General features: G+C 61.8%; 54 protein-coding genes and 3 pseudogenes. 31 read left to right on the top strand and 26 right to left on the bottom strand.

The window, feature by feature from the left end; genetic code table 11:
• The first annotated feature begins 103 nt into the window (after positions 1-103).
• Entirely contained in the window at positions 104-424 is a 321-nt protein-coding gene (locus GR198_RS33115; protein ID WP_029873335.1) for an antibiotic biosynthesis monooxygenase family protein, read from the top strand.
• Between the two features lie 17 nt (positions 425-441).
• On the opposite strand, the gene GR198_RS33110 is transcribed toward GR198_RS33115, so the two are convergent.
• Together GR198_RS33110 and GR198_RS33105 are read right to left on the bottom strand one after the other, a co-directional pair.
• A complete protein-coding gene (locus GR198_RS33110; protein ID WP_164070348.1) occupies positions 442-1845 on the bottom strand; it encodes an MATE family efflux transporter in 1404 nt (467 codons plus the stop codon).
• A gap of 142 nt (positions 1846-1987) precedes the next feature.
• On the bottom strand, positions 1988-3232 hold the full coding sequence (locus tag GR198_RS33105) for a TCR/Tet family MFS transporter (protein WP_164070347.1): 1245 nt from the start codon (positions 3230-3232) through the stop codon (positions 1988-1990).
• A gap of 373 nt (positions 3233-3605) precedes the next feature.
• Between GR198_RS33105 and GR198_RS33100 the strand changes: the two are divergent.
• Positions 3606-4600 (top strand): annotated as a pseudogene (locus GR198_RS33100) (aldo/keto reductase).
• Positions 4601-4656: 56 nt separating this feature from the next.
• Here GR198_RS33100 and ypfJ read toward each other — a convergent pair.
• The gene (gene ypfJ, locus GR198_RS33095) at positions 4657-5577 is read right to left on the bottom strand and encodes a KPN_02809 family neutral zinc metallopeptidase (RefSeq protein WP_029873331.1); all 921 of its coding nucleotides are present in this window, start codon (positions 5575-5577) and stop codon (positions 4657-4659) included.
• Positions 5578-5653: 76 nt separating this feature from the next.
• Positions 5654-6184 carry a DUF2306 domain-containing protein gene (locus tag GR198_RS33090; protein ID WP_029873330.1) on the bottom strand — a complete coding sequence of 177 codons (531 nt, stop codon included), beginning with the start codon at positions 6182-6184 and terminating at the stop codon, positions 5654-5656.
• Positions 6185-6231: 47 nt separating this feature from the next.
• Here GR198_RS33090 and GR198_RS33085 point away from each other — a divergent pair, with 47 nt between their 5' ends.
• Both GR198_RS33085 and carB read left to right on the top strand, forming a co-directional pair.
• Complete coding sequence (locus GR198_RS33085; RefSeq protein WP_164070346.1) at positions 6232-7008, top strand: LytTR family DNA-binding domain-containing protein; 777 nt, start codon at positions 6232-6234, stop codon at positions 7006-7008.
• Between the two features lie 269 nt (positions 7009-7277).
• Entirely contained in the window at positions 7278-10766 is a 3489-nt protein-coding gene (carB, locus tag GR198_RS33080) for a carbamoyl-phosphate synthase large subunit (protein ID WP_164070345.1), read from the top strand.
• A gap of 70 nt (positions 10767-10836) precedes the next feature.
• On the opposite strand, the gene GR198_RS33075 is transcribed toward carB, so the two are convergent.
• A complete protein-coding gene (locus GR198_RS33075; RefSeq protein WP_164070344.1) occupies positions 10837-12291 on the bottom strand; it encodes a UdgX family uracil-DNA binding protein in 1455 nt (484 codons plus the stop codon).
• Positions 12291-13523, bottom strand: a complete 1233-nt coding sequence (locus tag GR198_RS33070; RefSeq protein WP_164070356.1) for a putative DNA modification/repair radical SAM protein — start codon at positions 13521-13523, stop codon at positions 12291-12293. The genes GR198_RS33075 and GR198_RS33070 overlap by 1 nt, the downstream gene beginning before the upstream one ends.
• A gap of 253 nt (positions 13524-13776) precedes the next feature.
• On the opposite strand from GR198_RS33070, the gene greA reads away from it, so the two are divergent.
• Positions 13777-14253, top strand: a complete 477-nt coding sequence (gene greA, locus GR198_RS33065; protein ID WP_012758398.1) for a transcription elongation factor GreA — start codon at positions 13777-13779, stop codon at positions 14251-14253.
• 27 nt (positions 14254-14280) lie between these two features.
• Complete coding sequence (locus GR198_RS33060; protein ID WP_029873325.1) at positions 14281-15339, top strand: glycosyltransferase family 4 protein; 1059 nt, start codon at positions 14281-14283, stop codon at positions 15337-15339.
• 72 nt (positions 15340-15411) lie between these two features.
• Here GR198_RS33060 and GR198_RS33055 read toward each other — a convergent pair whose 3' ends face one another.
• The gene (locus tag GR198_RS33055; RefSeq protein WP_029873324.1) at positions 15412-16746 is read right to left on the bottom strand and encodes a dicarboxylate/amino acid:cation symporter; all 1335 of its coding nucleotides are present in this window, start codon (positions 16744-16746) and stop codon (positions 15412-15414) included.
• A gap of 225 nt (positions 16747-16971) precedes the next feature.
• Between GR198_RS33055 and GR198_RS33050 the strand changes: the two genes are divergently transcribed.
• On the top strand, positions 16972-18840 hold the full coding sequence (locus tag GR198_RS33050) for a sensor histidine kinase (protein ID WP_164070343.1): 1869 nt from the start codon (positions 16972-16974) through the stop codon (positions 18838-18840).
• Between the two features lie 4 nt (positions 18841-18844).
• Complete coding sequence (locus GR198_RS33045; RefSeq protein ID WP_164070342.1) at positions 18845-20191, top strand: sigma-54-dependent transcriptional regulator; 1347 nt, start codon at positions 18845-18847, stop codon at positions 20189-20191.
• A 30-nt stretch (positions 20192-20221) separates the two neighbouring features.
• Here GR198_RS33045 and GR198_RS33040 read toward each other — a convergent pair whose 3' ends face one another.
• Complete coding sequence (locus GR198_RS33040) at positions 20222-20689, bottom strand: Lrp/AsnC family transcriptional regulator (RefSeq protein ID WP_003541645.1); 468 nt, start codon at positions 20687-20689, stop codon at positions 20222-20224.
• Between the two features lie 230 nt (positions 20690-20919).
• Here GR198_RS33040 and trxB point away from each other — a divergent pair, with 230 nt between their 5' ends.
• The 6 genes from trxB (at position 20920) to GR198_RS33010 (ending at position 26857) form a co-directional block, all read left to right on the top strand.
• On the top strand, positions 20920-21894 hold the full coding sequence (gene trxB / locus GR198_RS33035) for a thioredoxin-disulfide reductase (RefSeq protein WP_164070341.1): 975 nt from the start codon (positions 20920-20922) through the stop codon (positions 21892-21894).
• Between the two features lie 22 nt (positions 21895-21916).
• Positions 21917-22813, top strand: a complete 897-nt coding sequence (locus GR198_RS33030; RefSeq protein WP_028740720.1) for a LysR family transcriptional regulator VtlR — start codon at positions 21917-21919, stop codon at positions 22811-22813.
• A 554-nt stretch (positions 22814-23367) separates the two neighbouring features.
• Positions 23368-23661: an ArsR/SmtB family transcription factor gene (locus tag GR198_RS33025; RefSeq protein ID WP_011652911.1), complete on the top strand. Its 294-nt coding sequence runs from the start codon at positions 23368-23370 to the stop codon at positions 23659-23661.
• A 1-nt stretch (position 23662) separates the two neighbouring features.
• Positions 23663-24829, top strand: a complete 1167-nt coding sequence (locus tag GR198_RS33020) for an MFS transporter (RefSeq protein WP_164070340.1) — start codon at positions 23663-23665, stop codon at positions 24827-24829.
• Between the two features lie 25 nt (positions 24830-24854).
• A complete protein-coding gene (locus GR198_RS33015) occupies positions 24855-25979 on the top strand; it encodes an alkene reductase (protein WP_164070339.1) in 1125 nt (374 codons plus the stop codon).
• A 77-nt stretch (positions 25980-26056) separates the two neighbouring features.
• A complete protein-coding gene (locus tag GR198_RS33010; protein WP_164070338.1) occupies positions 26057-26857 on the top strand; it encodes an aminoglycoside phosphotransferase family protein in 801 nt (266 codons plus the stop codon).
• On the opposite strand, the gene GR198_RS33005 is transcribed toward GR198_RS33010, so the two are convergent.
• Positions 26854-27876 carry an NAD-dependent epimerase/dehydratase family protein gene (locus GR198_RS33005; RefSeq protein ID WP_164070337.1) on the bottom strand — a complete coding sequence of 341 codons (1023 nt, stop codon included), beginning with the start codon at positions 27874-27876 and terminating at the stop codon, positions 26854-26856. The genes GR198_RS33010 and GR198_RS33005 overlap by 4 nt on opposite strands.
• Positions 27877-27971: 95 nt before the next feature.
• On the opposite strand from GR198_RS33005, the gene GR198_RS33000 reads away from it, so the two are divergent.
• Positions 27972-28871, top strand: coding sequence for a LysR family transcriptional regulator (locus GR198_RS33000; protein ID WP_164070336.1), 900 nt, complete (start codon positions 27972-27974; stop codon positions 28869-28871).
• 107 nt (positions 28872-28978) lie between these two features.
• Entirely contained in the window at positions 28979-29494 is a 516-nt protein-coding gene (locus GR198_RS32995) for a GrpB family protein (protein WP_164070335.1), read from the top strand.
• Here the strand turns inward: GR198_RS32995 and GR198_RS32990 are convergent.
• The gene (locus GR198_RS32990; protein ID WP_029873315.1) at positions 29491-29778 is read right to left on the bottom strand and encodes a DUF2188 domain-containing protein; all 288 of its coding nucleotides are present in this window, start codon (positions 29776-29778) and stop codon (positions 29491-29493) included. The two genes, GR198_RS32995 and GR198_RS32990, sit on opposite strands and share 4 nt — an antisense overlap.
• A 231-nt stretch (positions 29779-30009) precedes the next feature.
• On the opposite strand from GR198_RS32990, the gene GR198_RS32985 reads away from it, so the two are divergent.
• Positions 30010-31107 (top strand): calcium:proton antiporter, encoded by a 1098-nt coding sequence (locus GR198_RS32985; RefSeq protein ID WP_164070334.1) that lies wholly within the window; start codon positions 30010-30012, stop codon positions 31105-31107.
• A gap of 105 nt (positions 31108-31212) precedes the next feature.
• Here GR198_RS32985 and GR198_RS32980 read toward each other — a convergent pair whose 3' ends face one another.
• The 5 genes from GR198_RS32980 to GR198_RS32960 form a co-directional block, all read right to left on the bottom strand.
• Positions 31213-32082 (bottom strand): hypothetical protein, encoded by an 870-nt coding sequence (locus GR198_RS32980; RefSeq protein WP_029873313.1) that lies wholly within the window; start codon positions 32080-32082, stop codon positions 31213-31215.
• 46 nt (positions 32083-32128) lie between these two features.
• Positions 32129-33115 (bottom strand): glycosyltransferase family 8 protein, encoded by a 987-nt coding sequence (locus GR198_RS32975; protein WP_164070355.1) that lies wholly within the window; start codon positions 33113-33115, stop codon positions 32129-32131.
• Between the two features lie 100 nt (positions 33116-33215).
• Positions 33216-33602 carry a type II toxin-antitoxin system VapC family toxin gene (locus tag GR198_RS32970; RefSeq protein WP_164022773.1) on the bottom strand — a complete coding sequence of 129 codons (387 nt, stop codon included), beginning with the start codon at positions 33600-33602 and terminating at the stop codon, positions 33216-33218.
• A gap of 4 nt (positions 33603-33606) precedes the next feature.
• Positions 33607-33867: a type II toxin-antitoxin system Phd/YefM family antitoxin gene (locus tag GR198_RS32965; RefSeq protein ID WP_164022774.1), complete on the bottom strand. Its 261-nt coding sequence runs from the start codon at positions 33865-33867 to the stop codon at positions 33607-33609.
• Between the two features lie 101 nt (positions 33868-33968).
• On the bottom strand, positions 33969-35171 hold the full coding sequence (locus GR198_RS32960; protein WP_164022775.1) for a pyridoxal phosphate-dependent aminotransferase: 1203 nt from the start codon (positions 35169-35171) through the stop codon (positions 33969-33971).
• 384 nt (positions 35172-35555) lie between these two features.
• On the opposite strand from GR198_RS32960, the gene GR198_RS32955 reads away from it, so the two are divergent.
• From GR198_RS32955 to GR198_RS32945, 3 genes are read left to right on the top strand one after another with little or no spacing between them, the layout of a single operon-like run.
• Positions 35556-37943: a marine proteobacterial sortase target protein gene (locus GR198_RS32955; protein WP_164052796.1), complete on the top strand. Its 2388-nt coding sequence runs from the start codon at positions 35556-35558 to the stop codon at positions 37941-37943.
• Positions 37933-38706: a class GN sortase gene (locus GR198_RS32950; protein WP_164022777.1), complete on the top strand. Its 774-nt coding sequence runs from the start codon at positions 37933-37935 to the stop codon at positions 38704-38706. Before GR198_RS32955 ends, GR198_RS32950 begins: the two co-directional genes overlap by 11 nt.
• Before the next feature lie 58 nt (positions 38707-38764).
• Positions 38765-39907: a PQQ-dependent sugar dehydrogenase gene (locus tag GR198_RS32945; protein WP_164052794.1), complete on the top strand. Its 1143-nt coding sequence runs from the start codon at positions 38765-38767 to the stop codon at positions 39905-39907.
• 4 nt (positions 39908-39911) lie between these two features.
• Here GR198_RS32945 and GR198_RS32940 read toward each other — a convergent pair whose 3' ends face one another.
• Positions 39912-40382, bottom strand: a complete 471-nt coding sequence (locus GR198_RS32940) for a DUF3052 domain-containing protein (RefSeq protein WP_164022779.1) — start codon at positions 40380-40382, stop codon at positions 39912-39914.
• A 97-nt stretch (positions 40383-40479) separates the two neighbouring features.
• On the opposite strand from GR198_RS32940, the gene GR198_RS32935 reads away from it, so the two are divergent.
• From GR198_RS32935 to GR198_RS32925, 3 genes are all read left to right on the top strand, one after another.
• Complete coding sequence (locus GR198_RS32935; protein WP_163883107.1) at positions 40480-41370, top strand: DMT family transporter; 891 nt, start codon at positions 40480-40482, stop codon at positions 41368-41370.
• 487 nt (positions 41371-41857) lie between these two features.
• Entirely contained in the window at positions 41858-42073 is a 216-nt protein-coding gene (locus GR198_RS32930) for a cold-shock protein (RefSeq protein ID WP_003561293.1), read from the top strand.
• 147 nt (positions 42074-42220) lie between these two features.
• Positions 42221-42667 carry a BA14K family protein gene (locus GR198_RS32925; protein ID WP_029873305.1) on the top strand — a complete coding sequence of 149 codons (447 nt, stop codon included), beginning with the start codon at positions 42221-42223 and terminating at the stop codon, positions 42665-42667.
• 60 nt (positions 42668-42727) lie between these two features.
• Here GR198_RS32925 and GR198_RS32920 read toward each other — a convergent pair whose 3' ends face one another.
• Positions 42728-43594 carry an oxidoreductase gene (locus GR198_RS32920; protein WP_164022780.1) on the bottom strand — a complete coding sequence of 289 codons (867 nt, stop codon included), beginning with the start codon at positions 43592-43594 and terminating at the stop codon, positions 42728-42730.
• A 34-nt stretch (positions 43595-43628) separates the two neighbouring features.
• On the opposite strand from GR198_RS32920, the gene GR198_RS32915 reads away from it, so the two are divergent.
• The gene (locus GR198_RS32915; RefSeq protein ID WP_164070333.1) at positions 43629-44087 is read left to right on the top strand and encodes a winged helix-turn-helix transcriptional regulator; all 459 of its coding nucleotides are present in this window, start codon (positions 43629-43631) and stop codon (positions 44085-44087) included.
• Here the strand turns inward: GR198_RS32915 and GR198_RS32910 are convergent.
• From GR198_RS32910 to GR198_RS32900, 3 genes are read right to left on the bottom strand one after another with little or no spacing between them, the layout of a single operon-like run.
• Entirely contained in the window at positions 44084-45460 is a 1377-nt protein-coding gene (locus GR198_RS32910; RefSeq protein ID WP_011652932.1) for an ATP-binding protein, read from the bottom strand. The two genes, GR198_RS32915 and GR198_RS32910, sit on opposite strands and share 4 nt — an antisense overlap.
• A 24-nt stretch (positions 45461-45484) precedes the next feature.
• Positions 45485-46186, bottom strand: a complete 702-nt coding sequence (locus tag GR198_RS32905) for a response regulator (protein ID WP_011652933.1) — start codon at positions 46184-46186, stop codon at positions 45485-45487.
• Positions 46187-46678: a MarR family winged helix-turn-helix transcriptional regulator gene (locus GR198_RS32900; protein ID WP_017989072.1), complete on the bottom strand. Its 492-nt coding sequence runs from the start codon at positions 46676-46678 to the stop codon at positions 46187-46189. It lies immediately after the preceding gene.
• Positions 46679-46962: 284 nt separating this feature from the next.
• Between GR198_RS32900 and GR198_RS32895 the strand changes: the two are divergent.
• A pseudogene (locus GR198_RS32895) lies at positions 46963-47430 on the top strand (aminotransferase class IV); the annotation flags it as partial.
• Between the two features lie 141 nt (positions 47431-47571).
• Here the strand turns inward: GR198_RS32895 and GR198_RS32890 are convergent.
• Together GR198_RS32890 and GR198_RS32885 are read right to left on the bottom strand one after the other, a co-directional pair.
• The gene (locus tag GR198_RS32890) at positions 47572-47841 is read right to left on the bottom strand and encodes a hypothetical protein (RefSeq protein ID WP_029873301.1); all 270 of its coding nucleotides are present in this window, start codon (positions 47839-47841) and stop codon (positions 47572-47574) included.
• A 183-nt stretch (positions 47842-48024) separates the two neighbouring features.
• The gene (locus GR198_RS32885; RefSeq protein ID WP_029873300.1) at positions 48025-48642 is read right to left on the bottom strand and encodes a DUF1236 domain-containing protein; all 618 of its coding nucleotides are present in this window, start codon (positions 48640-48642) and stop codon (positions 48025-48027) included.
• 287 nt (positions 48643-48929) lie between these two features.
• On the opposite strand from GR198_RS32885, the gene GR198_RS32880 reads away from it, so the two are divergent.
• Positions 48930-49625: an MBL fold metallo-hydrolase gene (locus GR198_RS32880; protein WP_029873299.1), complete on the top strand. Its 696-nt coding sequence runs from the start codon at positions 48930-48932 to the stop codon at positions 49623-49625.
• 117 nt (positions 49626-49742) lie between these two features.
• On the opposite strand, the gene GR198_RS32875 is transcribed toward GR198_RS32880, so the two are convergent.
• The 4 genes from GR198_RS32875 to GR198_RS32860 all read right to left on the bottom strand — a co-directional run bounded on the left by GR198_RS32875 (position 49743) and on the right by GR198_RS32860 (position 52074).
• Positions 49743-50084: a tRNA-binding protein gene (locus GR198_RS32875; protein ID WP_029873298.1), complete on the bottom strand. Its 342-nt coding sequence runs from the start codon at positions 50082-50084 to the stop codon at positions 49743-49745.
• Positions 50085-50094: 10 nt separating this feature from the next.
• The gene (gene proC / locus GR198_RS32870) at positions 50095-50922 is read right to left on the bottom strand and encodes a pyrroline-5-carboxylate reductase (RefSeq protein ID WP_029873297.1); all 828 of its coding nucleotides are present in this window, start codon (positions 50920-50922) and stop codon (positions 50095-50097) included.
• A gap of 1 nt (position 50923) precedes the next feature.
• Complete coding sequence (locus tag GR198_RS32865) at positions 50924-51424, bottom strand: YbjN domain-containing protein (RefSeq protein WP_003541709.1); 501 nt, start codon at positions 51422-51424, stop codon at positions 50924-50926.
• 389 nt (positions 51425-51813) lie between these two features.
• Complete coding sequence (locus tag GR198_RS32860; protein WP_003541711.1) at positions 51814-52074, bottom strand: accessory factor UbiK family protein; 261 nt, start codon at positions 52072-52074, stop codon at positions 51814-51816.
• A gap of 190 nt (positions 52075-52264) precedes the next feature.
• Here GR198_RS32860 and lgt point away from each other — a divergent pair, with 190 nt between their 5' ends.
• From lgt to GR198_RS32835, 5 genes and pseudogenes are all read left to right on the top strand, one after another.
• A complete protein-coding gene (gene lgt / locus GR198_RS32855) occupies positions 52265-53113 on the top strand; it encodes a prolipoprotein diacylglyceryl transferase (RefSeq protein WP_029873296.1) in 849 nt (282 codons plus the stop codon).
• Positions 53114-53131: 18 nt separating this feature from the next.
• Positions 53132-54232, top strand: coding sequence for a class I SAM-dependent methyltransferase (locus GR198_RS32850; protein WP_029873295.1), 1101 nt, complete (start codon positions 53132-53134; stop codon positions 54230-54232).
• Between the two features lie 111 nt (positions 54233-54343).
• The gene (gene pgeF, locus GR198_RS32845) at positions 54344-55138 is read left to right on the top strand and encodes a peptidoglycan editing factor PgeF (protein WP_029873294.1); all 795 of its coding nucleotides are present in this window, start codon (positions 54344-54346) and stop codon (positions 55136-55138) included.
• A gap of 5 nt (positions 55139-55143) precedes the next feature.
• Positions 55144-56295: a M24 family metallopeptidase gene (locus GR198_RS32840; protein WP_011652944.1), complete on the top strand. Its 1152-nt coding sequence runs from the start codon at positions 55144-55146 to the stop codon at positions 56293-56295.
• Between the two features lie 91 nt (positions 56296-56386).
• A pseudogene (locus tag GR198_RS32835) lies at positions 56387-56835 on the top strand (hypothetical protein); the annotation flags it as partial.

Raw genomic sequence — 56835 nt, 5'->3', positions numbered from 1 at the left:
AGGTTCGCCCAGCCGGGCCTTTTTCTTTATCCGCCTATTGACCTCAGCTTAACTTGAGGAATTACAGATCTGCCTGCAGACATCTGATGCAGGAGAAAACTGGATGAGCGGAGCTTTCTTTCGAGTAGACAAGTTCATCGTGCCGGCGGTGGCACGCGAGGAATTTCTCGTCAAAGTGATGATGACCCACAAGGTGCTGGAAGCGCAGGACGGTTTCATCGATCACAGGGTGCTGGAGCAGGTCGCCGGTCCGGGCGAATTCAATTTCGTCACGATTGCCGAATGGGAAAATACCGAAGTCGTCGAGCGCGCGCGGGCAGCCGTTGCGGCCGCTCACAAGGCCGCGAATTTCGATCCGCAGGAAATGTTTTCGCGTCTCGGCATTCGCGCCGATATTGCCAGCTACAAGCCTGTCGCGGCTTGACAGCAGATGCGGCTGGCTCAGGCGTGGGCCAGTTCCGCCTCGCGGCGCAGGAGAAGGTAGAAGCGCGCACAGAGCATGACGGCGGCCGCCGCCAGTCCGACGAGGAAGCCGAACCAGATGCCGATGCCGCCGAAACCGAGCGGGAAGGCAAAGGCCCAGGCGAGGAAGAAGCCGATCGGCCAGTAGGCGATCAACGCCATGATCATCGGCACACGCGCGTCCTTGAGGCCACGCAGCAATCCATTGGCGATCACCTGCAGCCCGTCGACCAGCTGGAAAAGCCCGGCAACGACGATCAGCGGCCCGGCATAGGCAAGTACCTCGGGCGCCTCGGGCGAGTTGACGTCGAGAAACCAGCTACCGAGGAATTGCGGCATGGAGGCAAAGAGCACGCTGCCCACCGCCGAAATGGCGCAGGCGAGGACGAGCACGGTGATCGAAGCGCGCACCAGCCCCTGATAATCGCCCTGCCCGTGGGCGACACCGACGCGCACCGTTGCCGCCTGGCTGAGGCCGAGCGGAATCATGAAGGCGATCGAGGCCCATTGCAGGGCAATGCCATGAGCCGCAAGCTCGATGGTGCCGATATAGCCCATCAGCAGCGAAGCCACCGTGAACAGACTGACCTCGGCAAGGATGGTGACGCTGATCGGGAAACCGAGCCGGATGACCTCCAGCAGCGCGTGCCAGTCGGGTTTCCAGAACCGCACGAAGATCTCGTAGCGGCGCGTCTCTTCCCGCCGCTGCACGAAAGCCAGGATGAAGAGGAAGCCGGCCGTCTGCACGGCGACCGAAACGATCGCCGCGCCCTCGAGCCCCATCGCCGGAAAGCCGAAATGGCCGAGCACGAGGATATAGGCAAAGATCGCGTTCATCACCAGCGTGGCGATGGTGACGTTGAGGATGATGCCCGCCTTGCCGATGGCGCTGACGAGCGAGCGCATGACGTTGAAGAGCAGCGCCGGCAGCACGCCGAACTGACCGATCATGATGTAGCCGTGTGCGAGCTTGGCCACCTCGGGCTTCTGCTGTGCGAAGAGGAGGACCTGCTCCGAATTGAAGAAGGCCGGCTGCATGATGACCCAGTATGCGATCACCACCCACAGGCCCATGCGCAGCGACCGTCGCACCGAGACGAGGTCGCCGCGGCCATAGGCCTGCGCCACCATCGGAATGACGGCGATGGCAAAGCCCGAGCCGAAGATCAGGATCGTGAACAGGAACTGCGCCGCAAGCACCATTGCCGCCAGATGCTCGGCGCCGAGGCGGCCGACGATCATCACATCGGTGGTGTTGATGCCGAGCTGGGCAAGCTGCGCGCCGATCAGCGGAATGCCGAGCGCCAGCGTGGCACGGAAATGTGCGCCCCAACGATTATCGTTTGTCGGCGCAAGCCTGCGCGCGTCGATCGGCGTGTCCATGACACCAGTCCTGTGATAGAAATATGCGTCGCCGCAGCTTGCGGCGAAATATCATCCGGGCTTAGATCAAAGCCCTGCAAAGAACTACCCCAAATGAGGCAGATGATGAAAAATTCATCATCGCATCAGCGTTTCTGATCGATCAACCGGCCGCTTCCAGCGCCTCGGCCGGCTCACGGGCCCGGACCCGCAGCAGGAACACACCGGCGGCCACCAGGATGAACAGCGCGGCGGCAAGATAGGGTGCGCCGGCAAAAGTGAAAGGCGCCTCAGGCCGCGTGAAATAGGAAAACATCTGGGTGAAGATCAGCGGCCCGACAATGGTGGTGATGCTGCTGAGGCTGGTAAGCGCGCCCTGCAGCTCACCCTGCGCCGAAGGCGGCACCATGCCGGCGGCGATGCTGCGCAGCGGCGGGTCGGCGACGTTTTCGATGACGGTCGCAACGATGACGACATAGACGACCCAGCCTTCCCAGGCGAAGGCATAGCCGGTCAATCCTGCAGCTGAAAAGCAGAGGCCGAGAAGAGCGGTCTTCCATTCGCCGAGCACCGGCACGATCCGCGGCAGAACCAGCCCCATGACGATCACGGCGCCGATGCCGTAAATGCCGAGCGACAGGCCGATCTGCCCCTCGCTCCAGCCGTAGCGATAGGTCGAGACGAAGGACCAGACCGAGGGATAGACGGCATGCGCCAGGAAGAACAGGAACATGACAAGGCTGACCCAGCCGATGCCGGGATAATGGCGCATCTGGCGCAACGCACCGAGCGGATTGGCGCGTTTCCACTCGAATCGGCGGCGGTTCTTCGCCTCCAGCGTTTCCGGCAGCAGGAAGCAGGCGGCGATGAAATTGACAAGCGACAGCGCAGCCGCGCCGAGGAACGGCACACGCGGGCCGAATTCGCCGAGGACACCGCCGACGACGGGGCCGATGGTGAAGCCGACGCCGAAGGCGATGCCGATCAGCCCGAAATTTTTCGCCCGGTTCTCCTCCGTGCTGATATCGGCGATATAGGCCGAGCAGGTGGCGAAACTGCCGCCACTGATACCAGCAAGCACGCGGCCGACGAACAGCATCCAGAAGCTGGTGGCGATGCCGCAGATGAAATTATCGATCGCGAAGGTCAGCACCGAAAGCAAAAGGATCGGCCGGCGGCCGAAACGGTCGGACAGGTTTCCGAGCAGCGGCGCGAACAGGAATTGCATGCCGGCATAGACGAGCATCAGCCAGCCGCCGTCGATCGCCGCGTCGCTGACGCTGCCGCCGGTCAACTGCTCCAGATAGGCGGGCAGCACCGGCATGATGATGGCGATACCGATAATGTCGAGGAAGAGGATGATGAAGACCAGGAAAAGGCCGCGGCGAACGAATTTTGGGTCGAGCATGAGGCATCTCTACAGCGGTTGGTTCTGAAAAGACGATCTCGTCGCCGAGAAAGTGACATAGCTCAGAAAAGAAACCGAAACAATCCGTGAACATTTCAAAGTTTTTGATAATGTTCAACGGGAAAATTATGAGAAGCCTCAACCGGTGGGCGCGCGCTGTCGTTCCAGTTTCAGAAAATCGCCAGCCGCCCAGCGGATCGCCGGGCAATGCGTTCCCTTGCAATCGCCGCGACCGCATCCAGATCAGAAGACAAGACCGATCATTGTGCATTTCCCGCACAGCCTGTTCGATGTCGTCCGATTATCGCCCGAATGCGAAAGCGGTAAAACGGCGCCCGGCAGCGCCGCTTCGGCGCAGAAGAAGGAGAAGACAATGCAGACCTATCGTTTGGGAAAGACCGGACCTGATGTCTCGGCCATCGGCCTCGGCTGCATGGGCATGTCCGGCATGTACGGCCCCTCCGATCGCGCAGAAAGCATCGCGACGATCCATGCCGCGCTCGATGCCGGCATCAACCTGCTCGACACCGGCGATTTCTACGGCATGGGCCATAACGAAATGCTGATCGGCGAGGCATTGAAGGGCCGCAGACGCGAGGAAGCCGTCATCAGTGTCAAATTCGGCGGCCTGCGCGATCCCGTCGGCGGCTGGAACGGCATCGACGCCCGCCCGGTCGCGGTGAAGAACTTCCTCAGCTATACGCTGCAGCGCCTCGGCGTCGACTATATCGACATCTACCGTCCCGCCCGCCTCGATCCGAACGTACCGATCGAGGACACCGTCGGCGCCATCGCCGACATGGTCAAGGCAGGTTATGTCAGGCATATCGGCCTGTCGGAAGTTGGCGCCGACACGATCCGTCGCGCCGCCGCTGTCGCCCCGATCGTCGACCTGCAGATCGAATATTCGCTAATCTCGCGCGGCATCGAGGAGAAGATCCTGCCGACGACACGCGAACTCGGCATTTCGATCACCGCCTACGGCGTGCTCTCGCGCGGCCTGATCAGCGGCCACTGGCAGAAGGGCCAGGGCGGAACGGCCGGCGATTTCCGCGCCTACAGCCCGCGCTTCCAGGAAGGCAATATCGAGGAGAACCTCGCTCTGGTGGAGAAGCTGCGCGAGATCGCCCAGGCAAAGAGCGTCTCGGTCGCCCAGATCGCCATCGCCTGGGTCGCCGCCAAGGGCAAGGACATCGTCCCGATCATCGGCGCCCGCCGCCGCGACCGACTGACGGAAGCGCTGGGCTCACGCGCCTCGACCTGTCGGCAGAAGATTTCGCCACAATCGACCGCGCCGTGCCGAAGGATGCGGCCGCGGGTGGGCGTTATCCCGAGCATATGCTGCAGCATATGGACAGCGAGAAGTAGGCAGCGGATGAAAGGGGCTGCGATGTGCCTTGTGCCATGCGCCCCTTCCTCTCTCCTCAAACCGGTCCCGAGAACGTATCGCAAGCCGACAGCTGGCCGCTGTCGAAGCCGCGCTTGAACCATTTGACCCGCTGCTCCGAGGTACCGTGGTTGAAGCTTTCCGGGACGACGTAACCCTGTGACCGCTTCTGCAGCGAATCGTCGCCGATCTGCTGGGCGGCGTTCAGCGCTTCCTCCAGATCGCCTGACTCGAGCAGACCCTTCTGCTGGGTATATTTGCCCCAGATGCCCGCAAAGCAATCGGCCTGCAGCTCGACGCGCACCGACATCTTGTTGGCGTCGGCCTCGCTCATACGCTGGCGGGCCTGGTTGAACTTCGGCAGGATGCCGAGCAGGTTCTGCACGTGATGGCCGACCTCATGAGCAACGACATAGGCCTCGGCGAAATCACCCGACGCGCCGAAGCGGTCGGAAAGCTCCTGGAAGAATTCGGTATCGAGATAGACCTTGTGGTCACTCGGGCAGTAGAACGGGCCTGTTGCAGATGATGCGGAGCCGCAGGCCGATGCCGTCGAGCCCGAGAACAGCACGAGACGCGGCTCTTCGTAATTTTGGCCCTGCGCCTGGAAGATGCCCTTCCAGGTATCCTCGGTCTCGGCAAGGACGGTGCGCATGAATGCGGTCATCTCGTCGTTGGCGGGCGTGCGTGTTCCACCGGACTGGCTCTGCTCGTAGCCAGGACCGCTTGTCGTGCCGCCGGTATCGAGCATCTGCAGCAGATCGATGCCCATCATCTTGAAGATGAAATAGATGACGACGAGAAAGATGATCGTGCCGATGCTGAGGCCGCCGCCGGCGCGGCGAACGCCGCCGCCGGAAGGAAAGTTGAAGCCACCGCCGCGGCCGAAACCGCCGCCGGTCGGACCGCCACGGCGATCCTCAATATTGTCGGACTGACGCCGGCCTTTCCATTCCATCTTCGCTCTCCCCGGCAATGCCTGTGCTTGCGCTCAGGGAGTTATATATCCGTCGGCGGCCGGAATTCCAGCGACTTCATCGGGCAATCAGGCGCCCGCGTCGGCGACGCAGCACGATTGCGATCAGGATCGAGCCGATCACCGCCGCGGCAAGGACAACCGGCCATTCCGCGCCGGTGAAGGCGACCGCATGCATGATCCGGCCAGGCACGAAAGTGAACAGGCCGGCAAGGACGATGCCGCCGAAATAAAGGCCTGCGACGATGCGCTTGTGCAGACGGATATCACCGCGACGAGCCGCCGCGATCGCATTCCAGCTGCCGAACAATGTTGCAATCGACAGAAGATGGATCGGGCTGAACCCGTAGAAGAGATCAAGTTCATGAATGAAGAAGCTCGATACCGCCGTGACAACCATCAGCGCCATCCAGATCCTGCCGAGCAGCCGGTGCAGCGGCGTGCCCTTGGGGCGCAGCAGGATATAGGCGCCGAGAAGTGCCGCCGGCGTAACAGCAGTGACATGGATCTGAACGGCGAGCGGGGCGTCGAGGAGCGGTTCGAGGGTCATGAGCGGCATCCGGTTGAATTCGATCGCTCTTTCCGCCAAGACTTCATCTGCCTCAATCCAAACCGCGCGAACGGCAGGAAAACTTCGTGATTCACCTCTTCTTGCAATCCACGCTTCGCGAATTGCAGGTCTTTCTCCACTCCCGGCGCTTCTGGGGAACCTTTGCCGCGATCGTCCTGCTCTTTGCCGTCACCGGCCCCTACGGCACGATGGAAAGCATGGCCTTCGGCGAACGCCTCGCCTACTGGCTGACCCTGCATGCCGTTGCCTGGACGATCGCCATTCTCTGCGCAGTCACGGCCGAAAGACTGCTGCAGGGGGTGATCGTTTCGATGTTCGCCCGCATGATGGCGGGCTCGCTCATAGCCGCCCTGCCGATCGGTTTTGCCATCGGCCTCGTCGACTATGTCTTCACCGGCGAAGCGACTACGCTCGAAAGCGGCCTGCAGCGCGCGCTTTTTGCGGTGCCGCTCTGCGCCCTCTTCTGCCTTTTGACCTATATGGCGATGAGCCAGAAAATCGCCGAAGCCGCAGTTCCTCAGGAAACCAGCCCCGCAGCCTCGATCCTCGACCGGCTGAAACCTGAGAATCGTGGCTCGCTGCTGCGCCTTTCCGTCCAGGACCACTATACCGAGGTGGCGACCAGCCGCGGGCGCGAACTGGTGCTCTTGCGTTTCGCCGATGCGCTGAAGGAAACCGCCGCGACGCCGGGCCTTCGCGTCCATCGCTCGCACTGGGTGGCCGACGCCCATGTCGAAAGCCTGAAACGCGACAATGGCAGGCTGCTGATCCTCACTCGCGACGGAACGGCAATCCCGGTCAGCCGCAGCTATGCCGAGGAAGTGCGCCGCCGTTTCACGTAAAGAAGAGGCGCCAAGCGTTTGATGGGACTCCCGCTTTCGCTCTTCCGGAAGCAGGGCGGCGGCGAAATCCGGGTGGCGGTCGTGTCTGTTGGGAAATAGTCTTTCGCGCCGTGTTGGATTCCTGTCGATTCCGCGATTTATGGGGTTCCGTTTGCAAATACATTTGCCTATAAGCCGCTTCTAGCCTGAAAAGACCCAGCATGCGCGACCCGACCCGGTGATCTCCCACCCTGGCCGGCTTTCTGCGCAGCCAGAAAACGGAAGCACCCATGCCGAAGCGCCAAGATATCAAATCGATCCTCATCATCGGCGCGGGACCGATCGTTATCGGCCAGGCTTGCGAATTCGACTATTCCGGCACCCAGGCCTGCAAGGCGCTGAAGGAGGAAGGCTACCGCGTCATCCTCGTCAACTCCAACCCGGCGACGATCATGACCGATCCGGGCCTTGCCGACGCCACCTATGTCGAACCGATCACCCCCGAGGTCGTCGCCAAGATCATCGCCAAGGAGCGTCCGGATGCGCTGCTGCCGACCATGGGCGGCCAGACGGCGCTGAACACCGCGCTTTCGCTGAAGCGCATGGGAGTGCTCGACCGCTACAATGTCGAGATGATCGGCGCCAAGCCCGCCGCCATCGACATGGCCGAGGACCGCGCGCTGTTTCGCGAGGCGATGGCCCGTATTGGGCTGGAAACTCCGCGCTCGATGCTGGCGAACGCCACCGACATCAAGGACCTCGACCGCAAGACGCACGAGGCCGAGCGCGTCAAGCTGCGTGAAAGCCTCTCGGGATCCGACCTCGACAAGGCGCTGGACGAGCTGGAAAACCAGTGGAATCTCGGCGAGAGTGACCGCAAGCAGCGTTACATGAGCCATGCCATGGCAATTGCCGCCCAGGCGATCGATCATGTCGGCCTGCCCGCCATCATCCGTCCTTCCTTCACGCTCGGCGGCACCGGCGGCGGCATCGCCTACAACCGCTCGGAATTCTTCGAGATCGTCGGCGGTGGCCTCGATGCCTCGCCGACCACCGAAGTGCTGGTCGAGGAATCGGTGCTCGGCTGGAAGGAATATGAAATGGAGGTCGTCCGCGACAAGGCGGACAACTGCATCATCATCTGCTCGATAGAAAATATCGACCCGATGGGCGTCCATACCGGCGATTCGATCACCGTCGCCCCGGCGCTGACGCTGACCGACAAAGAATACCAGATCATGCGCAACGCCTCGATCGCGGTGCTGCGCGAGATCGGGGTCGAGACCGGCGGCTCGAACGTCCAGTTCGCCGTCAATCCGAAAGACGGCCGTCTCGTCGTCATCGAAATGAACCCGCGCGTCTCGCGCTCGTCGGCGCTTGCCTCCAAGGCCACCGGCTTCCCGATCGCCAAGATCGCCGCCAAGCTGGCGATCGGCTATACGCTCGACGAGCTGGATAACGACATCACCGGCGGCGCAACGCCTGCCTCCTTCGAACCGTCGATCGACTACGTCGTCACCAAGATCCCACGTTTCGCCTTCGAGAAATTCCCCGGCGCCTCGCCGGTGCTGACGACCGCGATGAAATCGGTCGGCGAAGTCATGGCGATCGGCCGCACCTTCGCCGAATCGCTGCAGAAGGCGCTGCGCGGCTTGGAAACCGGACTGACCGGCCTCGACGAAATCGAGATCCCCGGCTTTGAAGAGGGCGAATCCAGCCAGAACGCTATCCGCGCCGCAATCGGCACACCGACGCCCGATCGCCTGCGCATGGTCGCCCAGGCGCTGCGCCAGGGCATGAGCGAAGCCGAAGTCCACGAAGGCTGCAAGATCGATCCCTGGTTTATCGCCGAACTGAAGGCGATCGTCGAGATGGAAGCCCGGATCCGCGAGCACGGCCTGCCCCAGGATGCCACAAACCTGCGCATGCTGAAGGCCATGGGCTTCTCCGACGCGCGTCTGGCGACCCTGACCGGCAAGCGCCCCAAGGAAGTCGCCGAATTCCGCAACAGCCTAAATGTCCGCCCTGTCTTTAAGCGCATCGATACCTGTGCCGCCGAATTCGCCTCGCCGACCGCCTATATGTATTCGACCTATGAGACGCCTTTCGTCGGCGCCGCCCGCTCCGAGGCTGAAGTGTCCGACCGCAAGAAGGTGGTCATCCTCGGCGGCGGCCCGAACCGCATCGGCCAGGGCATCGAGTTCGACTATTGCTGCTGCCACGCCGCCTTCGCGCTGAAGGATGCGGGTTATGAAGCAATCATGATCAACTGCAACCCGGAAACCGTCTCGACCGACTACGATACCTCGGACCGCCTCTATTTCGAGCCGCTGACGGCCGAGGATGTGATCGAGATCCTGCGGGCAGAACAGGAAAAGGGCGAAGTCGTCGGCGTCATCGTCCAGTTCGGCGGTCAGACGCCGCTGAAGCTTGCCGAGGCTCTTGAAAAGAACGGCATCCCGATCCTCGGCACCGCGCCCGATATGATCGACCTTGCCGAGGACCGCGACCGCTTCCAGAAGCTCCTGATGAAGCTCGACCTCAACCAGCCGAACAACGGCATCGCCTATTCGGTCGAGCAGGCCCGCATGGTCGCCACCGAAATCGGCTTCCCGCTGGTCGTGCGTCCCTCTTACGTGCTCGGCGGCCGTGCCATGCAGATCCTGCATTCGGAAGGACAATTGCAGAGCTACCTGCTTGATACCGTGCCTGAACTGGTACCTGAGGATATCAAGCAGCGTTATCCCAACGACAAGACCGGCCAGATCAACACCCTGCTCGGCAAGAACCCGCTGCTCTTCGACAGCTACCTCAGCCACGCCATCGAAGTCGATGTCGACTGCCTCTCGGACGGCACCGACGTCTATGTCGCCGGCATCATGGAGCATATCGAGGAAGCCGGCATCCATTCCGGCGACAGCGCCTGCTCGCTGCCGCCGCGCACGCTCTCCAACGAGATGCTCGACGAGCTGGAGCGCCAGGCCAAGGCCATGGCCAAAGCCCTCAATGTCGGCGGCCTGATGAACGTCCAGTTCGCCATCAAGGACGATGTCGTCTACGTTCTCGAAGTCAATCCGCGCGCCTCGCGCACCGTGCCCTTCGTCGCCAAGACTATCGGCGCACCGATCGCCAAGATCGCCGCCCGCGTCATGGCCGGCGAGAAACTCGATGCCACCTTCGCCGCCTACGGCGAAAAGCCCGATCCGCGCAAGCTGAAGCACATCGCCGTCAAGGAAGCCGTCTTCCCCTTCGCCCGTTTCCCCGGCGTCGACACGCTGCTCGGCCCGGAAATGCGCTCGACCGGCGAGGTCATCGGCCTCGACACCGATTTCGCGCTGGCCTTCGCCAAGTCGCAGCTCGGCGCCGGCGTCGAGCTGCCGCGGGATGGGACGGTCTTCGTCTCCGTCCGCGACGCGGACAAGCCGCGCGTGCTGCCGGCGATCCGCATCCTCGTCGAGCAGGGCTTCAAAGTGCTGGCGACCGGCGGCACTGCCCGCTTCCTCGCCGAAAACGGAATCACTGCCACCAAGATCAACAAGGTGCTGGAAGGCCGTCCGCACATCGAGGACGCGATCCGCAATCGCCAGGTCCAGCTCGTTATCAACACAACCGATGGCAACAAGGCGATCTCGGACTCCAAGTCGCTGCGGCGTGCGACGCTGATGCAGAAGGTGCCCTACTACACGACGATGGCAGGGGCCGAGGCCGCCGCCCAGGCGATCAAGGCGCTGAAGGCCGGCAATCTGGAAGTACGGCCGCTGCAGAGCTACTTCGCCTGAAGTAATGCAACGTTACCGCTCGATGAGCGGTGACGCTGCCCGCTCGGTCATTCCTTAAATCGGAATCAATTTATCCAGCCACGGCCATAAGCCGCTGGATTTTCAGCATATCTTCGCGAAATCGCGCCAGTTCATCCACTTTCAGCCGCTCGTCGGGAATACGCAACAGATAGGACGGATGCACAGTCACGAAGAGCGTGCGCCTCTCGTCGATCGCGATCGCTTTCCCCCTGACATCCTGCAGCCGTTGTTTCGTATCGGTCAGCGCCGCGAGCGCCGTCGCCCCCATGGCAACGACCAGCTTCGGCTTGATCAGCGCCATCTCCAGATTGAGCCACCAGCGGCAATGCTTCACCTCGCCCACATTTGGCTTCTGATGGATGCGACGCTTGCCGCGCGGCTCATATTTGAAATGCTTGACGGCATTGGTGACGTAAAGCGTTGAGCGGTCGATGCCGGCTTCAGTGATCACCTGGTCTAGCAGCCTGCCGGCGGGACCGACGTAGGGGCGCCCTGATATATCCTCTTGGTCGCCCGGCTGCTCGCCGACGAACATCACCTCTGCATCGCGCGGCCCCTCCCCGAATACGGTTTGCGTCGCCTTCGCATGAAGCGGACAACGGGTGCAGCCGGCAGCTTCCGCGCGCAGTGCTTCCAGCGTGCCCGCCAGCGCTTCAGGCTCGGCGGGAATGCTGCGCGCGGCTTCCTGCAGGCGATCGTGAAAGGGCAACGACTGGGTCGCCTCCCTTGCAGCCATGGCCCTCACCTTGCTCTCCGCCGATGCGATCAGCCCAGGGATGAGATCGGATTCCGGCAGGTTCTTCCAGTATTTTTTCGGCATCTCCGCCTGCATCGCCTTCAGCTTCAACCGCGCCGGATTGAAAATGCTGGCATAGTAGGTGCGCCAGAGGTCATCGGTAGCATCGGTAAGATTGGGTTTTTCACACGGTTCGTCGCTCATCGTCAGCCGCTCGCCGTCCCAAGCGGCCGATCCCCTGGGTGAGGCGATCAACCAGTCCATGTCGGTGAAGCGCCGTTGGAAGAAAGGCGCTGTGCGCCTGACGATATGGTGATCCGGCTCGAACCAGGCGAGGAATTTTCGACGGTCCGCCGACACCGCACCAACCTCCTTGAAGCGGAGGAAGGCCGTCATCTTGTGCGCGTCGCGCCTAACGTTTTTCGCCATCAGCCTGGCACGGGCGACGTCCTCGTCGGAGGCCACTTCAAGCAGTTGCCGGTCCAGCTGCAGCCGCCAGAGCAGACGGTAAAGCAGGGAAAAGCGCGCCGGGTCGCAATGGCAGAGAACTGTCTCCGCCAGCTCGATGAAGGCGGGCGGCACCGTCATCGGCTTGCGTGCCATGATGGGCGCCGGCGGCATGGCGTCGCGTTGAAACGCAAGGTCCGCCTCCTCGCTTTTTTCGCGCCAATCGATCTCTTCCGGCAGGATGCCCGCGGCCGCGAAAGCGCGCGCGGCGTCGCGCCACTCGGCAAGCTCCCCGCGTCCTGAAAGCACCACCCGGCGCATCACAGCAACGACAATTGTTCAGGTTGCGGTTCGAACATGGCGCGAAGGTCGGGGCGCTCGATCAATCGGCGCGGCGACCAGCCTTCCGCCGAGATAAAGGACTGAACCTTCTTGATCGAAACGCCGAGCCGCTGGAGATCGTCGAGCCGCAACCGGCGAAAACGGCGGGCCGAAACAATCGCTTTGACTGTCTTGGTGCCGAGGCCGGGCACACGCAGCAACCGTTCACGCTCGGCCTTGTTGATATCGACGGGGAACTCGGCCCGGTTGGCGAGCGCCCAGGCAAGTTTGGGGTCGAGGGAGAGATCGAGCATGCCATCCGCCTGGTTCGCGGTGATCTCGTCGATGCCGAAACCGTAGAAACGATAGAGCCAGTCGGCCTGGTAGAGCCGGTGTTCCCGCATCAGCGGCGGCTTGATCAGCGGCAGGTTTTTCGACGAGTCCGGGATCGGGCTGAAGGCGGAATAATAGACGCGCTTCAGCCCGTAGCTGCTATAAAGCCGGCCGCTGGTCGCAAGGATCGTCGCATCGTTCGCGCCATCGGCGCCGACGATCATCTGCGTGCTCTGGCCGGCCGGCACGAAACGCTGACGCTTCTTCGTCCGCAGCGTCGGTTCGCCGGCGGCCTCGATCTTCAGCCTCAGATCCCCCATCGAACGCCGGATATTGGCAGGCTTCTTTTCCGGCGCGAAGCGGGTGATGCCGTTATCCGTCGGCAACTCGATATTGAGCGACAGCCTGTCGGCATGAAGCCCCGCCTCCTCGATCAGACGCGGCGACGCCTCAGGGATCGATTTCAGATGGATATAGCCGCGGAAATTATGCGTCACACGCAGTTCGCGGACGATGCGGACCATTTCTTCCATCGTATAATCGGACGAACGGATAATGCCGGAGGAAAGAAACAGGCCTTCGATATAGTTGCGGCGGTAAAATTCCAGCGTCAGCCAGATGACCTCCTCGGGTGTAAAGCGCGCCCGTTCGACATTACTCGACGAGCGATTGACGCAATAGGCGCAGTCGTAGATGCAGAAATTGGTCAGCAGTATTTTCAGTAGCGAAATGCACCGCCCATCCGGGGCATAGGCATGACAGATCCCGGATCCCTCGGTCGAACCGAGCCCGCCGCTTGCGCGGGAATCACGTTTCACCGTGCCGCTGGAAGCGCAGGAAGCGTCATATTTCGCGGCATCGGAAAGGATGGCCAAGCGTTCTGTTAGCGACTTCTTCATTAGTATGTTCACTATATGTTCCTGCATGTGAAGTCAATCAGGACGATGCGATTTCTGCCCATTTTCAAGCTGCATCACCGGATGTTGGAGCAGGCCGCGTTTCTTTCATGCGAATTTTCTGGAAATCGGCCTTGGCGATCTGCTATAAGCGTCCGACTAAGATTGTGGCACGGTTCCGAAGCTCCCCTTCGGGACCTGTTTTCTTTTGTGTTCGCCGCTGATTATGCGGATACAAGGATTGAAGGACAGAAAAATGGTTGAAAAGGTACCGATGACACCGGGCGGTTTCGTCAAGCTGCAGGAAGAACTGCGCTGGCGTCAGCAGGAAGAGCGTCCCCGAATTATCGAGGCGATCGCCGAAGCCCGTGCCCATGGCGACCTTTCCGAAAACGCCGAATACCACGCCGCCAAGGAAGCCCAGAGCCATAATGAAGGCCGCATCAGCGAGCTGGAAGACTTGACGGCGCGCGCCGAGGTCATCGACCTCACCAAGATGTCGGGCGACAAGATCAAGTTCGGCGCCAAGGTGAAGCTCATCGACGAGGACACCGACGAAGAAAAGACCTATCAGATCGTCGGCGACCAGGAAGCCGACGTCAAGGCCGGCCGCATCTCCATCTCCTCGCCGATCGCCCGTGCGCTGATCGGAAAGGAAGTCGGAGATTCCATCGAGGTCAATGCGCCGGGTGGCTCCAAGGCCTACGAAATCCTCCAGGTTTCCTGGGGCTGATCGCCCGCCAGCCGCGAGACCCCTCCCTTGCCTGATATCCGTGACGTCGAGATCATTGCGCCCAATTTCAAGCGCCGGCTCTCCGGCGTCACGTCAACTATAGTTCAGCTCATCCCATGCCAGATCCGGCTCGGTATCAAGATCGCGACACTCGGCCCCGGCCTGCCGGAGGACCTGCCGAAACTTAAGGGACGGCAGCTCCTCGGCCTCTGGCGCCCACCGGCGCGCCGGCGCCAGCGTGTCTGGCACGCTCGCCGCAACAACGAGATGGCTGTCGGCATCCTGCTGCGTCATCTGTTGCGCATGCCGCTGAAGCTTCTCTTCACCTCGGCCGCGCAACGCCGGCACACCGCCTATACGAAATGGCTGATCCGTCGCATGGACGCTGTCATCGCGACCAGCGATCGATCCGGCTCGTTCCTGGAGGTACCGCACACGGTGATCCAGCACGGCGTCGACCTTGCCTTGTTCCATCCGCCGGAAACGGCGGAGGATGGCATTGCCGCCACCGGCCTGCCGGGCCGCCATCTCATCGGCTGCTTCGGCCGCGTGCGCCACCAGAAGGGCACTGATCTTTTCGTCAGGGCGATGATCGAACTGCTGCCGCAGCACCCCGAGTGGACGGCGGTCGTCTCCGGCCGGGTGACGGCCGAACACACGGCATTTGGCGACAAACTCAAGGCGGATGTCGCGGCCGCCGGGCTCAGCGACCGTATCCTCTTCCTCGGCGAAGTGCCTGACATCAAGGTCTGGTATCGCCGCCTGACGCTTTACGTCGCCCCTTCTCGCAACGAGGGTTTCGGTCTGACGCCGCTCGAAGCGATGGCCTCGCGCACCGCGGTGGTGGCATCGGACGCCGGCGCCTATGCCGAACTCATCGTCACGGGCGAGACGGGCTCGGTCGTCGCCGCCGGCGATGGCGAGGCGCTGACGCGGGCAATCGCGCCCTATATCGCCGACCCCGCTCTGGCAGTGGCCCATGGCGAGAATGCGCTGCGGCATGTCAGGGCGAATTTTGCGCTGGAGAGGGAAGCGAGCGCGATCGGCGCCGTTTACAACAGCCTTCTCGGCGACAATCGCGGCTGAAGCAGAAAAGAGAAACGGCCCGTTGGATAACGGGCCGCTGCAGGGATTCTAAGGATAAGGAATAGCGGCTGGTTATTCGGCCGGCTGGAGCCCGGCAGCCGAAATATCCTCTCCGGTCTGGCCGCCCAGTGCCGCGGCGAGCTGCGCCGTATCCAGTTCGTTTTCCCAACGTGCGACGACGATCGTCGCGACCGCATTGCCGACGAGGTTGGTCAGCGCCCGGCATTCCGACATGAAGCGGTCGATGCCGAGGATGAGCGCCATGCCGGCGACCGGCACGGATGGGACGACGGAGAGCGTTGCGGCAAGCGTGATGAAGCCGGCGCCTGTGATGCCCGCCGCACCCTTGGAGCTCAGCATCGCCACCAGCAGCAGCAGGATCTGATCACCCCAGGAAAGCTGAATACCGGTTGCCTGGGCAATGAAGAGCGCTGCCAAAGTCATGTAGATGTTGGTGCCGTCGAGATTGAAGGAATAGCCCGTGGGGATGACGAGGCCGACGACCGAGCGCTTGCAGCCGGCCTTTTCCATCTTGTTCATCAGCCCCGGAAGGGCAGCCTCCGAAGACGAGGTGCCGAGGACCAGCAGCAGTTCTTCCTTGATGTAGCGCAGCAGCGCCACGATCGAGAAGCCGTTGTAGCGGGCGACCGCGCCGAGAACGACAAGGACGAAGAGCAGAGAGGTGATGTAGAAGGTGCCGATCAGCATGGCGAGGTTGGCGATCGATCCGACGCCGTACTTGCCGATGGTGAACGCCATGGCGCCGAAGGCGCCGATCGGAGCAGCCTTCATGAGGATGGCGACGAGCTTGAACACCGGCGCCGTCAGGGCATTGAGGAAGTTGACGACCGGTTCGCTCTTTTCGCCGACCATGGCAAGCGCGATGCCGAAGAGCACCGAGAAGAACAGCACCTGCAGAATGTCGCCATCGGCAAAAGCGCCGACAATCGTCGTCGGGATGATGTTGGTCAGGAAACCGACGATGCTCTGCTCATGCGCCTTTGCGGCGTAGCCGGCGACGGCGGCCGGATCCAGCGAGGCAGGATCGATGTTCATGCCGGCGCCGGGCTGGACGACATTGGCGACGATCAGGCCAATGATGAGCGCCAATGTCGAGAATGTCAGGAAGTAGAGCATCGCCTTACCGGCGACGCGGCCGACTTTCTGCAGGTCGCTCATGCCGGCAATGCCAGTCGCAACCGTCAGGAAGATGACAGGGGCAATGATCATCTTGACGAGCTTGATGAAGGCATCGCCGAGCGGCTTCAGCTGGGTGCCGAATTCGGGATAGAAATGGCCGAGAAGGATACCGGCGGCGATGGCCGCGAGAACCTGAACGTAAAGATGGGTATAAAAGGGCTTCTTGCCCTTGCTGTCTGCGACTGCATCGAGTGGTGCTGCGATCATGATGTCCTCCTAATGGCTCGTCCGGAACGAACTCCGGCCTCCCGAGCCGTTCGCTTCAAGTCCAACAGCTCAGCCGTTGTTGCCCAGGTTCTTCGCAATCGCCGTGCCAGTTTTGCGCGGATTACCAACAGATTGAATTTATTAAGGAAAAATTTACGGGACTGCTGATGGCTCATTAAACAATGCGGAAATCCGCACAAATCCATTTGCGTTTCGTGCAGAAAAATGCACAAATCCACCATGTCCGTGTCGCAGAAATTGTGGCCTTCCCTGCCCCTGCAACACCGCATCCGCCGGATGTGGTGGGCCTATGCCGTGCTCGCCCTCCTCGCCGTCGTAGCAAGCTTGTGGGCCAGCGGCGAGATCGGCCGGCACCGGGCGGAGGCTGCCCTCGAGGAACAGGCCCGCATGGATTCGAGGCTGAATGCGGCTTTGCTGCGCACGGTTCTCGAAAAATACCGGGCGCTTCCCTTCGTGCTGTCGCAGGACGCGGCACTCGCCGCCGCACTGGCGGGAAACGATGCCGGCGCGTTCGAGCGGCTCAGTCAGAAGCTGGAAAATTTGGCGGCGGGCACGAAGGCTGCCGTCATCTATCTCATCGACAAGGACGGCATGGCGGTTTCGGCCAGCAACTGGCGCGAACCGACGAGCTTCGTCGGCAATGACTATCGTTTCCGCGAGTATTTTCAGAGGGCGGTCCAACGAGGACAGGCCGAGCACTTCGCGCTCGGCACGGTCAGCAAGAAACCGGGCCTCTATATCTCCCAGCGGATTTCGGACGGCAATAGCCTGCTGGGCGTCGTCGTGGTCAAGGTCGAGTTCGACGACGTCGAGGCGGATTGGAATGCCTCGAACACCCCGTCCTATGTCGTTGACGAGCGCGGCATTGTCCTCATCACCAGTATTCCGTCATGGCGGTTCATGACGATCGGCCGGATCGCCGAAGACCGGCTGACGGCGATCCGCGAAAGCCTTCAATTCGGCGATGCGCCACTTCAACCCCTGCCGCTCGACATGGTTCGAAACCTCGGTGACGGGCTCGATGTCGTCGGGATCGTTATGCCCGGCGACGCCGGGAAAACCAGCTTTCTCGATGTCGCAACGTCGGTGCCGGCGACCGGTTGGCATTTGCAGCATCTCGTCGGACTCGGACCATCCGTCGACGCGGGGATTCGTGAAGCCCGCATGCTGGCATTACTGATACTCCTGCCGCTGCTGGCCGGAGCAGCCTTCCTGTTGCGCCGTCGCCATGTGATCAGCCTGCGAATCTCCAGCGAACAGCGGGCGCGGGAGGAACTGGAACGGCGCGTCGCCGAGCGGACGCTGGATCTCAGCCAGGCGCGGGACCGGCTGCAGGCTGAAATCGTCGGCCACAAGAGCACGGAGCAGAAATTGCAGGCGGTGCAACAGGATCTGGTGCAGGCCAACCGGCTGGCCATCCTGGGTCAGGTGGCGGCCGGCGTCGCCCATGAGATCAACCAGCCGGTGGCGACCATTCGCGCCTATGCGGATAACGCCCGCACCTTCCTCGATCGCGGCCAGACGGCGCCTGCCGGCGAAAATCTCGAAAGCATCGCGGCGCTGACGGAGCGCATAGGTTCAATCACCGAGGAGCTCAAGACCTTTGCCCGCAAAGGCCGAGGCAGCGCCGCACCAACCGGATTGAAGGACGTCATCGAGGGCGCGGTGATGCTGTTGCGTAGCCGGTTTGCCGGCCGCATGGATACGCTCGACATCGACCTGCCGCCCGCCGAACTGCAGGTGATGGGAAACCGGATCCGTCTCGAGCAGGTGCTGATCAACCTGCTTCAGAACGCCCTGGAGGCGGTGGCGCCGAAGGCCGGAGAGGGTCGCGTCGAGATCAGAACATCCACCGATGCAGGGATGGTAACGGTGACGGTCGCCGACAACGGTCCCGGCATCCCGCCGGAAATCCGCAAGGGCTTGTTCACGCCGTTCAATACCTCGAAGGAAAGCGGACTCGGTCTTGGCCTAGTGATCTCCAAGGATATCGTCGGCGACTATGGCGGCCGGATGGAGGTTTTAAGCGATAGCAGCGGAACCCGGTTCATCGTTCAGCTAAGGAAGGCTTGAGATCATGGAAACGCCGACCCCTGTTGCGCTGATCGACGACGACAAGGACCTGCGCCGTGCCACCGCCCAGACGCTCGAACTCGCCGGATTTTTCGTTTCCGCCTATGACGGTGCAAAAGCCGCGCTGGCGGATCTGCCGGCGGACTTTGCCGGCCCCGTCATCACCGATATCCGCATGCCGGAGATCGACGGACTGCAACTCTTCGCCACGCTGCAGGGCATGGATGTCGACCTGCCGGTGATATTGATGACCGGCCACGGCGATATTCCGATGGCCGTTCAGGCGATCCAGGACGGCGCCTATGATTTCATCGCCAAGCCCTTCGCAGCCGATCGGCTGGTCCAGAGCGTGCGTCGCGCAAGCGAGAAGCGGCGGCTTGTTCTGGAAAACCGCATGCTGCGGAAGGCAGCCGAAGATGCGCAGGAGAATTTGCCGCTGATCGGCCAGACGCCTGTCATGGAAAACCTCAGAAACATTCTTCGCCACATCGCCGATACCGATGTGGACGTGCTCGTCGCCGGCGAAACGGGCAGCGGCAAGGAAGTGGTTGCCCAGCTCCTGCATCAGTGGAGCCACCGCCGGAAGGGCAATTTTGTAGCGCTGAACTGTGGCGCCCTGCCCGAAACCGTCATCGAAAGTGAACTATTCGGCCACGAGGCCGGCGCCTTTACCGGCGCCCAGAAGCGCCGCACGGGCCGCATCGAACATGCAAGCGGCGGCACGCTGTTTCTCGACGAGATCGAAAGCATGCCGGCCGCCACCCAGGTCAAGATGCTGAGGGTGCTGGAGATGCGCGAGATCACGCCGCTCGGCACCAATGAGGTGCGTCCGGTCGATCTTCGCGTCGTCGCGGCTGCCAAGATCGACCTCGGGAATCCCTCGGTGCGCGGCGATTTTCGCGAGGATCTCTATTACAGGCTGAATGTCGTGACGATCTCCATCCCGCCCCTGAGAGAACGCCGCGACGATATTCCGCTGCTGTTTTCCCACTTCGCCGCTCGCGCCGCGGAGCGCTTCCGTCGCGATGCCCCGCCGCTTTCACCGGATGTGCGGCGGCATCTCGCCTCGCACACATGGCCGGGCAATGTCCGCGAGCTCTCGCATTATGCCGAACGCGTGGTGCTTGGCGTGGAAGGCGGCGGAACGGCAGCGGTCGCTCCACAGCCGACGGATGCCACGCTTCCCGAACGGCTGGAGCGCTACGAGGCGGAGATCATTCGCGACGCGCTGTCGGCCAATGACGGCGACGTCCGCCGCACCATCGAGGCGCTCGGCATTCCGAGAAAGACGTTCTACGACAAACTCCAGCGCCACGGCATCAACCGGGGCGGCTATATATCGCGCAAGTAATTGGCGATGACGTTTGCTCTGCCGAGGTGGTTAGACTTCCACCAGCCCCAGCTTCTTCACCTGCCGGATCGTCAGCATGGTGCGCACGGTATCGACATGTTCGTTCGCCGTCAGCACCTCGATGACGAAATCCTGGAAGCGGGTGAGGTTCTCCGCCACGCAATGCAGCAGGAAATCGCTGTCGCCGGAGACCATCCAGGCCTGGCGCACCAGCGGCCATTCGGCGGTGGCGGCGGCGAAGGCCTTGAGATTGCCTTCCGACTGGTGCTTGAGGCCGACCATGCAGAAAGCGACGAGGTCGAAGCCGAGCTTCGGGCTGTTCAGCATCGCGTGGTAGCCCTCGATGATGCCGGCTTCCTCGAGCTTGCGCACCCGGCGCAGGCAAGGCGGCGCCGAGATGCCGACGCGATCGGCGAGCTCCACATTGGTCATGCGGCCGTCGGCCTGCAGCTCCCGGAGGATCTTTATATCGATGACGTCGAGTTCCGCACGACCCACATCATTGCCTTTCTTTAATTCTCCGCGGGGAGCTTCTATATAAAGCCGCGGAATACGCAAGAAAGTTTCACGCCGATGACGGATTCTTGCACATCCGGGCGATTTGCCTTGTTGGTAACGCAAGGCTGCCCTTGAATAAAAGCATTGGACGTTCATAAATGGCGCAGGGACGCGAAACGGCCGCAATCGCTATCTAGCCGCCGCCCTCCTGCCAGTCGAAAGGAAATGACATGCCCGCCCGCCATACCAAGGTGCTCATCATCGGTTCCGGACCTGCGGGCTATACTGCCGCGGTCTATGCCGCGCGCGCCATGCTGAAACCGGTTTTGATCGCCGGTCTCGAACAGGGCGGCCAGCTGATGATCACCACCGATGTCGAGAACTATCCGGGCTTTGCCGATCCGATCCAGGGTCCCTGGTTGATGGAGCAGATGCTGCAGCAGGCAAAACATGTCGGCGCTGAGATCGTCAACGACCTCGTGACCGAAGTCGACATGAACCAGCGCCCCTTCGTCGCCCGCACCGACAGCGGCCAGGTCTGGACCGCCGATACGCTGATCATCGCCACCGGTGCCAAGGCCAAGTGGCTCGGCATCGAGAGCGAGCAGCATTTCCAGGGCTTCGGCGTTTCGGCCTGCGCCACTTGCGACGGTTTCTTCTATCGCAACAAGGATGTGATCGTGGTTGGCGGTGGCAACAGCGCCGTCGAGGAGGCGCTCTATCTCTCCAACATCGCCAAGTCGGTCACGGTCGTGCATCGCCGCGACTTCTTCCGCGCCGAGAAAATCCTGCAGGAACGCCTGTTCTTCAAGGACAATGTCAAGGTTCTGTGGAATACCGAAGTGGCTGAAATAACAGGCACGCCGGCCAAGCCGCCGATGCCGCAATCCGTATCCGGAGCGCGCCTGCGCGACGTCAGAACCGGCACGATCACCGACATGGTGATCGATGGCGTCTTCGTCGCCATCGGCCATGCGCCGGCAACCGAGCTCTTCAAGGACAAGCTGAAGCTGAAGGACAATGGTTATCTCTGGACCGCGCCGGATTCGACTGCGACCAGCCTGGACGGCGTCTATGCCGCGGGCGACGTGACGGATGATACGTTCCGCCAGGCGATCACTGCCGCGGGCCTCGGGTGCATGGCTGCACTTGAAGCCGAGCGATATCTGACGGGCCACATGCCCGTTGCCGTGGCCGCGGAGTAAGATCGGCATGAGGGGTGGGGGAATGCCATTGGATTGGGACAAGCTGCGTATTTTTCACGCAGCTGCCGAGGCGGGTTCGTTCACGCATGCGGCGGATAAACTGCATCTGTCCCAATCCGCCATCAGCCGCCAGGTGAGCGCGCTGGAGCAGGATGTCGGCACCAAGCTGTTTCACCGCCATGCGCGCGGCCTGATTCTGACGGAACAGGGCGAACTGCTCTACCGCACTGCCCACGACGTGCTGCTGAAGCTCGAAACCGTGAAGATGCAGCTCACCGAAACGACGGAAAAGCCGTCCGGCAAGCTGCGCGTCACGACCACGGTCGGCCTCGGCCAGGGCTGGCTCACCGACAAGATCCAGGAATTCCTGCAGCTTTATCCCGACGTGCAGATCCAGCTCATCCTCGACAACGAGGAAGTGGATGTGAACATGCGCCATGCCGACTGCGCGATCCGCCTGCGCCAGCCGCAGCAGTCCGACCTCATCCAGCGCAAGCTCTTCACCGTGCACATGCACGTCTATGCGGCCCCGTCCTACATCAACCGCCACGGCGAGCCGCAAAAGGTCGAGGATCTCGACAACCACCGCATCATCACCTTCGGCGAGCCGGCGCCGAGTTACCTGCTCGATGTCAATTGGCTTGAGGTCGCCGGCCGCTCCTCCGACAACAAGCGCATCCCGCACCTGCAGATCAACAGCCAGACCTCGATCAAGCGTGCCGCCCTGCTCGGAATCGGCGTCGCCTGCCTGCCGGATTACATCGTCGGCCGCGACCCAGGCTTGATTCAGCTGGCGATCAATGCCGACGTCCCCTCCTTCGACACCTATTTCTGCTATCCCGACGAGATCAAGAACGCCGCCAAGCTGAAGGCCTTCCGCGATTTCATCGTCAGCAAGGCCAGAAACTGGAACTTTTGAGCCCGGTTTTATTGACGAATTGCCGACTATGCAGAACACGCATGACTGGCATGCACAAATGAGGGTTGCCGTTTGCCCAATAAACCACCATATCGCTCATAGCTGATGCACATGGTGGCTTTTCCTCCCAGTTCCACCGCATTAGCTGTTCCCCTCTGGAGGTTTTTGACCTTCACACTTATAAGGGCCCTGGTTTTCCAGTGGCCCTCTTTTTTTGCCTTTCTTCCTCAGCGAAATGCCGCACCGCAAAAAATTTGTGCGGCGCATAGCAGACATGCACAAAAAAGCATTGAAACCTGCTCAAGGAAGCACCATATCCCTCTCAGCTGATGCATCTTGTGGTTTCTCTCCCAGTACCACCGCATTAGCTGTTCCCCTCTGGAGGTTTTTTGACCTTCACAATTATAAGGGCCCTGGTTTTCCGGTGGCCCTCTTTTTTTGCCCAAAATTTGCTCATTCGATAAAATCCGCTGCCTCACGCCTCCGTGATTTGCATATCGGAGTCTGACGATCGATATATCGCCAAGACACGATTTAGAGTTCGGCGAAAGACGATGGACAAAGACGAAATTATCAAGGCGCTCGCCCATCCCACCCGGATGGACATTCTGAACTGGCTGAAAAATCCCGAGGAGCATTTCCCCTCGCAGGAGCATCCTTTCGAAATGGGCGTCTGCGCCAGCCAGTTCGAGCGCTGCGGCCTGTCGCAGTCGACGGTCTCGGCCCATCTCGGCACGCTGCATCGCGCCGGCCTCGTCACCACCAAACGCGTCGGCCAGTGGATCTTTTACAAGCGCAACGAGGAAACGATCGCCGCCTTCCTCAAGCAACTGACGCAGGATCTTTAGAATGCCCCTCGCCCTCCTCGTTCTTGCCTTGAGCTCGTTTGCGATAGGCACCACCGAATTCGTCATCATGGGTCTGTTGCCGGAGGTCGCCGCCGATCTCTCGGTCAGCATCCCGCAGGCCGGATGGCTGGTCACCGGTTATGCCCTGGCAGTCGCGATCGGCGCGCCTGTGATGGCCGTTTCGACTGCGAAGCTGAAGCGCCGCACGGCCCTGATTGCGCTGATGGCTTTCTTCATCGCCGGCAACCTGCTTTGCGCGCTGGCGAGCGACTATTGGGTGCTGATGATCGCCCGTGTCGTGACAGCACTCTGCCATGGCGCCTTCTTCGGCATCGGCTCGGTGGTCGCCGCCGGCCTCGTTGCCGAAGACCGTAAGGCCCGCGCTGTCGCGTTGATGTTCACTGGCCTGACACTTGCCAATGTTCTCGGCGTGCCGCTCGGCACGGCGATCGGCCAGGCCTTTGGCTGGCGCGCCACCTTCGGCGTCGTCACCGTCATCGGTATCGTCACCATATCAGGCCTGATCGCCATCCTGCCCAGGGACAAGCAGCAAGAAAACGGCAGCATCCTGCGCGAGATCGCAGCACTCAGGAATGGCAGCCTGTGGCTGGCGCTCTCCACCACCGTCTTCTTCGCCGCCTCGATGTTCGCCCTCTTCACCTATATCGCGCCGCTGCTGCGCGACGTCACCGGCGTGTCGCCGGAAGGCGTCACCTGGACGCTGTTCCTGATCGGCCTCGGGCTGACAATCGGCAACCTCGTCGGCGGCAAGCTTGCCGATTGGCGGCTCGGCGCGACGCTTGCCGGCGTCTTCGCCGCAATCGCCATCACCTCGATCACCTTCAGCTATACGAGCCGCTTCTTCATCCCGGCTGAAATCACCCTCTTCCTTTGGGCAATGGCAAGCTTTGCCGCCGTACCGGCGCTTCAGGTCGGCGTCGTCGGCTTCGGCAAGGACGCACCAAACCTGGTTTCGACGATCAACATCGGCGCCTTCAACACCGGCAATGCGCTCGGCGCCTGGGTGGGCGGCTTGGTCATCGACGCCGGCTTCGATCTCACCCGCGTTCCGCTCGCCGCGGCCTTGATGGCTCTGATCGGCCTCGGCGCGACGGCGCTCACCTATCTCTCCGCCAGGGGCCGGGCCGCCCTCGCCCCTGCCGAGTGATCCTCCCGCAAAAGAAAGGACCATCATGGCCAAGCTTTTCGAACCCACGAAAGTCGGCGACATATCCGTCAAGAACCGCATCGTCATGGCGCCGCTCACCCGTAACCGCTCGCCGGGCGCAATCCCCAACGACCTCAACGTCGAATATTACCGTCAGCGCGCTACCGCTGGCCTGATCATCACCGAAGCAACCGCGATCACCCATCAGGGCCAGGGTTATGCCAACGTGCCGGGCCTCTATAGCAAAGAGGCTCTCGACGGCTGGAAGCGCGTCACCGACGCCGTTCACGCAGCCGGTGGCAAGATCGTCGTCCAGATGTGGCATGTCGGCCGTATCTCGCACACGACGCTGCAGCCGAACGACGGCAAGCCGGTTTCATCGACCAACCGCATCGCCAAGGCCAAGACCTATCTGGTCAATGCCGACGGCACCGGCAGCTTTGCCGACACCTCCGAGCCGCGCGCGCTCGAAACCGCAGAAATCCCCGGCATCATCGAGGATTACCGCAAGGCTGCCCGTGCGGCGATCGACGCCGGCTTCGACGGTGTCGAGATCCACGGCGCCAACGGCTACCTGCTCGACCAGTTCATCCGCGACGGTATCAACGACCGCACCGACCAATATGGCGGCTCGATCGAAAACCGCACCCGTCTGACCTTCGAAGTCGTCGATGCCGTGGTCAAGGAAATCGGCGCCGGCCGCACCGCAATCCGCATCTCGCCGGTGACGCCGTCCGGCGAAAGCTACGATTCCAATCCGCAGGCGACCTTCACTCATGTCGTCGAAGGACTGGCCAAATACGACCTCGCCTATATCCATGTCATCGAAGGCCAGACCGGCGGCGACCGCGAATACAAGCAGGGCGACAACCCCTCCTTCGATTACAAGGCGCTGTGCCAGACTTATGAAAAGGCCGGCGGCAAGGCCGACTGGATGGTCAACAACGGCTACGATCGCGATCTGGCGATCGACGCCGTCGAAAGCGGCCGCGCCGATCTCGTCGCCTTCGGCAAGCCCTTCATCGCCAATCCCGATCTCGTCGAGCGCCTGGAACACAACCTGCCGCTCAACACGCCCGACCAGTCGAGCTTCTACGGCGGCACCGGCAAGGGTTATATCGACTATCCGGTCCTCGAAAAGGTCGCCTGAGCTCTTCGATACGAGACTGCGAAATCCCGCCTTTCGGCGGGGTTTCCATTTTCAAGCCCTCTCTGTAGGCTGCCGCCATGTTCGCTACCTACCTTGATCGCTGGTCGCTCATCGCCGACGGCGAGCCCATCATCACCCACTCCAGCCGCCTGCTGCCAGTCCTCTGGCAGGACAGGCCTGCCATGCTGAAAGTGGCGGCCGATATCGACGAACGATACGGCGCGCTTCTGATGCAGTGGTGGGACGGTGACGGCGCAGCCTATGTCTACGCCCATGAAGGCGATGCCGTGCTGCTCGAAAGGGCGACGGGAAAACGCTCGCTGCTTGCCATGGCGATGAACGGCGAGGACGATGAGGCAAGCCGCATCCTCTGCGGGACGGCGGCACGGCTGCATGCGCCGCGCGAAAAACCGCTTCCCGATCCCATCCCCCTTACCCGCTGGTTCCGCGATCTGGAGCCGGCAGCAGGCAAGCATGGCGGCACGCTTGCCGATTGCTCGGCGATCGCCAACGTCCTCCTTGCCGATCAGCGTGATGTGACCATCCTCCACGGCGACATCCACCACGACAATATCCTCGATTTCGAGGCGCGCGGCTGGCTGGCGATAGATCCGAAGCGGCTCCATGGTGAGCGCGGCTTCGATTTCGCCAATATCTTCGCCAACGAAGAACTGCCTGTCATCACCGATCCCGCCCGTTTCCGCCGCCAGCTCACCATCGTCTCAGCGGAGGCGAAGCTGGAGCGGAAGCGGCTGCTGCAATGGATCGCCGCCTATTCCGGTCTTTCCGCCGCCTGGTTCCTCAGTGATCCGAATATTCAGCAGGCAGAAACGGCCCTGACGGTCGCCCGGATCGCGCTGGCCGAACTCGAGAGCTAACCCGCGTTCTGCGACGGATGCCCGATAAGGGTGGCCGCCGTGTCACGATGCGGTTCGGGCAGGCAGCCAAGCGCCACGAGCGAAGCCCTGACCGCCTCGTCGATCGGCGTCTGCGGCTCCTTGCCGAGTTCGGCCGTAAGCCTGGTGTTCCGCATCCGCACCGGCACCTTCCAGAGATAGCGCATCTCCTTGATCTCCCGCATCACCGGAACGAAGGGCGCCGCCAGCGGCACGATCCACCAGGGAAAGCCGCCGATCTTTGCTTTACCGCCGGCGATGCGCTTGATCGCTTCGGCCATCTGCATGCCGTCCGCATCCCAGAAGCCCTCCATGTGATAGACAGCGAAGGCCGGCAGCCGATCGGCCCGCTCGATGAGCTGGGCGATGGATTCCGCCATGTCTGGCAGGTAGGCCCATTGATGACCGATACCGCGCCGACCCGGGTTCCTGATCGTGCCGACCGGCTTGCCTGGGGTCACGAGACCAGACGAAAACCAGCTATTGGCCGTCGTGCCTGGGCCGAAGAAATCCCCCGCCCTGACAATGATGACGCCGGCTCCGGACTGCGACGCCGCCTTCAGCCGCTTCTCCATTTCGACGCGGATCGCCCCCTTCTTCGTCACCGGATGCTGCGGGCTTTCCTCCGTCGGCGTCGGCAGGGCATCGGGACCAAAATTATAAACATTGCCCGGCAGCACGATGCGCGCGCCGACGGCGCGAGCAGCGGCGATGGTATTGTCGAGCATCGGCAGCACCAGTGTTTCCCAGTCGCGGTAGCCGGGCGGATTGACGGCATGAACGATCAGGCCGACGCCTTCGGCCGCCCTCAGGACGTCACCGGCATTCATCGCATCGCCCTGCACCCATTCGAAAGCCGGCTCGCTCCTCGACGCCTTTGTGGCGTCGCGGTTCAGCGCCCGGATGCGCCAGCCGCGCGCAAGCAGCCTGCGGGCAACCGCGCTGCCGATACCGCCGGTCGCGCCGAGAACGAGGGCCGTCGTCTTCATTTCGCTGCTCATGATAATCATCTCCTTCGATCGGATCGAGGAGATCATGCCACCAGATCGGCATAAACGAAATTGACGAAAGAGATGTACCTGATATACAAAAATATATGAGCGAGGAACCGAGCTGGGATTTCTACCGCAGTTTTCTGACCGTGCTTCAACAGGGGTCGCTTTCGGCCGCCGCCCGCGAACTGGGGTTGACCCAGCCGACCATAGGCCGCCATGTCGATGCACTGGAACTGGCGATTGGCGCCGAACTCTTCACCCGCTCACCGAACGGCCTGCTGCCGACCGACGCCGCACTGGCGCTGAAGCCCTATGCTGAAACGCTGGCGGCAACCACCGCCGCCCTTTTGCGCACCGCATCCGGCCAGCGCGAGCGCGTAGCGGGAACGGTCAGGGTCAGCGCCAGCGAGGTCATCGCCGTCGAAGTGCTGCCGGCGATTCTCGGACCGCTGCAGGAGACCTATCCCGAACTGCAGATCGAACTCTCGGCATCCGATATGATCGAGGACCTGGTGAACCGCGAGGCCGATATTGCCGTGCGCATGGCCGAGCCGCAGCAGGCTGCACTCGTCGTGCGCCGCATCGGCGATATCCCCCTCGGCTTTCACGCCCATCGCCGCTATCTCGAACGACACGGCATTCCGCAAACCCTGGCTGACCTCACAAACCACCGGCTCATCGGCTTCGACCGGCAGACGGCCTATGTCCGCATGGCGATGAAACGCTATGCGGTGCCCGGCATCAATTTCTCCTACCGGACCGACAGCAATCTTGCCCAGTTCTCGGCGATCCGCGCCGGCGTCGGCATCGGTCTCTGCCAGATCGGACTTGCCCGGGGGAACCCTGACCTGGTGCACGTCCTGCCCGATGCCTTCGCCATTCCGCTCGGGACGTGGGTGGCGATGCATGAGAGCCTGAAGACTTCGCCGCGCTGCCGTGCCACCTTCGACGCATTGGTCAAGGGCCTGCAGGACTATCACCGATATTCGATCAGCGCGTGACCGCGAAAATCGGAATCGATTTTCTGAAAGAATCATGCGCAAATTTCAGAATAATGGAGCGTCCTAGCGCATTCTGTCGGACGCGCGCCACTCCAGGCGAGATGCATATGACAACGTACAATCCGGTTGAACTCGTGCCCTGCGATCCGCAATGGCTACAAGCCTTCCAGCGCATCCGCGGCAGGCTTCTGGCTTTGCCGCCGCAGGCGCTCACCATCGATCACATCGGCAGCACGTCGATACCAGGCATGATCGCCAAGCCGCTCATCGATATCGACATCGTTCTTCCCGGCCTCGAGCATATCGAGGACGCCACACGCCTGCTTCTGGCCGAAGGCTACGAGCCGCGCGGCAATCGCTATGACGACGATGTCTGGGCTTTTCTATCGAAAGGTTTGGTGCCGGCGGAACGGGTCTACCTTTGCCCTGAAGGTAACGGCACGCATCGAAACAGGCTGGCTTTCCGGGATTATCTCATCGCGCATCCGCAGGCGGCGGCTGATTATGCCGCACTCAAATGCAGGCTGGCAGCCGAATTCCGGATGGACGGCGACGGCTATACTGCGCATAAGCGCGAATTCGTCGATGCGATCGTCGCACGGGCATTGGCGGGAGATGGTTAGCTGCCGATGCCTTGCGAGGCCTCGGCCGTGCGATCCTTCCACTGGCCGTCCACCACCTCGGTTTCCGGCCGGTCGCCGCCTTCGGCATATTCTTCATGCCACTTGCCGTTCTCGTCCTGCCAACTGATCTCGGCGGAATCGCCGCCGACCTGCTGTTCGGCCGCGACGATGCGCGCAGCTTCGAGCGCGTCGGCATGGGTCGGGAATGCCTCTGAATAGACACCTCCCAGCCTGTAGGCCCAGCCGCCGTCATGCGGCACGACTTCGTAGACCACCTTGATCATGCATCCGTCTCCTCATCTTCTTGTTGCGCATTCGCACGCTTCCGGAAAAGATCCGGATCATCGCGGCCGCTTGACGAGAATTCGAGGACGCCGCGATCTGCTTTCCGGCCCCGATGACGTTCAGTATTCCATTAAACGTCGAAGACTGCAAATGGCACTCGACCGGGGCTTTCTTGATATGCGAAATCAGCGACTTAGATAGAAGGCATGAATCGGGACAGGAGCTGAGGCTTGGGGATCGCGTCACGCTTTAAAGAGGAAAAGTTTCTGGTCGCCGCACTTGTCGTTGCAGCGATCGCCTATTTCTTGGAACATGCGGTGATCGAGATGGGGCGCGGCGTCGCACTGATTGCCGCCGCTGGCCTGGTCGGCACCATCGTGCTCGCCTCGATCCGCGTGGCCCATCATGCCGAGCTGCTCGCCGTCAAGGTCGGCGACCCCTATGGCACGATGATCCTGACGCTCTCGGCCGTCGCCGTCGAAGTCATCATCCTCGCCATCATGATGGGCGGCGAGAGTTCGCCGACGCTGGTGCGCGACACGATCTACTCGGCCCTGATGCTCGATATCAACGGCATTCTCGGCCTGGCCGCCCTGCTCGGCGGCCTCAAGCACGGCGAACAGCCCTATAACGACAATTCCGGCAAGACCTACGGCGTTATGATCCTCACCGCCATGGGCATTTCGATGATCGTGCCGGAATTCGTGCCCAGCGACAAATGGCACTATTATTCCGCCTTCACCATCGTCGCAATGATCGCGCTTTATGGCCTTTTCCTGCGCATGCAGGTCGGCCAGCACAGCTATTTCTTCAGCTACAGCTATCCGCGCTCCGAACGGAAGAAAGAAAGCCCGGATACGCATGGCCCCGACGAGTCGGCGGCGATCTCGATCGCCACCATTCTCGTCGGCGTCGTCATCATCGGCCTGCTGGCGGAGTTCATGGCGGCCTTCATGACCGAAGGCCTGCGCGACAGCGGCGCGCCGATCGCCGTGACCGCCGTCGTCGTCGCAGCGATTTCGGCCGCCCCCGAGATCCTGACCGCATTGAGGGCGGCACTCAGGAACCGCATGCAGGCGACGGTCAACATCGCCATGGGCGCCTCGCTGTCGACGGTCATTCTGACGGTGCCCGTCATGGAGGCGATCGCGCTCTATACCGGCCAACCCTTCATCATGGCGATGACCCCGGTACAGACGGTGATGGTGGCGATCACGCTGATTGCTGCGGCGATCAATCTCAACGACGGCGAGACCAACGCCATCGAGGGCATGACGCATTTCATCCTCTTCGCCACCTTCGTCATGCTGACGACGCTGGGGCTTTGAAGGCTGCGTCTTCCCGACAGGGGAACGGATAGCAGTGATCCGCGCACGTAGCGTCAACTCACAGAGCGGCTTGACAGCCCGCCTTTTGAGCGGAGCTTTCGACAGTCACTCCTTCGACTTTTCGAGGAAACGCTGCTTGCGGGTTTTCGGCTTGAAGCGCCGGAAGAAACCCTCGATGGCGCGGATGGATTTGGTGACGGACATGAGCCTGTCGATCTGGCTATTTGCGTTGTGGAGCCGTTCCGACAGGACTTCGGCCGCCGTCATCGCGATCTCGATCGGCGGCACCTGTGGAAACCGTCTGGCAATTGCCGCATAGGGGCTGGCATCCACGCCGCCCATCATCGAGATCGTGCCCATCCGGGCAAAGAGACGCAGGAAGATCTGCTCGAACGTCCAGTCGTGCACGTCGAAGACCTTCCACTTCTCGCTCCTCTTCGCCGAAAAACCGGCAAGCAGGATCTTGCCCGGCAGTTGCAACTCGGCGAGCCACAGCGCCACCGCAAAACCACTCGTCGCGATCTTGCCCACCGGATAGAGGTCGACGAGCATTTTCGTCAGATCAAGGTGACGGGTTTCAGCGCCTTCGAAGCGGCCCTCTTCGCTGAAGTTTTCCTCTGGGGACACGCGAATGTTGACGACACCCAAAAAATCGTCGCCGGCAAAGAAGCGCAGGACATCCGCCGCCTCGCGCCGGTGGACGATATTGGCGCCCATCACGCCGCTGCGGGCAAACAGCACCGCATGGCCGGCGAAGGGTTCGTCGAGCACCTTATAGACATTGTTGAAGAAGACGTAGAGCGCCGTCTCCGGCAATTCGCTTCGCAGCCGTTTGAAGTCGACGGCTTCGCTGTTTGCCACCAGCACGACGTGGGAATAGTGCGACAACAGCGCCTTCCACGCATCCGGCGTTAGAAAATTGAAGCCGCTATCCGGGGCGGCCATGGTCTGCGTGTCGCTGGGGATTGCTTCCATATCGGCTCACATGCACTTTCCAAGGACGATGCGCTCTGCCGTCCCACTAGCTGTTGCTGAAATAAGCGCGTGTCCGCGCCAGCCGCGCCAGCCCGCCGATCCGCTTTCCCAAATGCGAAAGAAACCCCGCGATCCGGCCCGTCATCGACGGCTGCCTGCAGAAGGAGGCCCATGGCGTATTGGCGAGATCCTCGGCATAACGCTTGGCCATTCGGCGATGCACCCACGGCACAGTCGCCTGCCACGGTTTTTTCCGGCCGGTGAAATGGATGATCGCCGGCCGGCCGACGAAAGGCAGGAGGCCGGTCTGCGTGTTCCAGCGCGGATCGAGCACCAGCCAGTCGCCATCGAAAGTGACGTTCAGCGCATCCTGGTCGTTATTCTCGAAAAGATGCGACCGCTCCTCGAAGATCTCCCGTGTCCTGGCAAAAAGCCCCCTCGCCCGGCAGGCCGACCAGTCGAACAGCAGCACGCCGGCATTGAAATAGCGACCACCCTCGCGCATGCCGATCTTCCGCTGCCGTGCGCCGGCCTTCTCGGGAAAGGCCATGACATAATCGTCTATGGCGGCAAGCGCCTTGCCCTGCAAATCCATGGCGAAGAGGTCGTCGACCGGCGCAACCGCAAGCACATCGGCATCGAGATAGAGCAGCCGCTCGACATGATCGGGAATGTGCAGATCCATGTAGAGCCGCGCCAGCGTCGCGCCCGACCAGCGACCCCGCGCCTGCAGCGCCGTATCCGGCGTATTGTAGGGTAGCACCCTGATTGCCATGCCGTGCAGCCGCGCGAAATTTCCGACCTCGGCGATCTCGTTCGGCTTGAGGTCGATGCCGAGAAGCAGGAACTCCACAGTGGAACTTGAAAGATTGCGCTTGACGGAAAGCAGGGTGCAGCAGGCGGCCGGCAACATGTTGACATCCGAACAGACGATCACGGCACTCTGCTGCAAAATCCCGGCCTCCCGAAGCGGCGACTTAAACTGATGCCGGATATCTAGTTGGTTTGATGCCAACCCGCAACCGCAGATCACCCGCCGGACCGTCACTCTGCGTCACGTTTTGAATCGGAATTCAACGACTTGCGAGGCAAAGCGGATTCAGATGAGGAGCATATTGAATCGGAACGTGAACTTAGTGCCGCAGCGCCAATGGATGACCAACGAGCAGCCGGTCGACTGTCGCAAGCTGCAGTCCCTGGACCTTACACTGAGCTAGCAGCAAGCGATCGAAGGGATCGCGCGTCGCCGGCTCGGGGTCGGCGGCGGCGGCGACGTGCGCGATATCGATGGGCAGGATCGTCAGCCCAGTGCCCTGCAGGTAGGCAGGAATAACGTCCAGGGTTAGTCCCGGCTGCAACTTGCCAAGTCGTGTCTTGATCGCGATTTCCCAAAGGCTAGCGACGCTGACGAAACCCTCGGTCGCCGCGTCCAAAAGCACACGCTGGACATCAGGAAAACGGTCCGTCAGCTTTCGTTGGACGATTGCGATGACTATATGCGTGTCGAGTAGCACACGCATATGATCACGGCAGCGGCTTGAGAAGGAAATCTTCCGGCAAAGGATCGTCGAAGTCGTCGGCGATATACATCTCCGTCCGCGTGATACCCTTGGAACGAAGATAGGCTTCGCCGGCCTCCAGGTTCAAACCGCCGCGTTTATGATGCGGCACGAGATCGAACACGGGCCGGCCGTTGCGTGTCACGACAATGGTTTCACCTTCCTCGACCTCACGGGCGAGTTCGGTCAGGCGGTTCTTAGCATCACGGATCGAAACGGTCTTCATGAAGGTAAATGTAGCTACATGCAGCTACATCGTCAACGTCGCCGCAAACAAAAAGGCCCGCCGTCGCCAGCAGGCCTTCGATTGGGGTTTTTAAGAACCGCTTACTTGCAAGCGCCGCAGAAGCGCTGGATACGGCGGCAGGCTTCCTCGAGCAGCTCTTCCGAAGTCGCGTAGGAGATGCGGAAGTTCGGGCCGAGACCGAAGGCCGAACCGTGAACGACGGCGACGCCTTCCGTTTCCAGAAGCTCGGAAACGAAATCCTCGTCCGTCTCGATGACTTTGCCCGACGGAGCCGTCTTGCCGATCAGGCCGGCGCAGGACGGATAGACATAGAAGGCGCCTTCCGGCACCGGGCAGACAATGCCCCTGGCCTGGTTCAGCATGGAAACGACGAGATCGCGACGGCCCTCGAAGATCTTCTTGTTCGCAGGGATGAAGTCCTGCGTGCCGTTCAGCGCTTCGACAGCCGCCCACTGGGCGATCGACGTCGCACCCGAGGTCTGCTGACCCTGGATCATGTCCATGGCCTTGATGAGCTGGATCGGACCGGCCGCATAGCCGATACGCCAGCCGGTCATCGCATAGGCCTTGGAGACGCCGTTCATTGTCAGCGTGCGGTCGTAAAGCTTCGGCTCGACTTCTACAGGCGTGACGAACTTGAAGTCGCCATAGGTCAGGTGCTCGTACATGTCGTCGGTCAGCACCCAGACCTGCGGATGCTTCATCAGCACATCCGTCAGCGCCTTCAACTCGTCCTGCGTATAGGCCGCCCCCGTCGGGTTGGACGGCGAGTTGAAGATGAACCACTTGGTCTTCGGCGTGATCGCCTTTTCGAGATCGGCGGCCTGGAGCTTGAAGTTGTGCTCCTGGGTGGCCGAAACGAAAACCGGTGTGCCGCCGCACAGCGCCACCATCTCAGGATAGGAAACCCAGTAAGGCGCCGGGATGACGACTTCGTCGCCGGGGTTCAGCGTCGCCATGAAGGCGTTGAAAAGGATCTGCTTGCCACCGGTGCCGACGATCGTCTGCTCCCAGGAATAGTCGAGGCCGTTCTCGCGCTTGAACTTGGCGGCGATGGCCTTGCGCAGTTCCGGGATACCGGAAACCGGCGTGTACTTCGTCTCGCCGCGGTTGATCGCGTCGATGGCGGCCGTCTTGATATTATCGGGCGTATCGAAATCCGGTTCACCCGCGCCAAGGCCGATGACGTCACGTCCTTTTGCTTTCAGCTCGCGCGCTTTCTGAGAGACGGCGATGGTGGCTGAAGGCTTCACACGGGAAAGAGCATCGGCAAGGAAAGCCATGATAACGGTCCTAATGGTTGAAACGGGCAGAAAGCCGGGACCGGAGTTCTGCGGTTAGCTCTATGTCCAATGTATGACGGCATTTCAAGCGGAAAGGCGTCATGGTGGCATGATTCTTATTGATCAGTTCGCCGCGCCACCCGCCCGGCATGCAGTACCCTTCGAAGAGGCTTGCGTCACGCGGTCGAAACGCCAGGCGAAGATCTTGAATCAATCTCTGAAGTCATCCGGATTTATCCCCTGAAATCAGTGGCATCGTCGAATTCGGCCATTGCCACGAATAAGCCGCAACAAATGCCGCGCCACGCCGCAATTCCGTCGCGAGCGCGCCGAGATCGAAGCCGCATCATCCGGCATCCGAAATTGGTTATTGAGGGTATGCCAATGTTTCTGGAAGATGAGTTTATCATAGGGCGCATTCGTGCGCGCCGAATTTCCGTTTCAGTCCTTATTGCCGTCACCGCCTTTGCCGCCTGCATCGCCGCGATCCTGGGGCTTGCCTCCGCCGCCCGCGCCGCCGAGACGCCGCAGGCATCCGCCCAGCTCGCAGCGCTTGTCCGGCCGAACGACGTCAATAGCGGCTCGCTGCTCTTTCCGTCGAAGGAGCCGGGCTTCTATGTCGAAGCGCCGCGGCTGAAGACCGATGTCGCCATCGATGTCTCCGGCCCGATCGCCAGGGTGAAGGTGACGCAGCGCTTCCAGAATCCGAGCCAGGGTTGGGTCGAAGGCACCTACGTCTTCCCGCTGCCGGACAATTCCGCCGTCGACGCGCTGAAAATGCAGATCGGCGAACGCTTCATCGAAGGTCAGATCAAGCCGCGCCAGGAAGCTCGCGAGATCTACGAGCAGGCCAAGGCCGAGGGCAAGAAGACGGCGTTGCTCGAACAGCAGCGGCCGAACATCTTCACCAACCAGGTCGCCAATATCGGTCCCGGCGAAACCATCGTTGTCCAGATCGAATACCAGCAGACCATCCACCAGTCGGGCGGCGAGTTCTCGCTGCGCTTCCCGATGGTTGTCGCTCCGCGCTACAATCCGGCGCCGATCGTCCAGACGGTCGAGTTCAACAACGGCGCCGGTTTCGCCACGCCGCGCGACCCGGTGGAAAACCGCGACAAGATCCAAGCCCCCGTGCTCGATCCGCGTGAGAACGCCAGGATCAACCCGGTTTCGCTGACCGTCGACCTCCGGGCTGGTTTCCCGCTCGGCGATGTCAAATCGTCCTTCCACGCGGTCGATATCAGCCAGGACGGCGACCAGGCGAGGACGATCAGCCTGAAGGCGGACACCGTTCCCGCCGATAAGGATTTCGAACTCACCTGGAAGGCCGCTCCCGGAAAGATGCCGAGCGCCGGCCTCTTCCGCGAAGTGATTGATGGTAAGACCTATCTGCTCGCCTTCGTCACCCCGCCCACGGCCCCGGATGCGGCAGCACCGCCGGCAAAACGCGAGGTCATCTTCGTCATCGACAATTCCGGCTCCATGTCCGGCCCGTCGATCGAGCAGGCGAGGCAGAGCTTGGCGCTCGCCATCTCCAAGCTGAACCCCGACGACCGCTTCAACGTCATCCGTTTCGACGATACGATGACTGACTATTTCAAGGGTCTCGTCACTGCCACCCCTGACAATCGCGAAAAGGCGATCGCCTATGTCAGAGGCCTGACCGCCGACGGCGGCACGGAAATGCTGCCTGCCTTGCAGGCTGCGCTGCGCAACCAGGGACCGGTCGCAAGCGGAGCGCTGCGCCAGGTCGTGTTCTTGACGGATGGCGCGATCGGCAACGAACAGCAGCTCTTCCAGGAAATCACCGCAAACCGCGGCGACTCTCGCGTCTTCACCGTCGGCATCGGCTCGGCGCCGAACACCTATTTCATGACCAAGGCTGCCGAGATCGGCCGCGGCACCTTCACGGCGATCGGCTCGACCGACCAGGTGGCAAGCCGCATGGGCGAGCTTTTCGCCAAGCTGCAGAACCCAGCCATGACCGATATCACTGCCACCTTCGAAGGCATCGAAGCAGAGAATATCACGCCGAACCCGATGCCGGATCTCTATAGCGGCGAACCCGTCGTGCTGACCGCGGAGCTGCCTGAAGAGAAGCCCGCCGGCAAGCTGCAGATCATCGGCAAGACAGGCGACCAGCCTTGGCGCGTCGAGATGGATATCGCCAATGCCGCCGACGGCAGTGGCATTTCCAAGCTCTGGGCACGCCGCAAGATCGACGATTTCGAGGCCCGTGCCTATGAGCGTCAGGATCCGGCCGTGCTCGACAAGGATATTGAGACGGTGGCGCTCGCCCACCATCTCGTCTCCCGCGTCACCAGCCTGGTTGCCGTCGATGTCACCCCGTCGCGCCCGGCCGATCAGCCGCTCGGCTCGGCCAAGCTGCCGCTCAACCTGCCGGATGGTTGGGACTTTGATAAGGTCTTCGGTGAAAACGTTGCCCCTCTTGGCGGCGCAGAACGCCATGGCTCGGCTACGCCGGCAGGAAACGCCGGACCGGAGCAGGCTGCAGTCGAAACACAGGATCTCGCCGCATCGCCTGAGATCGCAAACATGATGGCCGCAGCCCCGACCGCCAAGGCGGCCACCATGATCGCGCAGAAGAGCTCGACCGTGAACCTGCCGCAGACGGCGACGCGTGCCGACGAGCAGATCATCCGCGGGCTTACCATGCTGCTCCTGGCGCTGACGGCGGCAAGCGGGCTGGCCGTCTGGCGGCGACGCCTCAAGGGCATTATCGCGGTCGGAGCCAAGCGAAATGGTCTCTAGGCTCTCCGCAAGCCAGAACGGGGAAGCGGCCGAATTCGAGCCGCTTCCGACATATCTGGAACTCGCCATGGCCGCCGCCACGGCCCACGACATGCCGAAGCCTCGCCAGCGGAAGGGTTTCTTCCTCTGGCGTCTTTCCTCGATCGAAAAGGCGATCGCCTTTGCCATCGCCGGCCTTGCCTTCTATGGCTTGGCGCTGATCGGCGACGGTTTCCTGCTGAAGGCGAAAGCGGAGCTCTCCCAGATCCTGCTGAAACGCGCATTCGCCGCGGAGCTTCAGGGGAAAGAGACAAAACCCTGGCCCTGGGCGGATTTCACCACCGAGGCCAAGGTGCGCGCGCCGCGTCTCGGCAAGGAAGCGATCGTGCTTTCCGGCGCCTCTGGCGAGGCTCTGGCCTTCGGTCCGGCCTGGCTCGTCAACACGCCACAGCCGGGCGACGAAGGCACCTCTGTCATCGCCGCCCATCGCGACACGCATTTCCGCTGGCTGCAATATATAAGGCCCGGCGATACGATCGAGGTCACCCGCCGCGACGGCAAACTATTGACCTTCAAGGCCGGCGAAGGCCGCATCGCCCCGTGGGATGCCAACGGCATCGATCCCTCCTCCGATGGCCGCCGCCTGGTGCTGACCACCTGCTGGCCCTTTGACGCGACGGAACGCGGGCCGTTGCGCTACATCCTTGAGGCAGAATTGGTTGACGACCAGGCGACGGGCTCGGTTCAACCGGTAAACACAAAGCCGTTATTGCAGGTCGAATGAGGTTGAAGCCCTTCCCTACCCGCTCCACGTTCCGCATAGAGAAACGACGGGGAGCAACATGAAGAGAATATCCGCCTTCCATTTCGCAGCAGCGCTGGTCCTGTTCAGCACGGTGTCCGCTGATGCGGCCGAGACCGTCAACACGCAGGAACTCGCCGTCCGTGTCGACAAGCTCGCCGACGGCCTCGAACATCCCTGGGCAGTCGAGGTGTTGCCCGATGGCGCCTATCTCGTCACCGAGCGGCCGGGCCGCATCCGCATCGTCCGCGACGGCAAGGTCTCCGAGCCGATTGGGGGCGTGCCCAAGGTTAGCGCCCGTGGCCAGGGCGGCCTGATGGACGTGGCGCTCGCGCCGGACTTTGCGACATCTCGCAAACTCTATTTCACCGCCGCCATCGCCAACAGCCAGGGCTCCGGCACCGAAGCCTTCAGCGCCACGCTTTCCACGGACGAGAAGACACTCGACGCCGTGACGCCTATTTTCAGCATGCGGCGCTTCACCTCGGGCAATATCCAGTACGGCTCGCGCATCGCGATTGCCGCAGACGGTACGCTGTTCATCAGCGTCGGTGATCGCGGCAACCGCGACCGCTCGCAGAACTGGCAGGACGATGCCGGCTCGATCATCCACATCAATGCCGACGGCAGCATCCCTGCCGGCAATCCATTCAAGGACGGAGGCAAGGCGCTGCCGGAAATCTGGTCGAAAGGCCACCGCAATCCGCAGGGCATCACCTTCGACGCCAAGGATGGCAAGCTCTATACTGTCGAACACGGCGCGCGCGGCGGCGACGAGATCAACCAGCCCGAGGCCGGCAAGAATTACGGCTGGCCGATCATCACCTATGGCCGCGACTATTCGGGTGCCGAGATCGGCGAAGGCACCGCCAAGGACGGGCTGGAACAGCCGCTTCATTACTGGGATCCTTCGATCGCACCAGGCGCCCTCGTCGTCTATCGTGGCGCCATGTTCCCGGAATGGGACGGCAATTTCCTCGTCGCGGCGCTGAAGTTTCAACTGCTCTCGCGCATGCAGCGCGACGACGGCGGCGCCTTCGTCACCGAAGAGCGCCTGTTCGAGGGCGAATACGGCCGCATCCGCGACGTCGTCGTCGCCCCCGACGGCGCGCTGCTGATGGTGACGGACGAGGACGACGGCGCGCTGCTCAGGATATCGAGAGCCCAAGCCCGTAACGGCTGAGCGATCACAACGCGCCGCGCAGCTCCTTGCGAATGACGAATTTCAGCCCGGACCAGATCTCGTCGACAGCGCAGACCTTAATGTCGACGAGGCCCATCGGAAGCAGAACCTCCCGCAGCACGTCCTCGGTGATATCGGTCGAAACCCGTGAACTCTTCTTAGGCCAGGAGATCCAGAGCATGCCATTCGGCATCAGAACAGGCAGGAGCGCAGGCGCGGTCCGCTCTAGCACGGCCCGTTCGGTCGTAAAGAGATGCACATAGTCGAATACGCGTGCGGGCGTCTCCGGAAGTGCCCGAACGACCGAGGCAAAGCCGTCGAAGCCGTTGATATCGCCGATCGTTTCAGGAACGCCGAGAAGAGCCGCCGCCTGCCCGCGTGCAAGGCCGAGCTTCCTGGCCAGCGGCGTGCCGGAATAACCGGCGGCCTTGGGCGCTGCCGTGTCGTCAGCCTGCGACCTCTCCTCGCCTCGCATGTCTTCACCTCCGTCAACCGGCACGAAGTCTTCACCCTTGCCGAAAGGAAATGCAACTGCTAACCGCTGGGGCACATCCCTTCCCATCGAGGACGACATGACGCGCGTTCAGGCGAACCTTCTCCTATTGCTTGCAGCCGCCATCTGGGGCGGCGGCTTCGTCGCGCAGTCGACGGCGATGAAGGCGATCGGCCCCTTCTGGTTCATCGGCCTGCGTTTTGCCGTGGCCACCCTGGCCGTGCTGCCCTTCGTCCTTTTTGAAGCGCGCAAGGCAAAGGAGAAGACCAGCGCGCGCCATGCGAAGCTCTATATCCTGATCGGACTTGCCCTTTTCGGCGGCGCAGCCACGCAGCAGGTCGGCCTGCAGACGACGACGGTGACGAATTCCAGCTTCATCACTGGCCTCTACGTCGTCTTCGTGCCGCTGATCGCCGTGTTCTTCCTGCGCCGTGCCCCGCATTGGATCATCTGGCCGGGGGCGCTGATGGCGGTCACCGGCATCTATCTCCTGTCCGGCGGCCATCTCTCGGCGCTGACACCTGGCGATCTGCTGACCGTCGTCTGTGCCGTCTTCTGGGCGATTCAGATCACCCTTGCCGGCACGACCGTTTCCGAGACCGGAAGGCCGCTCGCACTCTCCGCCACGCAATTTGCCGTCACCGCAGTCTGTGCGCTGGCCGTTGCGGCAGCCGTCGAACCGGTCAGCCTTTCGGCAATACAGGCCGCGGCGCCGGAGATCCTTTATGTCGGCATCTTCTCCTCGGGCGTGGCTTTCGTGCTGCAGGTGATCGGCCAGCGCTACACGACGCCCTCGCAGGCCGCGATCTTTCTTTCTTCCGAAGCGCTCTTCGGCGCCTCGCTTGCAGCCCTGCTGCTCGGCGAAACGATGCCGGTAACAGGTTATGCAGGTTGCGCGCTAATGTTTATCGCTATGCTTGTGGTCGAACTCGTGCCGGGATTGACCCGCCGGCGCCTGCCAGCCACGTGAACACGCGTCCAAATATGGGTGTGTCACGCATCGGAAAAAAAATTCATTTGCCGCGAGAGACGCGTTCACGTTGCATTTTTGGGAAAATCTGCTCGGAACTTATATTGCAGACGATATAAAACGTTAATCATTCCCTATCGGCGAAGGAAATTTTCGCGTTTTTGCGCAAATTGGATATCGGCAGGGGTGTGCCCCGGACGACACGTTAAAAAACTTTTGCTTGCCAAAATCCTTTAAACGCAGCACTCTCAGCGCGTTCGGGCATTTTGCGAGCATGGGAAGTCCTTAAGTATTTGCGCGCCGGGAACGCTAATATTCCGGTCAGCCGGTTCCGAAAATGGCGGGCGAAAGTCCTGCCTGGAACAGGCCGAGGTAGAGGGGACCTTTTTCTCAAATTTCAAGAATTGCCTGCCAACACCTCCCGCCGGGAGGCAATGCTATGATGCTGCCCGTGTGGATGGCGGGCAGAGAGAAAAGGACCTGAGGCATGGCAGAGACTGGCACTGTAAAATTCTTCAATACCGACAAAGGCTTCGGCTTCATCAAGCCGGACCGGGGCGGCGCCGATATCTTCGTTCACATTTCTGCCGTTCAGGCCTCCGGCCTGGCCGGTCTGACGGAAAACCAGAAGGTAAGCTTCGACACGGAGCCGGATCGCCGCGGCAAGGGCCCGAAGGCCGTCAATCTGCAGATTGCGGGCTGAACCCTTAACAAGGCTGGCGAATTCGAGTTGAAGCCCGGCAGCAATGCCGGGTTTTGTCGTTCAGCCTTCGTTCAGCTAAAAATCTGTACGACTGTAACCATCGAGAAAGGGACCGGCGTTCGGTTCCCGGGATTAGGATTTATACTTATGAACAGGCTCGCCAAGACCCTTCTGCTGACGGCTACCGCTGCCGCGCTCACGCTTTCCGCCATCGGTGAAGCGTCGGCCCGCGACCGCCACTGGCGCCGTGATCACGGCAACAACGATGCGTGGGTCGGCGGCGCCGTCGGCCTTGCCACCGGCCTCATCGTCGGTTCGGCCATCGCCAACGCCAATAACGGTCCGGTTTACGAAGAGCGCCGCTACATCGACCCGGCCTACGAGCCGGATTACTACGAGCCCGCTCCGGTCTATCGCGCGCCCCGCCGCGTATATGTCGATCAGCCGCAATATTACGAGCCGGTCCGCACGGCGGTGGAGCCCTGGTCGCCGCAATGGCAGCGTTACTGCTCCTACCGCTACCGCACCTTCGATCCGCGCAGTGGTACCTATATCGGCAATGACGGTCGCAGCCACTTCTGCACCGCCGGCTGAATCGTCGAATATCCCTGATGCAAAGCGCCGCTTTTCAGCGGCGCTTTTGTGTTTCCTGGGTCAACCGGTCTTCTTTTTCCAGGGCAGCGACTCGGCCTCTGCATCAAAATCGGTCGAGACGCTGACGGTGCGCCACATCCGATCGGCTTCGATACGCGCCGCATCCGCCTTTTCGACATTGTGGACCGCATCGCTGCCGAGCAGCAGCCGGAATGGCGGTTCGTCGAGACCGGCGATATGGATGACGACCGCAGCCGCTTTGGCAGGATCGCCAGGCTGGCGCCCATCATATTCACGCTGGAAGCGCACCGTGGCGCCGACCGTCTCCGCATAGTCCTGCCGCCCTTCGGCAAGCACCGTCGAGGAGCCGGCGAAATCGGTCCTGAAGCCGCCGGGCTCGATCACCGTCACCTTGATCCCGAATGGCGCGACCTCCTTCGCCAGCACCTCGGAAAAACCCTCGACACCGAATTTCGCCGCCGAATAGGCGCCGCGCCCGGCAGGTCCGATCCGGCCGCCGACGGATGAGAACTGGATGATGTGTCCCGCTCCCTGCCCGCGCATCAAGGCGATGACTGCCTTGGTCATGATGATCGTGCCGAAGAGGTTGGTCTCGATCTGGGCCCGGAAATCGGTAAGGCTGGTATCCTCGATCGAGCCGACATTGCCGTAGCCGGCATTGTTGACAAGAACGTCAATGCGCCCGAACCGCTTCACACCCGCCTTGACTGCCGCCGCTGCCGCCGGCTCGTCGGTCACGTCAAGCGCCAGCGTCAGCACCTGATCGCCATACCGTTCGGAAAGATCGGCAAGCTGGCCGGGGTCGCGCGCTGTCGCCACCAGATTGTCGCCGGCGGCCAATACCGCCTCCGCCAGCGCCCGGCCGAGACCGCGCGAACTCCCTGTTATCAACCAGACTCTGAACATCGGAAACCCTCCTTCTTTGGTTCCCGGTTCATGTATGGTCTATTGTATCCGATCGAAAGAAGGTACCCAGACGATCTATACACACCTTGAGGTAACTGACGTGAGCAGCGACATGTTCGATTTCTGCAACAGCATGACGGACGAACAGGATGGGCAGGCCCGTGAACTGATCGAACGGGCGGCGGCGAAATGGCCGCTGCGCATTCTGCATGTGCTCTCCGATGCCGGCGCACCCCTGCGATTCTCGCGCCTTTTGGAGCGGGTCGAGGGCATCAGCCAGAAAGTGCTGACGCAGACGCTGCGCACCCTCGAAAGGGATGGCCTCGTCATCCGCACGCTTTATCCCCAAGTGCCGCCGCGCGTCGAATATGAGTTGACGCCGCTCGGACGCGATCTCCTCATGCAGGTCGTATCGCTATGGCGCTGGATCGTCGAACACCTGGACGATTTCGATGCACGCAAAGCCGTGAAGCTGACGGCCGCCCGTGCCTAAGCCGGGATGCGGATCGTTGCCCTCAGCCCGCCGAGCGGGCTGTCACTGAGCGTGACGTTGCCGCCGTGGCTGCGGGCGATGTCGCGGGCGATCGCAAGGCCGAGCCCGGTGCCTGATGCATCGAGGTTGCGCGCCGTATCCAGCCGGAAGAACGGCTTGAACACATCCTCACGGTTCTTTTCAGGAATGCCAGGCCCGTCATCGTCGAAGATGACGGTCAGCCATTTGGCGTTGTGCTTGGCCTCGATGTCGAGCCTATCGGCATATCGGCGCGCATTCGAGGCAAGGTTGGTGACGAGACGCATGAAGGCGTTCGGCCTGACGGAAATGTCGTCATCACCTTCGATCGAATAGCTGAATTTTTTGCCGTGCAGAGCGAAATCGGATTCCAGCTTCGCGAAGATCTCGCTGAGTCTCAGCTCACCGACATCCTCTTCGACCTCGCCGCGTGCAAAGGCCATGTAGGCCTCCAGCATGGTCTGCATATCGTTGACGTCATCGTTCAGCCCATGCAGGTCGGGATTGTCGCCGGCCAGCGCCAGCTGCAGCTTGAAGCGGGTGAGGATGGTGCGCAGATCATGACTGACGCCGGAGAGCATCGCGGTGCGCTGCTCGATCTGCCGTTCGATTCGCTCGCGCATCAAAATGAAGGCAAGGCCGGCGCGCCTGACCTCGTCGGCGCCACGCGGATAGAAATTATCGGGCTTCTGCCCCTTGCCGAAGCTTTCGGCCGCGCGCGCCAAGGTCAGGATCGGCCGGATTTGCCCGCGCAGGAAGAGGATCGAGATGCCGATCAGCACCAGCGAGGTGCCGACCATCCAGACGATGAAGATATGCGTGTTCGAGGCATAAGTCTGGCTGCGCTTGGTCAGCACCCGCAGGATCTTGTTGTCCAGTTTGATGCGGATCTCGACGAGGTTAGAGTTGCCGACCGTGTCGATCCAGAAAGGCCGATGGATCTCGTCGGTGATCTCGTCGCTGAGGATGCCGTCGAGGATCGAGAAGAACGGCTTGACGCGCGGCGGCGGCAGATCGCCGTCCGGCTCGATCGAGATCTGCAGGCTGAGCTGGTCGCGGGCGATGCGGATGATCTCGCTATAGTCCGAATTCTGCGGATAGGTCTCGATGATCTCGATGATCGCGGCGATGTCACGGGTGACCGCAAGCGACAGCCGCTCCGTCACCATTTGCCAGTGGCGCTCCATGAAAACGGCGGCGACGACGGATTGCAGGAGCACCATCGGAATGATGATGATCAGCAGCGAGCGCGCGTAAAGTCCGGTCGGCAGCCGCCGGCGCAGCCAGCGGACGATCGAGCGCCAGCCCGGCGCAGAAGTGCGGTCTTCCCGCCGCAAGCTGTCGATCGTCACCATCAGCGCCGGTCCCGAACCTTGAGTTTAGTCGATGCTCAGCCTGTATCCGATGCCGCGCACGGTCTGCAGCCAGACGGGATTGGCGGGATCGTCCTCGATCTTACGCCTCAGCCGGTTGATCTGCACGTCGATCGTCCGCTCGCCGACTTCGGTATCGTTGCCGATCAGTTCATGGCGGGGGATCGTGTCGCCGGCGCGCCGCGCAAAGAGCAGCATGATCTCCTGCTCGCGGTCGGTGAGCCGGATCACCTCGCTGGCTTTCTTCAGCTCCTTGCGGGTCAGCGAGAAAGTGTAAGGGCCAAACATCACCTGTTCGATCTTCGGTCCCTCACCGCCGGCGTTGCGGCGCAGGATGTTGTTGATGCGCAGCACCAGTTCGCGCGGGTCGAAGGGCTTGGAAAGATAGTCGTCGGCGCCCGCCTCGAGGCCTTCGATGCGGTTGCCCGATTCTGCCAGCGCCGTCAGCATGATGATCGGGACGTTCTTGATGGCGCGAAGCCCGCGGGTAACCTCGATGCCGGATTCGCCGGGCATCATCACATCCATGATGATCAGGTCGAAGTCGAGACCCGCAAGCTTGCGCTGCGCCTCGGCGCCGTCGGCGGCGACGGTGACGCGGAAGCCGTTTTCGGCGAGATAGCGATTGAGCAGCGCACGGATGCGGGAATCGTCATCGACCACCAGCAAGTGCGCCGCATCGTCGGAAATATCTGTCTTGACCGCCATTCAATCCGCCTTCTGTCTATCCCGCATGCCGCTGAGGAAAGCTTTTACGCCCTCCCGCACCTCCGCAGAAGCCCCTTCGAATGCCCGCTCAATGCGGCGCGATTGCGGCTCGGCAAGGGCAAGCGCCAGCTCTCGTCCCGATTTCGTCGGATAGAGCTTGCGCTGCCGCCGGTCTTCAGGACCTGCCACCTGGCGAATATAGCCTGAGTCGATCAGCTGTTTCAGCACCCTTGCAAGGCTCTGCTTGGTGATCTTCAGCGTTTCGAGAAGATCGGCTACCGTCATGCCGGGATTGCGGTTGACGAAATGCACGACGCGGTGATGCGCCCGGCCGAAGCCGCTCTTTTCGAGGATAGCGTCAGGATCGGAAACGAAGTCGCGATAGGCGAAGAAGAACAGCTCGATGATCTCGAAATCGATGATATCAGTATCTTCCATCGGCGTGGCTAGCGGCTCTGGCTTGCCTGCTTTCGGGCCGGTCTGTCGTGACACTCGGCATTTCCTTTCTTTTCCGCGCGCTGCCGGAAGCTTTCGCGAAAATATGTCAGCTTTATTGACATAAATTTGCGTCGCTATTAGCTTCCGCGAACTCTGCGTGAGCCCCGCACGGCCTCTCATTTCCCTGGCATTTCCCCAGAAAACAAGGCCCGTCCGGCACTCCGACGCAATACGCGATTTCCCCTTGCGTCTGTGGATAAAACGTAATGGGGACAACAATCAACAGGCATGGCGCGTGAAGCGCCGGAGGAGCTTGGGGATGGCTTAGATTCCTTTGAATCAGCTGGACGGGGGCGCAGGCCAACCGCATCAACGTCGCCATCGCCATCTGGCAATGGGGCAGCTATTTCAACCCGACCGAAAAGCTGAAGGGCATCCGCCTCGATATCGCCGAATACCGTCGTCCCGATCCGAAGACGGCGCCCTGCGCCTCCAAAGCTGCCGGTCTCCACATGATCTGCACCATTTCCAAGCACGCCGCCGAAGCCAAGGGCTACGCCGATGCAATGATGCTCGATTGTCGCGGCCAGGTCACTGAGGCGACCAGCGCCAACATCTTCTTCATCAAGGACGGCGTCATTCACACGCCGACCCCGGATTGCTTCCTGAACGGCATCACCCGCCAGACGGTCATCGACCCCGTTTCCGAAATCGGCCCGTATCGCTTCACGCCGTCGACGATCTCCGAAACACGGATGAACGACGACATCAAGGAAACCTGTCCGGCGGCGATCGCCGCCGAATAAGGCCCTCACGCAATCGGTCCGGCCACTGCATAATTCCTTAAATCGGAATCGGTTTAAGGATGCAGCAGTTCAAAGTACTACAGCGTCCTTTGCGCGTCTGAAAGGACGCGCGCCGCTGTAGATACAGACCCGTCGGGCCTTTTATCTATGCGCCCGTGCCATGACCAGTCCGGCGAGCGTCGAGAGAATGCCGCCGCCGATCAGGCCGCCGATGCCGTCGGCGATCAGGCCGGTCATAGCCGCTTCCCCACCGACCATGCTGAGCAGCATACCGCCGGCAACGCCGCCAATCGCACCTGCGATCGTACGGGCGACGATGTTGATCGCCTGCTGCTTCAAAGCGGCGCTCGCGGCGTTGCCGCCGATTGCACCGGCAATCAATTGTGTGATGAGCGGAAGTAGCGCTTCCATGATTTCCTCCTTTGGCGATCTCCCCGATCGCCGATCTATGCCGAACCTTCGGCATATTAGTATATTATCATATTTTGGAGGAAAACGTTAAGAAAAATCAACCGATGCGGGATTAAGGCAGGGAGAAACGCCCCGGAACGAGGCGGTCCGACGTCCGCCTCGCCTCAGTTTCTGTCGATCACGTCATTGATAGACGTAGACGATCCGGCGTGTACCGGGATCGACCAGCACCGGCCGATCGTTGATCCTCGTATAGCGGTACTCGTAGTCGGGAATCGTCTGGAAGGTGACGTCTGAAGGCACTTCCGCCCCGACGACGACATCGCCGCCAAGCTGCACCGTCTCACCCGGATTGGTGTCGATATAGGTGCGCACCGTCTCGGGCGGGGTGATAGTCTCGACCGACCCGACGGGGCCGAGCAACTCGTCGCCCGGTGCCGGCTGTGGCTCGGCCGGAACGACGCTCGCGGTCGACTCGTAAGTCACGCTGGGAACGCCGATCTCGGCGCGGTGCTCTTCAACGATAACAGAACTGCCGCCGTGATCGACCTGCAGATAATCGGCATAGACCCAGCCGCGCATGCCGTTGACGTCGACACGGCACCAGCGGCTGCCTTCGATGCAACCGTCGAGCACTGCGGTGGAGCCGCGGGTAGCAAGGCCGACCGAGGGATATTGTGGGCCGGGGCCAGCACGGACGTTGAGATCGTTGACCGTTGTCGCCATCATCTCCGCCTGCGCAAGACCGCCGCTCGCCAGGAGCACGGCTCCAGCCAACAGAATGTTTCTCTTCAAGGTCATATGAGCGTCTCCTTGGTTTCGATGGGCTGACAACGCGCGGGGTTCCACGATGTTCCCCGGCACTCCGCCCAGCGAAAAGCCGCTTGTGGGAGATTTCATCCAAGTACCTTGAAGAATTGAACAAAATTCAATTTTTCCGCTCTACGGCAATGGCGAAGAGAGGCATAAACTCTTGTTTCAGTCCGTCTTTTTGCCGTGAGGCAGGCCGCAATGGCGGAAGATTCCGGCTGTCCTTGCCGTGGTTTCGGACTATACCCGAAGCAACAGAGACACGAAGCGAGGCACATATGGGCATGCTCCAGGCCGGCATCATTCCGGTGACACCCTTCCAGCAGAACTGCACGATCTTCTTCGATCCCGATACCAAGGAAGGCGTCGTCGTCGATCCCGGCGGCGACGTGCCGCTCATCCTGCAGGCGATTACCCAGAACGGCCTGACCATCAAGGAAATCTGGCTGACACACGGCCATCTCGACCATGCCGGCGGCGCCAGCGAGCTGAAGGAGGCCCTCGGCATCGACGTGGTCGGCCCCCATCAGGACGATCTGCCGCTGCTGCAACGGATCGAAACGCAGGCTGAAAAATACGGCATATCAGGATTGCGCGACGTCGTGCCTGACCGCTGGCTGAAGGACGGCGACAAGATCTCTTTCGGCGCCCACGAATTCGAGGTCTATCACACGCCCGGCCATGCCCCCGGCCACGTCATCTATTTCAACCGTGCGCAGAACTTCGCCCATCTCGGCGACGTGCTTTTCAACGGCTCGATCGGCCGCACCGACCTGCCCGGCGGCGATCATCAGCAGCTTCTCGATTCCATCCGCGACAAGGTATTGCCGCTCGGCGACGACGTCGGCTTCATCTGCGGCCACGGCCCCGGCAGCCGCATCGGCGACGAGCGGCGAAGCAATCCATTCCTGCAGGAGATCAGACCTCGTGGAGGATCCGATCCTGCCACGTCGGGCGAAGCCCGGAACAACTAATGCATGCCGCCCAAAAGTGCGCAGCGGTTTTGGGATAACGACTTGCATAAAACAACGGCTTAAAGCGCGTCGCATGAATCCGATTCGACGCGACGTGCTTTAAGTGTAAGCTCGCGCTCACATCATTCTTCGGCCGTTCGGCACCGGCTGTTCGACCGCGGCAAGCACGATCGCGCCGTTCTCATCCTCGAAACCCAGCGTCAGCACTTCCGAGCGGAACGGCCCGATCTGGCGCGGCGGGAAGTTGACGACGCCGAGCACCTGCCGGCCGATCAGGTTTTCCGTCGTATAATGCACGGTGATCTGCGCTGAGGATTTTTTAATGCCGATGTCAGGACCAAAATCGATCAGGAGTTTGAACGCCGGCTTGCGCGCCTCCGGAAAGGGGCTGGCTTCGATGATCGTGCCGACGCGGATATCGACACGCTCGAAATCGGCGTAGCTGATCTCTTCTGCCATATGGTCTCCGTCAGCCAGCCAGTTCCTCGGCCCGCTTGCGCGCCGCCGCAAGGGCTGCATCGAACAAGGGCTGCATGCCGTCTTCGGCCATCAGCACGGCGAGCGCCGCCGCCGTGGTGCCGCCGGGAGAGGTCACATTCTCCCGCAGCCGCGAAGCGTCGTCGGGGGACTGGTGCATGAGTTCACCAGCCCCCGCGACTGTTTCCCGCGCAAGACGCATGGCGAGGTCCGCCTGCAGGCCGAGTTTACGGCCTGCCTCCGCCATACATTCGACGAGATAGAATACATAAGCCGGACCGCTGCCCGAAAGCGCCGTCACGGCATCGATATCGGCTTCCGCCGGCACCCATTCGACCGGCCCCGAGACGCGCAAAAGGGAATGGACGCGTTCGCGCTGCCGATCGCTGACCCCTGAATTGGCAAAAGCGCCGGTAACGCCCCGCCCGACCATGGCTGGCGTGTTCGGCATGGCTCGCACCATGGCGGCCTTGCCGAGATGTCTCTCGAGGAAACCGAGCGTCTTGCCGGCCGCGACCGAAACGACCACCGTGTCCGGCCCGACGGCACTCTTCACCGCCGGCAGCACCGTTTCCATCACCTGCGGCTTGACCGCGAGGAACAGCACGCTTGCCTTCAAATCCGTAGGAAGCGCGGTCAGATGGGTCGCGCCAGCCTCGCTGATCGTCAAAAGCATCGCCGGCGACGGGCCGGGATCGACAACGATGACGGCCGAGCCCGGAACGCCGCTTTTCAGCCAGCCGGAAAGCATCGCCCCGCCCATGTTTCCGGCACCGATCAGAACGACGGGATGTGTCGAGGAAAAAGGGGTCGTCGGCATCTTATGCCTCGCCGACCGTTTCAAACAGCACGGCTTCCATCGCCTTCGTCGCTTCCATACCGGACCAGACGACGAACTGGAATGCCTGGAAATAGGCTTCGCAGGTGTCGAGCGCGCTGGAAAGCAGCACCTCCACCTGGCGATTGGTAGGCTCCGCGCCGCCGGCAAGCAGCAGCGATTGGCGGAAAATGACGACATCTTCCTGGCGCCAGAGGTCGAAATGACCCATCAGCACCTGCCCGTTGATCGCCGAGAGCAGCTTGACCACCTCGTTGACCCGGATGTCGGGAACTTTGATATCGAAGGCGCAGCCAAGATGCAGCGCCTCGAACTCCTCCATCCAGGAGAAGGAGACGTGGTAGTCCGTCCAGCGGCCCTCGACCGTCATCGCGATCTCGTCCTCGCCGGACCGTTCGAACGACCAGTCGTTGTTGGAGGCAACGTACTCGATCATATCGACCGGGTTCGACTGACGCTCGACTTCCAATTCCATCAGGTTCATGCAGCACCTTCTTGACCGGAACGAATGCGACCTAACTTGGTGTACGAACACAAGCAAGACACACGCAAAATACCGGAACCACCACTCGGATGATCGTTGAACCGCTGCCAGACTTAACGCAGATAACCTGCCCGGAGCTTACCAAGTCGCTTCGAATCATCATTTAAAATCAGTGTATAGCGCCCCTTGCCCCCTGCCAGCCCCCTGAAGGGAAAATAGGACCGGCCACTGTGGAAAGGCTCTTCGAAATTCAATTCAGAAGGGAGAATAAGCGACTCTGCGAATTGGCTTTTTTGGCAGTGTCCACAGGTGGAAAACTCACCTGGTTTTTTTAAGGAAGATGCGGCGTGTGGCATGAAGGCAACGCCGCATCTGTGTCGTATCGGGACTTAAGCGCCCTCGCCGGCAAGCTTCGCCTCGAGTGCTGCGATGCGGGCGGCAAGCGCCTCGTTCTCGTCGCGTGCCTTGATCGCCATCTCGCGCACGGCCTCGAACTCCTCGCGCTTGACGATGTCCATGCTGTTCAGCCAACGCTCGGCCTGGGCGTTGAAGGCGGTTTCGATCTCCTTACGGACGCCCTGGGCGGCACCGGCCGCATCGGTCATCAGCTTGGCGAATTCGTCCATGATGCGGTTCGTTCCGGTCGTCATGGCGTTTTTCTCCCTTCACATGAGGTGAATTCAGCCCTTCAGGGCCTCGAGGATTGAGGTAGGGCTTCGCCATCGACGATGCAAGCGCTTTACACGGGATAAGCTTGCCGGAACGGGCCATCACGAACAATGGACTTGACCGTCCGGGATCGCAGCGGCATGTTCCGCGCAACTCAACAGGTGGAAAACCTTGCCGATAGCAGCCGATCTCCTTGCCATCATGCCTTTCCCGGATATCGATCCGATCGCCTTTTCGATCGGTCCGCTGGCGATTCACTGGTACGGTCTCGCCTATGTCGCCGGCATCCTGCTCGGCTGGGCCTATGCGCGTCGCATCGCCGCCAATGACAGTCTCTGGCCCGGCAACGTCTCGCCGATATCAAAGACGCAGCTCGATGATTTCATCGTCTGGGCAGCGCTTGGCGTCGTCCTCGGCGGTCGTCTCGGCTATATTTTCTTCTATGATCTCCCCGCCGTCATGCGCACTCCCGTCCGTGCGCTCGAGATCTGGAACGGCGGCATGTCCTTCCACGGCGGCCTGACCGGCACGACGATCGCCATGATCCTCTTTGCCCGCCGCAACGCCATCCCGGTCTGGAGCCTGTTCGACATTGTCGCCGCCGTCGTTCCCTTCGGCCTGTTCTTCGGCCGCATCGCCAATTTCATCAATGGCGAGCTCTGGGGCCGGTTGACCGACGTGCCCTGGGCCGTGGTCTTCCCGACTGGCGGTCCCTTCGCCCGCCATCCGAGCCAGCTTTACGAAGCCGGCCTCGAAGGCATCGTTCTGCTCCTGGTGCTGGCCGCCTTCGTCTATGGCATGCGCGCGCTGAAAAGCCCCGGCTTCATTACCGGCGTCTTCGTCTGCGGTTATGCGCTGTCGCGCATCTTCGTCGAATTCTTCCGCGAGCCTGATGCCCAGCTCGGTTACCTCCTCGGCACGAACTGGCTGACCATGGGCATGGTGCTCTCCTCCCCGATGATCCTGCTTGGCCTCTGGGCGATGCTGCGGGCCCGCCGCCAGGCTGCGCTGCAGATCTGAAACGGCAGGACGCGCGACATGACCACCGCTCTCGGCGAAAAGATCAAGGCGATTATCCAGGCCAACGGCCCGATCAGCGTCACAGATTATTTCTCGCTCTGCCTCGCAGACCCCGAACACGGCTATTACCGCACCCGCGAGCCCTTCGGCCGTTCCGGTGATTTCGTCACCGCGCCCGAGGTGAGCCAGATCTTCGGCGAGATGATCGGCGTGTTCATCGTCCATGCGTGGCAGCGCCACGGCACACCGACAGACGTCCGCCTCGTCGAAATCGGCCCTGGCCGCGGCACCATGATATCAGACATGCTACGCGTCATCTCCCGCATCGCTCCACCGCTTTTCGACGCCATGACCGTGCATCTCGTCGAAACCAGCGAGCGCCTGCGCGACGTCCAGAGCCAGACGCTCGAGCCTTACGGCGAGAAGATCACCTGGCACGATGGCTTCGACGAAGTACCGCCCGGCTTCACGCTGATTGCCGCCAATGAGTTGTTCGACGCCATCCCGATCCGCCAGTTCGTCCGCATGCCGACGGGTTTCCGTGAGCGCATGGTCGGCATCGACGCCGATGGCGAGCTGACTTTCGCCGCCGGCGTCGCCGGCCTCGATCCCGCCGTGCTGCCCGAACCGGTGCAGAACGTACCGGTCGGCACGCTCTTCGAGATCTCGCCTGCCCGCCAGGCGGTGATGATAGCGATCTGCGAGCGGCTGCGCGCCTTCGGCGGCACGGCGCTTACGATCGACTACGGCCATCTCGTCACCGGCTTCGGCGATACGCTGCAGGCCGTGCGCATGCATGAATTCGACCCGCCGCTCGCCCATCCCGGCGAAGCCGATCTGACGAGCCATGTCGACTTCCAGCAGCTCGCCGAAACGGCGCTTGCGGCCGGGCTGCATCTGAACGGCGCCCTGCATCAGGGTGATTTTCTGAGCGGCCTCGGCATCCTCGAACGTGCCGCCGCCCTCGGCCGCGAGCGCGAGCCGCAAACCCAACAGGTCATCCAGGCGGCGGTCGAAAGGCTCGCCGGCGCCGGTGAAGGCCGGATGGGCGAACTCTTCAAGGTGATGGCGGTCTCCTATCCCGCCCTCGATCTCATGCCCTTTCGTCCGGTGGATTGACAGGGCGTACGCGGCTGGTTCAACATCCGCCCGAAACAAGAACTTGAAGCGCGCCGTATATGCGATGCGCTTGGGATAATAACAAACCCCTCGAAAACCCCGGAATCACAGATGCAGGACGCGGCCTCTCCCGCACCGATCGAAAGCCCGCTGCTGAACGAAGCAGCGGGCGCCACGATCCGGCACGGTTATTTCACTCGGGCCGGCGGCGTTTCCGAAGGGCTTTATCGCGGCCTCAATGTCGGCCTCGGCTCCAGCGACGAACGCGACAAGGTCCTGGAAAACCGCCGTCGCGTCGCCGCCTGGTTCGACTTGCCGGTCGAGCGACTGGCAACCGTGCATCAGGTCCATTCCCCCGATGTCGTGACGATCGGCGCCGATTACGACGGCGCCCGCCCCGACGCGGATGCGATGGTAACGCGCACCCCTGGCATTGCGCTTGGCGTGCTCGCCGCCGATTGCGGACCCATCCTGTTTGCCGACCCTGACAATCGCGTCATCGGTGCTGCCCACGCCGGCTGGAAGGGCGCGCTGACGGGCGTGCTCGAAAATACCATCGCCGCCATGGAGGCGCTCGGTGCGGACCGCGCTCGCATCGTCGCCTGCCTCGGCCCCTCGATCAGCCAGGCAAGTTATGAGGTCGGCCCTGAGTTCGTCGAGCGTTTCGTCGCCGAAAACCCGGCGGACGAGCGCTTTTTCGTGCCTTCCGCAACGCCCGGCCACGCCATGTTCGACCTGCCGGCGCTGACCGTCGACCGGCTGACGAAAGCCGGCGTGCGTGCCGAAAGCCTCGGCCTCTGCACCTATCCGGACAACGACCGCTTCTTTTCCTACCGCAGGACGACACATCGCAAGGAGCCGGATTACGGCCGCCAGATTTCCGCGATATCAATCAGGGAGACTTGAGCAGAATGGCACTGCATTTCGAAAAGGCCGAATTCGCAAGCCGGCTTGCGCGCCTCACCGAGAAGATGAAGGAAGAAAAGCTCGACGCCTTGCTGCTCTTCGCCCAGGAAAGCATGTACTGGCTGACCGGCTACGACACCTTCGGCTATTGCTTCTTCCAGACGCTGGTCGTCAAGAGCGACGGCACCATGGCGCTGATCACCCGCTCGGCCGATCTTCGCCAGGCCAGGCATACCTCGATCCTCGAGGACATCCATATCTGGGTCGACCGGGTCAATGCCGACCCTACGCTCGACCTGAAGAACCTGCTGGTCGAGATGGACCTGCTCGGCGCCCGCATCGGCGTCGAATATGATACGCACGGCATGACCGGCCGTGTTGCTCGCCTGCTCGACGCGCAATTGACCACCTTCGGCCAGATCGTCGACGCCTCCTACCTCGTCAGCCGCCTGCGCCTGATCAAGAGCCCGACGGAGGTCGCCTATGTCGAGCGCGCCGCCGTTCTTGCCGACGATGCGCTCGATGCGGCGATCCGGCTGACAAAACCCGGCGCCGACGAGGCCGATATCCTCGCCGCCATGCAGGGCGCGATCTTTTCCGGCGGCGGCGACTACCCCGCCAACGAGTTCATCATCGGCTCCGGCGCCGACGCCCTGCTTTGCCGCTACAAGGCCGGCCGCCGCAAGCTCGACGCCAACGACCAGCTGACGCTCGAATGGGCCGGCGCCTATGCGCATTACCATGCCGCCATGATGCGCACGATCGTCATCGGTGAGCCGACGCATCGCCACCGCGAGCTTTACAACGCCTGCCGTGAAACCATCGAGGCGATCGAGACCGTGCTCAAGCCCGGCCAGACCTTTGGCGATGTCTTCGACATGCATGCCAGGATCATCGACGAGCGCGGCCTGGCTCGCCACCGGCTGAATGCCTGCGGTTATTCGCTCGGCGCCCGCTTCTCACCCTCCTGGATGGAGCATCAGATGTTCCATGTTGGCAATCCGCAGCCGATCGAACCGAACATGTCGCTCTTCGTGCACATGATCATCGCCGATTCCGATACCGGCACAGCGATGACGCTCGGCCAGACCTATCTGACGACAGCGGATGCGCCGCGCGCGCTATCCCGCCATCCGCTCGATTTCATCGGGCTCTGACCGGTGAGAATCCGGAATTGACAGACGACCGTCCCCACCCGCATAAATTCGGGTGGGGCTGATTGCGATTGCGGGAAGGACGGATCAAGGGATGACGCGAGCTGCGATTGTGCCCACGCTCCTGTTCGTCATGGCTCTGTCGACAGCCTGCAACACGACCGATGCGCTGACGCCGCAGGTCGATATCGGCAATTCCTCCGGGGACGCCCCGTCGAGCCCGGTGACGCAGAGCGAAGCCGAGCGCTTGGCAGGCACCCGCCAACCCAGTTTCTCGGGAAGCTCGCAGCAGGGCGGCTACCATCCAGCCTATGATCAGTCGCAGCGGGCCTATCGACCCGGCACCGGCGCGGCGCCGACGACGATGCAGGAACAGGCAGACGCCCTGTCGAGAAGCGGCTCCTCACCGGCCGCCTCTGCCCCGATCGACGGACAATCGCTGCCCCCGCCGGCCGCCAGTGGTGAGCTTGCCGCACAGCCGGCTCCGCCGGCCGAGGCGCAACAGCCGCAGCAGACCGCCGCCCTCCCCCCCAGTTCCTCCTC

The organism is Rhizobium leguminosarum, assembly GCF_010668065.1.
Classification (GTDB): Bacteria; Pseudomonadota; Alphaproteobacteria; order Rhizobiales; family Rhizobiaceae; genus Rhizobium; species Rhizobium leguminosarum_S.
Note: the sequence above shows the minus strand (reverse complement) of the source record. Positions and strands in the feature narration are given on the sequence as shown.

Bases quoted from the DNA above. Each gene is read 5' to 3' on its own strand.
- GR198_RS33115 (WP_029873335.1), top strand. From the start codon at position 104: ATGAGCGGAGCTTTCTTTCGAGTAGACAAGTTCATCGTGCCGGCGGTG.
- GR198_RS33110 (WP_164070348.1), bottom strand. From the start codon at position 1,845: ATGGACACGCCGATCGACGCGCGCAGGCTTGCGCCGACAAACGATAAT.
- GR198_RS33105 (WP_164070347.1), bottom strand. From the start codon at position 3,232: ATGCTCGACCCAAAATTCGTTCGCCGCGGCCTTTTCCTGGTCTTCATC.
- ypfJ (WP_029873331.1), bottom strand. From the start codon at position 5,577: ATGGAATGGAAAGGCCGGCGTCAGTCCGACAATATTGAGGATCGCCGT.
- carB (WP_164070345.1), top strand. From the start codon at position 7,278: ATGCCGAAGCGCCAAGATATCAAATCGATCCTCATCATCGGCGCGGGA.
- GR198_RS33075 (WP_164070344.1), bottom strand. From the start codon at position 12,291: ATGCGCCGGGTGGTGCTTTCAGGACGCGGGGAGCTTGCCGAGTGGCGC.
- GR198_RS33070 (WP_164070356.1), bottom strand. From the start codon at position 13,523: ATGAAGAAGTCGCTAACAGAACGCTTGGCCATCCTTTCCGATGCCGCG.
- greA (WP_012758398.1), top strand. From the start codon at position 13,777: ATGGTTGAAAAGGTACCGATGACACCGGGCGGTTTCGTCAAGCTGCAG.
- GR198_RS33055 (WP_029873324.1), bottom strand. From the start codon at position 16,746: ATGATCGCAGCACCACTCGATGCAGTCGCAGACAGCAAGGGCAAGAAG.
- GR198_RS33050 (WP_164070343.1), top strand. From the start codon at position 16,972: ATGCACAAATCCACCATGTCCGTGTCGCAGAAATTGTGGCCTTCCCTG.
- GR198_RS33045 (WP_164070342.1), top strand. From the start codon at position 18,845: ATGGAAACGCCGACCCCTGTTGCGCTGATCGACGACGACAAGGACCTG.
- trxB (WP_164070341.1), top strand. From the start codon at position 20,920: ATGCCCGCCCGCCATACCAAGGTGCTCATCATCGGTTCCGGACCTGCG.
- GR198_RS33030 (WP_028740720.1), top strand. From the start codon at position 21,917: ATGCCATTGGATTGGGACAAGCTGCGTATTTTTCACGCAGCTGCCGAG.
- GR198_RS33025 (WP_011652911.1), top strand. From the start codon at position 23,368: ATGGACAAAGACGAAATTATCAAGGCGCTCGCCCATCCCACCCGGATG.
- GR198_RS33020 (WP_164070340.1), top strand. From the start codon at position 23,663: ATGCCCCTCGCCCTCCTCGTTCTTGCCTTGAGCTCGTTTGCGATAGGC.
- GR198_RS33015 (WP_164070339.1), top strand. From the start codon at position 24,855: ATGGCCAAGCTTTTCGAACCCACGAAAGTCGGCGACATATCCGTCAAG.
- GR198_RS33010 (WP_164070338.1), top strand. From the start codon at position 26,057: ATGTTCGCTACCTACCTTGATCGCTGGTCGCTCATCGCCGACGGCGAG.
- GR198_RS33005 (WP_164070337.1), bottom strand. From the start codon at position 27,876: ATGAGCAGCGAAATGAAGACGACGGCCCTCGTTCTCGGCGCGACCGGC.
- GR198_RS33000 (WP_164070336.1), top strand. From the start codon at position 27,972: ATGAGCGAGGAACCGAGCTGGGATTTCTACCGCAGTTTTCTGACCGTG.
- GR198_RS32995 (WP_164070335.1), top strand. From the start codon at position 28,979: ATGACAACGTACAATCCGGTTGAACTCGTGCCCTGCGATCCGCAATGG.
- GR198_RS32990 (WP_029873315.1), bottom strand. From the start codon at position 29,778: ATGATCAAGGTGGTCTACGAAGTCGTGCCGCATGACGGCGGCTGGGCC.
- GR198_RS32980 (WP_029873313.1), bottom strand. From the start codon at position 32,082: ATGGAAGCAATCCCCAGCGACACGCAGACCATGGCCGCCCCGGATAGC.
- GR198_RS32970 (WP_164022773.1), bottom strand. From the start codon at position 33,602: ATGCGTGTGCTACTCGACACGCATATAGTCATCGCAATCGTCCAACGA.
- GR198_RS32965 (WP_164022774.1), bottom strand. From the start codon at position 33,867: ATGAAGACCGTTTCGATCCGTGATGCTAAGAACCGCCTGACCGAACTC.
- GR198_RS32960 (WP_164022775.1), bottom strand. From the start codon at position 35,171: ATGGCTTTCCTTGCCGATGCTCTTTCCCGTGTGAAGCCTTCAGCCACC.
- GR198_RS32955 (WP_164052796.1), top strand. From the start codon at position 35,556: ATGTTTCTGGAAGATGAGTTTATCATAGGGCGCATTCGTGCGCGCCGA.
- GR198_RS32950 (WP_164022777.1), top strand. From the start codon at position 37,933: ATGGTCTCTAGGCTCTCCGCAAGCCAGAACGGGGAAGCGGCCGAATTC.
- GR198_RS32945 (WP_164052794.1), top strand. From the start codon at position 38,765: ATGAAGAGAATATCCGCCTTCCATTTCGCAGCAGCGCTGGTCCTGTTC.
- GR198_RS32940 (WP_164022779.1), bottom strand. From the start codon at position 40,382: ATGCGAGGCGAGGAGAGGTCGCAGGCTGACGACACGGCAGCGCCCAAG.
- GR198_RS32935 (WP_163883107.1), top strand. From the start codon at position 40,480: ATGACGCGCGTTCAGGCGAACCTTCTCCTATTGCTTGCAGCCGCCATC.
- GR198_RS32930 (WP_003561293.1), top strand. From the start codon at position 41,858: ATGGCAGAGACTGGCACTGTAAAATTCTTCAATACCGACAAAGGCTTC.
- GR198_RS32925 (WP_029873305.1), top strand. From the start codon at position 42,221: ATGAACAGGCTCGCCAAGACCCTTCTGCTGACGGCTACCGCTGCCGCG.
- GR198_RS32920 (WP_164022780.1), bottom strand. From the start codon at position 43,594: ATGTTCAGAGTCTGGTTGATAACAGGGAGTTCGCGCGGTCTCGGCCGG.
- GR198_RS32915 (WP_164070333.1), top strand. From the start codon at position 43,629: ATGGTCTATTGTATCCGATCGAAAGAAGGTACCCAGACGATCTATACA.
- GR198_RS32910 (WP_011652932.1), bottom strand. From the start codon at position 45,460: ATGGTGACGATCGACAGCTTGCGGCGGGAAGACCGCACTTCTGCGCCG.
- GR198_RS32905 (WP_011652933.1), bottom strand. From the start codon at position 46,186: ATGGCGGTCAAGACAGATATTTCCGACGATGCGGCGCACTTGCTGGTG.
- GR198_RS32890 (WP_029873301.1), bottom strand. From the start codon at position 47,841: ATGGAAGCGCTACTTCCGCTCATCACACAATTGATTGCCGGTGCAATC.
- GR198_RS32885 (WP_029873300.1), bottom strand. From the start codon at position 48,642: ATGACCTTGAAGAGAAACATTCTGTTGGCTGGAGCCGTGCTCCTGGCG.
- GR198_RS32880 (WP_029873299.1), top strand. From the start codon at position 48,930: ATGGGCATGCTCCAGGCCGGCATCATTCCGGTGACACCCTTCCAGCAG.
- GR198_RS32875 (WP_029873298.1), bottom strand. From the start codon at position 50,084: ATGGCAGAAGAGATCAGCTACGCCGATTTCGAGCGTGTCGATATCCGC.
- proC (WP_029873297.1), bottom strand. From the start codon at position 50,922: ATGCCGACGACCCCTTTTTCCTCGACACATCCCGTCGTTCTGATCGGT.
- GR198_RS32865 (WP_003541709.1), bottom strand. From the start codon at position 51,424: ATGAACCTGATGGAATTGGAAGTCGAGCGTCAGTCGAACCCGGTCGAT.
- GR198_RS32860 (WP_003541711.1), bottom strand. From the start codon at position 52,074: ATGACGACCGGAACGAACCGCATCATGGACGAATTCGCCAAGCTGATG.
- GR198_RS32850 (WP_029873295.1), top strand. From the start codon at position 53,132: ATGACCACCGCTCTCGGCGAAAAGATCAAGGCGATTATCCAGGCCAAC.
- pgeF (WP_029873294.1), top strand. From the start codon at position 54,344: ATGCAGGACGCGGCCTCTCCCGCACCGATCGAAAGCCCGCTGCTGAAC.
- GR198_RS32840 (WP_011652944.1), top strand. From the start codon at position 55,144: ATGGCACTGCATTTCGAAAAGGCCGAATTCGCAAGCCGGCTTGCGCGC.